The organism is Ancylobacter sp. Lp-2 (assembly GCF_020523795.1).
GTDB lineage: Bacteria > Pseudomonadota > Alphaproteobacteria > Rhizobiales > Xanthobacteraceae > Ancylobacter.
On sequence record NZ_JAJALI010000007.1, the window covers coordinates 1 to 56,904 of the forward strand.

Sequence of the window (56,904 nt, forward strand, 5' to 3'; positions counted from 1 at the left end):
GCACGCGGCATCGTCAACATGACCGCCGTCGCCGTCGTCGAGGCGCAGGGCTAGGCACCGTTCCGGCCGGCGGGGGCAAGGCTTTCGCGGGGCACGGCTTTCTGGAATGAGCGCCGTGCCCGGCCCCGGGCGCATCCGGTCAGGGCGTGATTTCTCGCGACGTCCCGACCAGCGGGGCGAAGGCGGCCGGGCTCGGCGTTATGCCGAGGCCGGGGCCGTCGGGAAGCGAAACCGTTCCGTCCGCGTTGACGGGCGGGCGGCCCAGGGCATCGAAGAGCGGATGCGGACCCATATCGTATTCCAGATAGGGCATCGGTGCGGCAGCCCCGGCCGGCATTGCCGGCTGGGCGGCGGCGAAATGCAGGGCGGCGTAGAGATTGACCGAACTGCCCCACACATGAGGGATCACCGGCCGCGCATACAGTTCCGCCAGCGCCGCGACGCGGCTGACACCGCTCAGTCCCCCACAGATCGCGATGTCGGGTTGCAGCACGTCCATGGAGCCGGTGGACAGGAACGGCAGGAAGGCACGGGCTTCGCCGTAGGTCTCGCCTCCCGCGAGCGACGTCTCGACGCGGCCGGCCAGCAGACGGTAGCCGTCGATATCCTCCGGCGTGGTGGGTTCCTCGATCCATAGCGGTCGCGAGTCCGCCATGCGCAGGCTGGCGTCCAGCGCGGCCCGTGGGCTGTAGGCCTGATTGAAGTCGACCATCAGCGTCCCGTCCTCTCCCATGAGACGGCGCACCTTCGCGGCGATCGCGGCGTCTTCCCGGGGATGGAGGCCGCTGCGCAACTTGATCGCCTTGAAGCCGGCCTCGAGATAACCCGCCGCTTCGCGCTCGAAGTCGCGATAGGGATGGCCGCCGGGCTTGAAGAACGGCCCGCTCGCATAGGCAGGCACCCGCTGGCGCAGGGCACCCCCCAGCACCGTCGCCAGGGGGACGCCCATGAGGCGGGCCGCCAGATCGTGGAGCGCCATGTCGAGAGCGGCGATCGCCATGCGCGACACCCCTTCGCCGCCGGTCGCCGCACACATGTCGTGCCACAGCCGGCCGACCTGCATCGCGTCCTGGTCGAGCAGCCTGTGGGCCAGCCGGCTCTCGATGACCGCAGCGGCGGCATGGGGGAGGGCCCAGGTTTCCCCCCATCCCGAAACGCCCGAGCGATCCACGACCTCTACGAGCAGGGTCTCCCGCGACTGGAAGAAGACGAGCGCGTTGCCGATCGTCTCCGGCAACGCCGTGACGAGGTGATAGAGCCGGACAGCGGAGATACTCATGGGGCAACCTTGGATGTACCGACGTCGGGTACCGGAGCGGCGGGATAGAGGAGGTCGCGCATGCTGCGTCCCAGCACCAGGATGCAGCCCGCCGTGACCGCCATGGCGACGGCAAGAAAGATCAGCGCGCCGCTGAAGCCGCCGGTGGCATCGCGTACCCAACCGATGATGGACGGGCCGAAGAAGCCCCCGACGCTGCCGATCGAATTGATCACGGCAATCCCGGCCGCCGCCGCGGTTCCCGTCAGCAGCGTGGTCGGGAAGATCCAGATGTTGGGCGACGCGCCACCGATGCCGGCGGCACCGATCGTCAGTCCGATCAGGCCGAGGATGGGCGAGGGAGCCAGCGCGGCCAGCACGAAGCCTGCCGCGCTGAGGAGGAACGGCCCGGCCGCATGCCAGACGCGCTCGCCGGTCCGGTCGGCGTGGCGGCCGACCACGATCATGGCAATCGCCATGAAGGCGGCGGGAATCGCCGTCACGAAACCGGTCTGCAGGTTGGTGAGGCCGAAGGCCTTGACGAATTGCGGCATCCAGATCGCGATGCCGGTCGTGCCCATCACCAGTCCGATGGCGATGACGCACATCAGCAGGACGCGCGGGTCCGCCAGCGCCTTGCCGACCGAGAACTTCACCCGCGATTCCTGGGCGGCCCGCTCGGTGTCGAGGCGGCGCGTCAGCCACTCCCGTTCGCCGGCGTCCAGGAACGTCGCCGTGCGCGGCGTCTCGGGGAGCGCCATCAGGACGACGAAGCCCATGATGATGGCGGGCATGGCCTCAATGAGGAACATCCACTGCCAGCCGGCGAGGCCATGGACGCCCGTCATGTTCTCGATGATCAGGCTCGAGACCGGCGCGCCGATCACCGACGACATCGGCACGGCGATATTGAAGGTGGCGAACATGAGCGCGCGGTAGGCTCGCGGGAACCACAGCGTCATGTAGAAGATGATGCCCGGGAAGAAGCCGGCCTCCGCGGCGCCAAGCAGCAGGCGCACCGTATAGAAGCTCGCCGGATTCCAGACGAAGGCGGTGAGGGCCGAAAGAATGCCCCAGGTAATGAGGATCCGCGCGATCCAGACCCGTGCGCCGAACCGGACCAGCAAGAGGTTGCTCGGCAGTTCGCAGACGATGTAGCCGAGGAAGAAGATGCCGGCGCCGAAACCGAAGGCCGAGGCGGAGAAGCCAAGATCCTGGTTCATCGTCAGTGATGCGAAGCCGATATTCACGCGGTCCAGGAAGGCCGCGAAGTAGCACACGATGATGATCGGCAGGATGCGCCATGCTGCCTTCGAAACGATGTCGGGCCGTTCGTCCATTGGACAATCCTCCTTTGGCGGTCTTTGCCGCTTGAACAGGAGCGTTATTGTCGGATTGACTTTCCAAAACAAATGGGATGTTTAAAAGAAAATACATTGGAGAATCTGATATGCGCCCCTCCCTGGCGCAGTTGGAGGCCTTCTACTGGACGGCCGAGCTGGGTTCGGCGCAACGCGCGGCCCGCCATCTGAATATCGCCCAACCCACCATCTCGCTGCGACTGAAGGAGCTTGGCGAGCATCTGGGGCTCGCGCTGCTGGAGCGGAGCGGCCGGGAGCTGCGGGTGACGCCGGAGGGCCGGGCGCTTCTCCCGCGGGTGGCCAACATCCTGGCGGAGCTGCGCGGGATCGTCAGCCATGATCCGACCCGGCAACTCGTCGGCCCGATCCGCATCGGGCTGGCGGAAGGTTTTGCCGTCAACTGCCTCGCGCCCCTGCTGGCGGCTTTGCTCGACAGCCATCCGGGACTGCAACCCGAATGGTTCGTCTCCACCAGCACGACCCTGGAGGCTCAGCTGCGGGGCGACGTGCTGGATGTCGGCGTTTTGCTGAACCCTGTCGGCGACGAGCGGCTGACCATGGTGGCTCTCGGGTCGCAGCCGACCGCCTGGGCGGTTCCGTCCGCCTGGGGTCTGGATGGTCCGCTGGCTCCGCAGGATATCTGGTCGCTGCCCATCATTTCGAACCCGCCGCCTTCGGCGATGCATCGCCAGGTCACCGCCTGGTTCGCGGCTGCCGGGCTGTCTCCCTCCCGGCTCAGCGTGTGTTCGAGCGTCGCGGTGATCGCTGAACTGGTCGCGGAAGGCATCGGCATGAGCGTGCTGCCGGAGCGCATGGTGACGCGTCTCGTCACCGACGGTCTGATCCAGCTCGTGGCCACCAATCCTCCGATCGAGGATGGGCGTCTGTTCGTCGTGTCCAGAAACGGCGGCGATGATGCGAAATTTCAATTGATCGTATCGATCATTAAAAAGGTTCTTCATAATATAAAATATCTGAGAGATTAATTGTAGTCAGCTTTCTTTTGAGGTTTGGCGCAATTTTGTATTGTAGACAAATTTCATATCGTTTTATTGTTCAGTTTATCTTGGCAGTGGTGGCTCAGGAATTGCTGTCTCGATAGCCGATCAACCCAACGACAGAAACCGGAGGCCGTTCCCATGCCGCACGTCATCGTCAAGCTTTTCCCCGGTCGATCGGACCAGCAAAAGCAGCGCCTGGCGGATGAGATCGTCAAGGCCGTCATCGCGGCGCTGAACAGCGAGGAGAAGTCGATTTCCGTCGCCGTCGAGGACGTCGAGCCGGCGGAGTGGACGGAGAAGGTCTACAACCCGGATATCCGCGACAACATGGCCCGGATCTACAAGCAGCCGGGCTATACGCCAGACTGACCAGAGCAGCCTCGCCTCCGCTCGGGCTCCCGGCGCTTTCGGGCTTCGGGATCTGCGGGCGCCGTCGGTCGACGGGAAGCCGGTGCCGCGGTCGGCGAGGGTAGCCGTTGGTGCCGCATCGCATCCAGGAGGGTCGCGAAAATCGGGACTGCTCACCGAATGGGCATGCGATGCCTGCAACTTGACGGTTGCTCGTCCAACAATCGGTGCGCCCCCAGACAAGTTTCCCGTGCCTCGCCTGCGTAACACTTTGAACCTCGCTACCCGTCTTGCCGTGCCCATGCACGCGCTGGCAGAGGAGAAGGTTCAGTGGCACGCACTCTCGACACGCATTCCGGCGGACGCCGCATGTCCGTCGTCTCGCAATTTCGGTCGGCGCTGGCCGGCGCCCTCGCTCTCGCCGTCGCCGCCGGCGGCCTCGCCACCGCGCTGCCCTCGAAGGCCGAGGCCGCCGCGCCGGAGGCCTGTGCCGCGCTGCAGGCGAAATATCCCGGTCTCAAGGGCAAGACGCTGGTCAACGCCATCAACCCGCACACGCCGGGCTACGAGACCATCGATCCGAGCGATCCCACCAAATATATCGGCTTCGACATCGACCTCGGCGAGGCCATCGGCGAGTGCCTCGGCTTCAAGCTGACCTACAAGCCGGTCACCTTCGCTTCCCTGCTCACCACCCTTCAGGCGGGCCAGGCCGATATCGTCATCTCCGACATCTATGCCACCAAGGACCGCGCCAAGGCGGCGGATTTCATCACCTATCTCAAGGTGTTCGACGGCGTGCTGGTGGCCAAGGGCAACCCGAAGGGCATCACCGGCATCAACCTGTCGCTCTGCGGCACGGTGGCGGCCGAGAACACCGGCTATGTCGAGGTGCCGTTGATCCAGGCGCTGGAGGCCGAGTGCAAGGCGGCGGGCAAGTCGGCGCCGGAAATCCTGCTGTTCGACAACAACGCCAACTGCATCCAGGCGATCCTCGCCGGCCGCGCCGACACCTATATCAACGACGTCAACACCGTGGACGGCGCGGTGAAGGCCTATCCCGACAAGCTGGCGAAGGCGACGGCGGTGACGCTGCCCTATTCGGTCGGCATCGGCGTGCCCCGCAACAATGTCGAGTTCCGCGATGCGGTGTTCGCCGCGCTGAGTGAGATCCAGAAGTCCGGCCTGCAGGCCGAGCTGATGAAGAAGTGGAACCTGCCGGCCGAGCAGCTGGAGAGCCCCACGCTGGTGCTCGCCGACTGAACGCCGACCGACTGAACGCCGACCGTCTCGGGCGGTCGCGGGCTCTTCCCGCGGCCGCCGATTCCCGACAGCCGCGAAAAGGCCGATGGATCTCTTTCTCCACTATCTCAGCATGCCCTACCTCTTCGACGGGGTCGGCTACACGCTGCTGATCACTGTGCTCGGCCTGCTGGGCGGCCTGGCGATGGGCGTCGTGCTCGCTGCCATGCAACTCAGCCGCTTTCGCGGGCTGGCCGTCATCGCGCGGGGCTACTCGATCATCTTTCGCGGCACGCCGCTGATCCTGCAGATGGTCTTCTGCTACAACGCCCTGCCGCTGATCGGCATCAAGCTGAGCGCGATCTCCGCTGCGAGCCTGGCGCTGGCCCTCAACGAGGCGCCGTTCATCGCCGAGATCCTGCGCGCCAACGTCATCGGCGTGGAGCGAGGCCAGGTCAGCGCGGGCCAGGCGCTGGGCATGACGCCCTCCGCCATCATGCGCCGGATCATCGCCCCGCAGGCTATCCGCTCCATGGTGCCGGCGCTCGGCAACGAGGCGGTGAGCGCGCTGAAGAATTCCTCGCTGGCGTCGGTGGTGGCGGTGCAGGAACTGACGCTGCGCTCGACCCAGCTCGCCTCGGCGACCTTCGATTTCTTTTCCATCTTCTTCGCTTCCGGGCTGATGTACCTCGTCCTCACCGGGGCGATCGCCATCATCCAGATCCTCGTCGAGATGCTGCTGGATCTCGACCGGCCGCCGCCGCGCGAGCAACTGCGCCGCGCCTTGCGCGCCCTGCTGCCGGGCCGTCCGGAACCATCCCGCGCCGACGGCTCCGCCGTCGTTCCGCAGGGGGCTGGAGAGGTCGACCGGAAGGCCGTCGCCGATCCGCTGCCTCCGGCGGCGCCGAAAGCGGCCGCCGTCACGCCGGCGGACCGGGAAGCGCGGGCCCGGCGTCTCGCCGGCAACGGCTTCGCCGTCGAGGTGAAGGGCGTGCGCAAGATCTATGGCAGCCAGACGGTCCTCGACGGCATCGACCTGTCGGTGCGCGCCGGCGAGGTGGTGGCGCTGCTCGGGCCGAGCGGCTCGGGCAAGAGCACGCTGCTGCGTTGCATCAACCGCCTCGAGGGCTGGGAGGGCGGTACGATCCGGGTCGGCGGCCAGTCGCTCGGCTCCGACGAGGACGGGCGCCCGCGTTCGCCGCGGGGCGTGGCGCAGATGCGGGCCAGCGTCGGCGTCGGCATGGTGTTCCAGCAATTCAACCTGTTCGGTCACCTCACTGCACGCGAGAACATCGCCGGCCCCCTGCGCTGGGTGCAGGGGCTGTCGCGCTTCGATTCCCATCGCCAGGCGGACGAACTGCTGGAGCGTGTCGGTCTTTCGCACCGCGTCGGCGCCTTGCCGCGCCACCTGTCCGGCGGCCAGCAGCAGCGGGTCGCCATCGCCCGCGCCGTCGCGCCGGGCCCGAGCGTGCTGCTGCTCGACGAGCCGACCTCGGCGCTCGATCCCGAACTCGTGGGCGAGGTTCTGGAAGTCATTCGCCGCCTCGCCGTCGAGGAGGGGCTGGCGATGATCATCTCGACGCATCAGTTGCGTTTCGCGGGCGAGGTCGCCGACCGCATCGTCTTCCTCTCCGGCGGGCGGATCGTCGAAGAGGGGCCGGCCCAGCAGATGCTCCGTGCGCCCAGCCACCCGCTGACCGTGCGTTTCCTCAGCTCCATGAATGCCGAATAGCGGCGGGCTGCCGGCATGTGCCGCCCGCCGCCTCCCTGCGCAGATCGAGGTTCCCATGAACAAGCATCACCTTGCCACGCATCACCTGCCCGCGACCCCCGAAACCGTGCACTGGGGCTATTTCAGCCGCACGCTGAAGCCGGTGCTGACGCTGAAGTCGGGCGAGCGCGCGGTGATCGAGACCATCACCCATCATGCCAATGACGACCATGAGCGGATGATCGCGGGCGACAAGGCGGCGGAGGAGATCTTTCTCTGGACCCGGGAGCAGAAGACCCTGCGCCGGCGCGGCGCCGGCGCGACCGAGGGACCGTTCACCTATGGCGCGGGCGAGGGGCTCGGCGTGCATCTGCTGACCGGGCCGATCGCCATCGAGGGGGCGGAGCCAGGCGACGTCATCGAGGTCCGCATCATCGACGCCTATCCGCGCCCGAGCGCCAATCCGGCCTATAAAGGCCGCTTCTTCGGCTCGAACCCCTCAGCGAACTGGGGCTTCCAGTATCAGGACCTGATCGAGGAGCCGAAACCGCGCGAAGTCGTCACCATCTACGAGCTCGACATAGGCGAGGCGGTGGTGAAGGCGCTCTACTCCTATCGCTGGACGCCGCAGACCGATCCGGACGGCATCGTCCACCCGACGATCGACTATCCCGGCGTGCGGGTCGATCACGCCACCATCGTCAAGAAGGAAGGCATCCTTGCCGGCATCAAGGTGCCGGCTCGCCTGCATTTCGGCACGATGGGTCTTGCGCCGGCCGAGGCCGATTTCGTGAGCACGATCCCGCCCAACTATACCGGCGGCAACATGGACGACTGGCGCATCACCAAGGGCGCGCGGATGTACTATCCGGTCGCGGTGCCCGGCGGCCTGTTTTCCTGCGGCGACGCCCATGCCTCGCAGGGCGACAGCGAACTGTCCGGGACCGCCATCGAGATCTCGCTCACCGGCGAATTCGAGTTCATCCTCCACAAGCAGGACAGACTCGAAGGGACGATCCTGGAGGGATTGACCCATCCTCTGCTCGAGAATGACGACGTCTGGTCGGTCTACGGCTTCAGCGTCGCCAACTATCTCGCCGAGCTGGGCCCCGACCACCAGTACGAGATCCTCAAGCGTTCGAGCCTCGACAACGCCATGCGCGACGCCTTCCGCAAGCTGCGCCGGTTCCTGATGACGGTGCACAAGCTTTCGGAGGACGAGGCGATCTCGCTGATGTCGGTCGCGGCCGACTTCGCCGTCACCCAGGTGGTGGACGCCAATTGGGGCGTTACCGGCTCGATCCGCAAGAGCATCTTCGCCGCGCGCTGAAGAGGTGTGCCGGGCGATCTGTGGGTCGCCCGGTGCCGGTCCCGTCGCGGAACCGAGGCATGGTCCTTGCTTCGAAGGTCCTCCATGCCGAGGTCCGAGCCATGAATGCGCAGCCGTTCACCAGCGAGTCTTATTCCGGGGACGCCGGTGAGAGCGCCTGGCAGGACGTGCTGCGCAGCTTCGGCATGCAGTCTCTCCGGGCCCGCATCGGGCCGCCGTCTCATGCGACGGCACTCTCGCGCCTGTCGTCGGCCGGCGTCCGGCTCGGCAAGTTCTCGGCGGATGCCCAGACCTTGAGGGGGCTGCCGTCGCGGGCAGGTCTGCCCCTGCTGGTCATGCCGGTGGAGAACAGCACGGTCCTCGCCTTTGGCGACGAACAGCAGATCGTTCCCGCCGGGCAGCTCATCCTGGCTCCGCGCGGAGTGGACTGGCAGGTGCAGTTCCAGCGCGGGCTGCGAGCGGTGGTGCTGTCGGTGCCGGCGGAGGCGTTTCGCGGACGAAAAGTGCCGCCGCTGGCGGCGTGCCAGCCTCGCATCTTCGATGCCGAGGGGTTGCCGGACATTCTGGCGCGTACCGCGCACGCCACCGCCGGGGCGCTCGACCGGCTGTCGGAGCCGGAATGGGAGGCGGTGGCGCAAAGCGCGGCCGAATTGCTGCTCGCTCTGTCGGCGGAGCTGATGACGGCGGCGGCCGATCCGTCGTCGAGCCGCGCCGCGCTGCTCCAGCGGCTCTACGCTACCATCGAACGGAGCATTGGCGGCACGGATATTTCCATCGCGGACATCGCCCAGGCCGAGGGCATATCCGAGCGCTATGTGCAGAAGCTGTTCGAGGGTACCGGCGAGAGCTTCAGCCACTATGTGCGCGAGCGCCGGCTCCAGCGGGCCTGGCACGACCTTGCCAATCCGGCCGAGGCCGCCGTGCCGATTTCGGAGATCGCCTATCGCTGCGGTTTCGCCGATTCCGCTCATTTCAGCCGGCTGTTCCGCGAGCGCTTCGGCCTTCCGCCGCGCGAACTGCGCCGGCGCGAGGCTGATCGGCAGACGCAGGGCACGATGTCGAGCGGTCAGCGGGGATGGCCGCAGGAGGCGCTGGTCCAACTGCGGTCGCGACAGGCGAAGGGCGCCGCCGACACGCGCCGTGTCGTCCTGCGCGAGGACGGCGAGCCGGCGACCGCGCCATCGGAGGCGCCCACGCGCCACTATCTGCCGGTCCAGGCCCAGCATGTGCACTGGGGATATTTCAGCCGGTCGCTGGAGCCGCTGATCGAGATCGCTTCCGGCGACATCGTCACCGTCGAGACGTTGACGCAGCACGCCTCCGACGACCCGGCCCGTATGATCGAGGGGGATCCCGGTGCCGAGAGCGTCTTCCATTGGACGCGTACGGCAAAGGCGGTGGATCGGCGCGGTGCCGGCCCGCTCGATGCGTCGGTGTTCGGGCGCGGTGCGGGGGAGGGCTTCGGGGTGCATATCTGCACCGGGCCGGTGGCGGTGTGCGGCGCCCAGCCCGGCGACGTGCTGGAAGTGCATATTCTGGACATCGAACCGCGGCCCTGCCGGAATCCCGATTTTTCCGGACAGGTGTTCGGTAGCAGCGTCGCGGCGTGGTGGGGGTTCCACTATTCGGAATTCCTCAACGAGCCGCATCCGCGCGAGACGGTGACGATCTACGAGATCATTGCCGATGCCGACGAGCCTTATGCGCAGGCGATCCATTCCTATCGCTGGGAACCACAGACCGATCCGTTCGGCGTTCGGCATGTGCTCTACGATTATCCCGGCGTGCTGGTTCGACCGCACACGGTCACTCTGCGGAAGAATGTGCTTGAGGGGGTGCGCATTCCGCTGAGGCCGCATTTCGGCGTCATCGCCGTCGCCCCGCGCGAGGCCGAACTCGTGGATTCCGTGCCGCCGGCCTATTTCGGCGGGAATCTCGACAATTGGCGGTTGGGTAAAGGGGCGACGGTTTATCTGCCGGTCTCTGTTCCCGGCGCATTGTTGTCCATTGGCGATCCGCATGCGGTGCAGGGGGACGGTGAACTTTCGGGCACGGCGATCGAATGCTCGATGACCGGCACGTTTCGCGTCACGCTGCACAAGAAGGCAGACATCGGCGGTACCGAACTCGCCGACCTGACCTACCCGCTGATCGAAACGCCGGAGAACTGGGTGCTGACCGGCTTCAGCCATCCCAACTATCTCGCCGAATTCGGCGCCAATGGGCAAAGCGAGGTCTACGCAAAATCCTCGCTTGATCTCGCCATGCGCGACGCTTTCCGCAAAATGCGGCGCTTCCTCATGGCGACAAAGGGGTTAAGCGAAGATGAGGCCGTCGCCCTGATGTCGGCGGCGGTGGATTTCGGCATCACTCAGGTGGTGGATGGCAATTGGGGGGTCCACGCCATTCTGAGCAAACGGCTTTTTTCGCAGGGGGGCCGCACAGCCGGCGAGAAGGGCATCTCCATCCGGCCTGAAGGTTAGCGCGGGGCTGTGGCCCTCCTCACGGAGAAGCAGCGCGGTCCGATAGCTGGCTCCGGGCCGTGGCGACGATCTCGTGGGTGAGATCAGCGAGCCGATCCGCCGCGAGACGGTTGATCTGCCAGTACAGTGGAATGTCCAGCGGCGTGTCGGGCACCAGTTCCACCAGCCGGCCGGAGAGCAGATGCGGCCGTACCAGCTGGATCGGGTTCAGGCTCCATCCCATGCCGGCGAGGCTGGCATCGACGAAGCCCTGCGTCGAAGGCAGCCAATGGGTGGGATAGACCAGCTCGTCGCCGAAGGTCCGGCGCGCCCACTGGCTCTGAAGCCCGTCCTTCTGGTTGAAGGTCAGTGCCGGTGCCTTGGCGATGGCGTGCGCGGTCACGCCCTCAGGGAAATGCCGCGCCATAAACTCGGGGCTTGCCGTCGCATGATAGCGCAGGGTGCCGAGCGGTGTCCGCCGACATCCCCGGACCGGCTTCTCCAGGCTGGTCACAGCCGCCACGACCCGCCCCCGCCGCAGCCACTCGGCGGTGTGGTCCTGATCGTCGACGGCGATGTTCAGCAGATATTGCGAGCGTTTGGCGACATTCGCCATCGCCGCCACGAACCAGGTCCCGAGGCTGTCGGCGTTCGTCGCAATGTGCAGCGTCACCCTTTGCTCCGGCTCGTCCGCGTCGACCAGCGCCGGCAGTTGCGCAAGCAGCTCGCCTTCGAGCAGGCCGACCGTTTCCATGTGCCGGCAGAGCCATTCGCCCTTTTCGGTCGCTGTGCACGGGCTACCCCGCGCGACCAGCACGACGCCGAGGCGCTCCTCCAGCTGCTTGACACGTTGGGAGATGGCGGACGGGGTCACGCGCAGCCGGCGCGCGGCCTTCTCGAAGCTGCCGGTCTGGACGATCGCCGCGACGGCGCGGAGCGCTGCATAGTCGATCATGGGTCAATTTTGCTTAACTGACATAAGTAGCATTAATTAGTCTAAACGCCGGAGTCGCGATACCAGCCGGGGCGTATCTCGTCGAAAAAGTATCGCGCCAGGAATGAGTTTCTCGGTTTATGTGACGGGCCTCCTGATGGGGCTCAGCCTGATCGTCGCCATCGGTGCGCAGAACGCCTTCGTTCTGCGCCAAGGGCTGCGCAAGGAACATGTCTTCGCCGTCTGCCTCGCCTGTGCGTTGTCCGACGCGGTGCTGATCCTGCTGGGCGTCACCGGCTTCCGGCAGGTCGCCGCGCTGCTGCCCTGGCTCGATCCGCTCATGCGCTATGGCGGCGCGGCGTTCCTAATCCTCTATGGCGCCCGCAGCCTGTGGTCCGCACTGCGGTCGTCGGGAACGCTGACGGTCGACGAGGCGCGGGCGTCGAGTTCTCGCCGGACCCTTGCCACCTGCCTCGCGCTGACCTGGCTGAATCCACACGTCTATCTCGACACCGTCATGCTGCTCGGTACCATCTCGACCCGTTTCCCCGGGCACCAGGCTTCGTTCGCGGCGGGTGCCATGACCGGCTCCTTCCTGTTCTTCTTTTCCCTCGGCTATGGTGCGGGCTGGCTGCGACCCATCTTCTCCAATCCGTCGGCCTGGCGGGTGCTGGAGGCGCTGATCGCCGCTACGATGTGGGCGATCGCTCTCCAATTGCTGCGCGGGGCGTGACGCCATCGCCGTTTTGCCCAATCTCGTGAGGAATCTTTCGTGGATCTGTTTCGCGGCCTTTCCGCCTTTTCCCTCACCCCGACCGACAGTGAAGGGCGTGTGCAGACCGATCCGCTCGGTGCTCTGCTCAATCGCATCCGAACGGCGGGAGCCGATTCCATCGGCCTGCTGGGCAGTACCGGCGGCTATGCCTTCCTCACCCGCGACGAACGGCGGCGCGCCGTCGAGGCGGCGGTCGAGGCGGTGGGCGGTCGCATGCCGATCATCGTCGGGGTCGGCGCGCTGCGAACCGACGAGGCGCTGGCGCTCGCCGGCGACGCCCGCAAGGCTGGGGCCGATGGATTGCTTCTCGCCCCGATGTCCTACACGCCATTGATGGATGAAGAGGTCTTCCAGCACATCGCCGCGGTCGCGGAGGCCGGCGACCTGCCGCTGTGCATCTACAACAATCCCGGCACGACCAAATTCGTTTTCAGCGAGGATCTGATCGTGCGGCTGGCGCAACTGCCGAACATCCGCGCGGTGAAGATGCCGCTTCCCGCCGACGGCGATTTCGCGGGCGAACTTGCGCGCCTGCGGGCGCGCACGCCGGACGGCTTTGCCATCGGCTATAGCGGCGACTGGGGGGCGGCCGATGCTCTGCTGGCCGGCGGCGATGCCTGGTACAGTGTCGCGGCGGGGCTGCTGCCTGGACCGGTGCTGAAGCTGGCGCGGGCCGCCGGGGACGGGGAGGTGGCGGAGACACGGCGTCTCGACGCCGCGTTCCAGCCGCTCTGGCAGCTGTTCCGGGAGTTCGGCAGCTTCCGGGTGATGTACGTCATCGCGGATCTGCTGGGTCTCGGCCAATTTCAACCGCCACGCCCGATCCTGCCGCTCGCCGAGGCGGTGAGGCCGCGCGTCGAGGCGGCGCTGCGGGCGCTCTAGCCCGGCCGACTGGCAGAGAGGGCGCCGAATGCCGCGTCCCCTAAAATCATCCCGTCGGGCCGGGCGGCCCGTTTCTGCCTGTCGATCCGCGTCGCGGGACGGAGCGGCTTCGTCGATGGCGGTTCAGGTTTGAGGAAGATAGGCTTCCACGACCTCCGTCCAGAAGGCGGCGCCGATCGGCAGCAGATCGTCGTTGAAATTGTAGCCGGGATGGTGGAGCGGGCGGTCGTTTTCCGAGGTGCGCGCGCCGAGGAAGAAATAGCTGCCCGGACGTTCCTTGAGCATATAGGCGAAATCCTCGCTCCCCATGCTCGGGCGCGGCATTTCGCTCACCTGTTCGGCACCGGCGAAGCGCACCGCGAGATCCCGCAGGAAGTCGGTTTCCGCCGCGTGGTTGATGGTGGCGTCGTAGCTGCGTTGATAGTTCACCTGAGCGCTCATGCCATAGCTCTCCGCCTGTCCTGCGGCGATCAGCCGGATGCGCCGCTCCAGCTCGTCGCGCACCGTCGGATCGAAGGAGCGGATGCCGACGACCAGCTCGGCGCGCTCCGGGATGACGTTGCTGGCCGATCCGGCATGGAAGGCACCGACCGTCACCACCGTCGGGTCGAGCGGGTGGATGTTGCGGGAGACGATGGTCTGCAGCGCCATGACGATGGAAGCACCGGCGACGATGGGGTCCGCCGTCGACTGCGGCTCGGCCCCGTGGCCGCCCCGGCCGCGCACGGTGATGCGGCACTCGTCCACCGCCGCCATGATCGGCCCGTCCCGGAAGGCGAACCGGCCGAAGGGCAGGTCCGGGTCGTTGTGAAGCGCGAAGACGGCATCGCAGGGGAAGAGGTCGAACAGCCCCTCCTCGACCATGATGCGGGCGCCGCCGAAATTCTCTTCGGCGGGCTGGAAGATGAGGTGGACGGTGCCGTCGAAATGGCGCCGCTCGGCGATGGCGCGGGCGGCGCCGAGCAGCATGGCGGTGTGTCCGTCATGGCCGCAGGCATGCATCAGGCCCGGCGTGGTGCTGGCATAGGGAAGGCCGGTCTCTTCAAGGATCGGCAGCGCGTCGATGTCGGCGCGGATGCCGACCGAGCGGGAGCCGGTGCCGTTGGACAGCGTGGCGACGAGCCCGGTTTTGGCGAGGCCGCGCGTCACCCGGTAGCCGAGCGCGGTAAGTTCGCGGGCGATGACGTCCGAGGTCCGCACCTCCTCCAGCCCGAGCTCGGGATGGGCGTGCAGATCCCGGCGCAGCGCGACCAGTTCCGGAATCGCATTGGTGAGCAGGGCACGGACATTCATCTCAGGCACTCCGGGTGGGTATCTTGTTCTCGAAATAGCGGAAGGCCAACACCAAGAAGGCGGTGAGGCAGAGATAGATGAGCGCCAGCAACAGCAGCGGCTCATAGGTGAGGAAGGTCATCTGGCGGATTTTCGACACCACCGCATAGACGTCGATCACCGTGATGGTGGCAACCAGCGGCGTCGATTTCAATTGCAGCACCGTCTCGCCGCTGAGCGTGGGAAGCGCGCGATGCACCGCGCGCGGCAGCCAGATGCGCCGGAACACCTTCCACCGGCTCATGCCGAAGGCGCGGGCGGCCTCCAATTCGCCGGGCGGGACGCCGGCGAAGGCGCCGCGCATCACCTCGCCCTCATAGGCGGCGAAGGAGATCGTCAGGGCGGCGACGCCATAGGGCCACGCCTCGCGCAGCCAGGGCCAGAGGAAGGACTGCCGGATGGCGGGGAATTGCGGGAAAAGCGAGCCGAGCCCGTAATAGAGCAGCCAGAGCTGCAACAGCAGCGGCGTGCCGCGAATGATGGTACAGAAGCCCTTGGCGAGCAGCTTCAGCGGCCACGGGCCGGTCACCTGCACCAGCCCGATCGGGACCGCGAACACGAAGCCGAGCAGGCAGGTGCTCACCAGCATGAGCAGCGAGACGACGACGCCATTGGCGAGGCGACCGGCATAATCCGGCAGCCAGTCCCACCGCAGGAACCAGACGGCGCAGAACACGATGGCCGCGGCGACCGCCATCAGCGCGAGACGGTGCGGCTTGAGGAGGCCCCTGGCGCTCGGCAGCCGCGTGAGCGCCGTGGCCTCGACGATGGTGCTCTCCTCGCTGGTCATCGCGTCGCCACCCATCCCCGCCGGGCGCGGGCCTCGATGACGCGGATGATGAGGTTCGAGATCAGCGTCAGCGCGAGATAGAGCACGCCGGCGGCGCAGAAGAACAGCATATAGGCCTTGGTGGTGCCCGCCGCCTGCCGGGTGACCAGCGTCAGCTCGCTGAAGCCGACCACCGCGAGCAGCGCGGTGTCCTTGGTGGAGATCAGCCACAAATTGGACAGCCCCGGCAGGGCATGCGGCAGCATGGCCGGCAGGGTGACGCGTCGCAGGATGAGCAGCGGCGACATGCCGAAGGCGCGGGCCGCCTCGATCTGTCCGGACGGCACGGCGCGGATGGCGCCGCGGATCACCTCGGTGGCATAGGCGCCCTGGACGACGCCGATGACGAAGATGCCCGCCGCCAGCCCGCTGATGTCGACCGCGCCGTAGCCCGCCGCGGAGGCAAGGCGGTTCAGCAGGTCGGTGCCGGCATAATAGAGCAGCAGGATGAGGACCAGCTCGGGAACCGCCCGCACCACGGTGGTGTAGACCTCCATCAGGTCCTTCGTCACCGGCCCGCCATAGAGCTTGCCGAAGGCGCCGCCGGTGCCGAGCACGAGGCCGAGCGAATAGCCGCCGATGGCGATCTTGATCGAGTTCATCAGCCCGGCCAGCAGCACCCCGCCCCAGCCGGGCGGATCGAGCGCCAGAAGGCCCCAGTCGATCAGGGATGCGGGATCGGCCGCCATGGCTCCGCCTCGCTCTGGAGGGAAGGAGGCCGGTGCACGCGGCGCCGGCCCGGTTCACGCGGGATGGGGCGCCCGGTCAGCCGCCGTAGATGTCGAAGTCGAAATACTTCTTCGAGAAGGTGTCGTAGGTGCCGTTGGCACGGATCGCCTTGATCGCGGCGTTGATCTTGTCCTTCAGCGCGGTGTCGCCCTTGCGCAGGCCGACACCGACGCCGGCGCCGAGCACTTCCGGATCGTCCTTCACGTTGCCCTTCAGCTCGCAGCACTGCTTGCCCTGGTCGGACTTCAGGAAGGCGTCGAGCGCGATGGCGTCGGCCTGCACGGCGTCGAGACGGCCGGCGGCGAGATCGTTATTGGCCTCGTCCTGCGTCTGGTACTCCTTGACCGTCGCGCCGGCGCTGCCGAAATACTTGTTCGCATAGTCCTGGTGGATGGTGGCGACCTGCACGCCGATCGTCTTGCCCTTCAGGCTGGCCGGGGTGGCGTCGAATTTCTCGCTCTTCGGGCCGATCACGCCGGTCGGCGTGTTGTAGTACTTGTCGGAGAAGTCGATCGTCTTCAGGCGTTCCGGCGTGATCGACATCGAGCCGACGATCATGTCGATCTTCTTGGAGGTCAGCGCCGGGATGATGCCGTCCCAGGCGACCGGGGTGATGACGCAGTCGAGCTTGGCCTGCGCGCAGATCGCCTGCATGAACTCCACCTCCCAGCCTTCCCACTTGCCGGTGGCGTCGGGCGAGGCGAAGGGCGGATAGGGCTCGGCGGCAAAGCCGACCTTGAGCGGCTCGGCCGCGGCGGAGGCGAGGCCGGCAAGACCGATGGCCGCGGCGAGCGCCATCGCTTTCAGCGCATTCTTCATGATCGTTCCCCTTTGTTTTTCGGTTCTTAGTGACTGGAATGGATGAACTTCTTCAGCCTCTCCGACTTCGGGGCGCCGAAGATCTGCTCCGGCGGCCCCTGCTCCTCGATCACGCCGTGGGCGAGGAAGACGATGTGATTGGCGACGTTGCGGGCGAACTTCATCTCGTGCGTCACCAGCAGCATGGTGCGCTTCTCCCGCGCGAGATCGCCGATCACGCCCAGCACCTCGCCGACCAGTTCCGGATCGAGCGCGGAGGTCGGCTCGTCGAACAGCATGGCGTGCGGCTGGATGGCGAGGGCACGGGCGATCGCCGCGCGCTGCTGCTGGCCGCCCGAGAGGAAGGCCGGGTAGGCGTCGCGTTTCTCGAGGAGCCCGACGCGGCGCAGCAGCGTCTCCGCCCGCTCCGTCGCCTCGTCCCTGGAAACGCCGAGCACGTGGACGGGCGCCTCGATGACGTTCTGGATGATCGTCATGTGCTGCCACAGGTTGAAGCTCTGGAAGACCATGCCGAGCCGGGAGCGCAGCCGCTCGACCTGCCGGCGGTCCGTGGGGGCGAGCCCGCCATGGCCGTCGCGCCGCATCGCGATCGGCTCGCCGCGGATCGCCACCGATCCCTCGCTCGGCAGCTCCAGCATGTTGATGCAGCGCAGAAAGGTGGACTTGCCGGAGCCGGAGCCGCCGATAATGGCGATGACGTCGCCCTCATAGGCGGTGAGCGAGATTCCCTTGAGCACCTCCAGCGCACCGAAGCGCTTGTGCAGGTCCTTGACCGCGATCGCCTCGGCCCGTTCGCTCATGGATGCAACATCCATGGGAGCGGCGCCCCCGCTGCCCGGCATACAGAAGTCCGGCCCATGCCACGCCTTCCCCGCTTGTCGGAACGTCGCATTCCGGCGTCGAGGCTCGCCCGTCGCCTTCTTCCCTCTCGCCCATCGTTGCACTTTATGCGACAGTTACTCAAGCGTGTAACAGCGACGTTGGCGACTTTTTTATGCAGCGCCAAAAAATCAGCATTCGCAATCGAGGAGTAACAAATGTCGGCTTTCGGGTCCCAGGAGATGTCGGCGCCGCTGCAGCGCGTCCTGATGCGCCGCCCGGGGCCTAGCCTCCTGACGGCGGACCCGGCGCAATGGCATTACGGACCTAGCTTCGACGGCCACCAAGCGGCGCAGGAATACGCTGAATTCGCCCGCCTGGTTGAGCGTTCGGGTACCGAGATCATCTGGCTCGAAGACGACGGCGACGGGCTTGCCGACGCCATGTTCACCCATGACCCGTCGCTGGTCAGCGACCACGGCGCCATCATCCTGCGCATGGGCAAGCCGTTGCGGGCGAACGAGCCGGAGCTGCACGAAAAGGCCTATGCCGAGCGGCAGATTCCGATTCTCGGACGGATCGAGGCGCCAGGGACGGTCGAGGGCGGCGATTGCGTCTGGCTCGACGCCCGTACGCTGATCGTCGGGCGCGGCGTGCGCACCAATCAGAGCGGCATCGACCAACTGGGCGACCTGCTCGCGCCGCATGGCATCTCGGTGCTCGCCTTCGACCTGCCGCTTTGGCAGGGCGAGGCGGCCTGCCTGCATCTGATGAGCGTGATCAGCCCGCTCGCCGACGATCTGGCGCTGGTCTTCGCGCCCTTGCTGCCGGCGGCCTTCTACCAGCTGCTCAAAGCGCGCGGCATGCGGCTGATCGAGGCGCCGCCCGAAGAATTCCACGCCAGCAACGGCCTGTCGCTGAACGTGCTGCCGACCCAGCCCGGCCAGGTGATCATGGTCGCCGGCTTTCCGGCGACGCAGGCGGCGATGGAGGCGGCCGGCTGCACCGTCGACAGCTTCGCGGCGGAGGCGCTGTGCATCGCGTGCGAGGGAGGCCCGACCTGCCTTACCCGCCCGGTGCTGCGGCGCGCGGTATGACCCGGCGCAACTTTCACCGGGCCCCCGGCGCCGAGCGCCGGCACGACCTGATCGAGGCGACGCTGGACTGCATCGCCGAAGCCGGGCTCCAGGGCGCGACGGTGCGGCGGATCGCCATCAAGGCCGGGGTCACGTCCGGCCTGATCCGGCACTATTTCGACTCCAAGGAGATGATCCTGCAGGAAGCCTACCGGGTGGTGATCGCGCGGCTGACGGAGAAGGCCAAGGCGGTGACCGGCACGCCCGAGGAGCGGCTGCGGAGCTTCATCCTGATCAACCTCACCGAGCCGGTCGCCAACAGCCGCGGCCTCTCGCTTTGGGCTTCGTTCATCAGCCGGGTCGGCGTCGACCCGGCGCTCGCGGCGATCCATCGCGAAGGCTATCTCAGCTTCCGCCACACGCTCGAGGACCTGCTGGCGGAATTCCTCGTCGCGCGGGGCGAGGCGGCCGCTCCGGCGCGATGCCGGGCGCTGGCCATCGCGGTCAACGGCATCCTCGACGGCCTCTGGCTGGAAGGATGCCTGGCGGGAGAGCTGTTCGAGGACAGCGAACTGGTCTCGATCGCCTTTTCATCGATCGAGGCGCTGATCGGCCATCCGATCGGCGCCCCGGTCGCAACCGAGCAGGACCGGGAGGGTTCCGATGCGCTACGCCTCCATCACCGATAGGCTCGCGAGCCTCGGCTCCGAGAAATGGGCCGTTCATGTCGAGGCGCGCCGCCGCCGGGAAAGCGGCGAGCCCATCATCGAACTGACCATTGGCGAGCCGGACCTGCCGCCGCACGAGACGCTGATCGCCGAGGCGACGCGTGCCATGCAGGCCGGCCGCCACCGCTATTCGAACGGGCGCGGCGAGCAGATCGTGCTGGATGCGCTGGTACGCAAATATGCGCGGCGCCGGCCGGACGTGACCGGCGACAATATTCTGTGCTTCCCCGGCACGCAGACGGCGTTGTTCGCGGTGATGCTCGGCCTCGTCGAGACCGGCGACGCGGTGCTGGTCGGCGACCCGCTCTACGCCACCTATGAAGGCGTCATCCGCGCCACCGGCGCCGAGCAGGTCACCGTGCCGCTGCGCCCCGAGCACGGCTTCCACCTGCAGGCCGCCGATCTCGAGCGCGCGGTCACGCCGCGATGCCGGGTGCTGCTGCTCAACACCCCGCACAACCCGACCGGCGCGGTGCTGACGGCCGGCGAGATCGCTGCCATCGGCGAGGTCTGCCGCCGGCACGATCTGTGGATCGTCTGCGACGAGGTCTATGAGGACCTGGTGCTGTCCGGCAGCTTCGCCTCGCCCTTCGACGATCCCGAGCTTGCCGAGCGCACCATCGTCTGCTCGTCGATCTCCAAGTCGCATGCCGCTCCGGGCTTCCGTAGCGGGTGGGCGATCGGGCCGGTGGATTTCGCCCGCCGGCTGCTCGCCGTCTCCGAGACCATGCTGTTCGGCGGGCAGCCTTTCATCGCCGACATGACGGCCTATGCGCTCGACAACCCGGTCGATACCTCCGCGCGGATGCGGGACGCCTACCGGCGCCGCGTCGACCTCATCGTCGCGACGCTGGCGGGCGCGCCGGGGCTGGTGCCCTTCCCGCCGGAGGCCGGCATGTTCATCCTCGTCGACGTCAGCGGCACCGGCATGAGCAGCGAGGCCTTCGCCCGTGCCCTTCTCGACGAGGAACAGGTAGCGGTCATGCCGGGCTCGTCCTTCGGCGCCGGGGCGGCCGACTTCATCCGCATCAGCCTCACCGTGCCGGACACAGCCATCGAGGAGGCCTGCCGGCGCATGCGGGCTCTGGCGGCCCGCTCGGTGATCAGGGAGACGGAGCGGGCATGAACGGCACGAGCATGAGTGGCACGCGGACGGTCGGCGAGGCGTTGATCGACCTGCTCGCGGCCAATGGCGTCGAGGTGGTGTTCGGCATTCCCGGCGTTCACACGGTCGAGCTCTACCGGGGGCTGGCGGGATCCGCCATCCGCCACATCACTCCCCGCCACGAGCAGGGCGCCGGCTTCATGGCGGACGGCTACGCCCGCGTTACCGGCAAGCCCGGCGTGGCGCTGGTGATCACCGGCCCGGGCCTCACCAACACCATCACCGCCATGGCGCAGGCGCGGCAGGACTCGGTGCCGATGCTGGTGATCTCCGGCGTCAACCGCCGCAACTCGCTCGCCCAGGGGCGCGGCCTGCTGCACGAGTTGCCCGACCAGTCGGCGATGGTGAAAAGCTTCGCGCTCGCCTCGCACACGCTGGTCGATCCCGCCGAGCTGCCGGCAGTGATCGCGCAGGCCTTCGCCATCATGGGATCGAGCCGGCCCGGGCCGGTGCATATCGAGATCCCCACCGACGTCATGCCGCTGCCGGCTGGCGAGATAGCGCTCCGCCCGACACGCCCGGCGCGGCCCGGCACCGACGCGGCGACGCTGCAACGGCTCGCCGCGCTGTGCGCGGGCGCAACGCGCCCGGTGATCCTGTGTGGCGGCGGCGCGGTGTCGGCGGGCACCGCCATCACCGCGCTGGCCGAGCAGCTCGACGCCCCGGTGGTGCTCACCACCAATGCGAGGGGCCTGCTCGCGGGCCATAAGCTGCGCGTCCCCGCCAGCCCCAGCCTCGCGGCGGTCCGCGCGCTGATCGCGCAGGCCGATCTCGTCATCGCCCTCGGCACCGAGATGGGCCAGACCGACTACGACATGTATGCCGATGGCGCCTTCCCGCCTTTGGCCAGCTTCGTGCGCGTCGATATCGATGCGTTGCAGCTGTCGCGCGAACCGCGCGCCGCTCTCCCGGTGCTCTCCACTGTGGAGGCGGCGGTTGAGGGGCTGCTGCCGCTCGTGTCCGCGCATGCCGGCGACGGCGCCGCGCGGGCGCAGGCGGCGCGGGAGGCTGCGTGGAACGGGCTGTCGGCGAAGATCCGCACCGAGATCGACGTGATCGAGAGCATCTACCGGGCGCTGCCGGAGGCGATCATCGTCGGCGACTCCACCCAGCCGGTCTATGCCGGCAATCTCTATCTCGACACCGCGCGCCCGCTGTCCTGGTTCAACGCCGCCACCGGCTTCGGCGCGCTCGGCTACGGCCCGCCGGCGGCGGTCGGCGCGGCGATCGGCGCGCCGGGTCGCCCGGTGGTGTGCCTGACCGGCGACGGTGGCTTCCAGTTCTCGCTCGCCGAGATCGGCTCGGCGGCGGATGCCGGAGCGACGGTGATCTTCCTCGTCTGGAACAATGACGGCTATCAGGAGATCGAGACCTACATGCTGGATTGCGGCATCGAGCCCGAGGGCGTGAAGCCGTCGGCCCCCGACTTCGCCGCCATCGCCGGCGCCTATGGCGTGCCGGCGCTCAGCCTCGCCGACGTCGCCGAACTCGGCCCGGCGCTGGCCGCGGCGGCACAGCGCAACGGGCCGAGCCTGATTGAGATCCACCAGACCCGCACTCGGGGAGCCAGCGCGCCCTGACGCTCGCCCCCGGTGCCGCTCGCGCCGCTCAGTTCCGACGGGCGCGGATGTCGCGCATGATCTCGCGGGCGGCGTTGTAGCCGGGAATGCCGGAGACGCCGCCGCCGGGATGCATGGAGGAGCCGCAGATGTAGAGCCCCTTCAGCGGCGTGCGGTAATCGGCATAGCCGGAGACCGGCCGCTGGAAGAACAGCTGGTCGGTCGACAATTCGCCGTGGAAGATGTGGCCCTGCGGCAGGTTGACGATGTGCTCGATATCGGGAGCCACGAGCAACTGCGCCTCGATGACGTCGTCGCGGAAGCCGGGCGCGTAGTCCTCGATGGTGTCGAACACCGTCTTGCGGAAATTCTCCTTCTCGGTCGCCCAGTCGCCGCCTTTCAGCGTGTAGGGCGCGTGGCCGCCGAACAGGTTGACCACATGCTTGCCCGCCGGCGCCAGCGTGGTGTCGACCATGGTCGGCACCACCGGGGTGATGAAGGGGCGCGACGAGTACCAGCCATGCTTGGCGTCGTCATAGGCGCGCTCGAGATAGTCGATGTCGGGCGCGATATGCATGTAGGTCGGGTAGTCGAAATTGCCGAGGCCGCCCTCGCGCCGCACCCGGTCCAATATGCGGTATTGCGGCGGACGCTCGCAGGCGATGTTCATCTTGAAGGCGGTGGAGAAGGTGCGATAGCCCTTGATCTCGCGCAGCACCTCCTCCGGCAGGTGCTTTTCGCCGACCAGATCGAGATAGAGCACCTTAGCGTTGGCGTTGGAGATGATCGCCTTGGCCGCATAGGTTTCGCCTGTCGTCGTCGACACGGCGGTCGCCCGGCCGTTCTGGACGCGCACTTCCTTGATCGGCGCGCCGGTGACGATGTCGACGCCCTTCTCCTGCGCCGAGGCGGCGAGCGCCTGGGTGATCGAGCCCATGCCGCCCTTGATGAAGCCCCAGCCGCCGGCGCCCTCATGCTCGCCCATGATGTGGTGCATGATCACATAGGCCGAGCCCGGCGATTTCGGTCCGGCGAAGGTGCCGATCGAGGCGTAATAGGCGAGCACCGCCATCACGCGCTCGTCCTCAAACCATTCGCGCAGGAAGTCGTAGGCGCTCATCGTCAGCATGTCGACGATGCGGTACATCTTGCGGCCGATCTTGCGATGGCGCCACAGCAGCGAGGCGCCGTCCTTGAAGCTACGCCAGTCGCGCCTGGTCGGATCGACTGGCGTTTCCCAGAGCAGCTTGCGCACGATATTGGCCGCCTCGCTCAGATAGCGGTCGAATTCGGGATAGATCTCCGCATCGTGCTTGGAGAATTTTGCGAAACTCGCCTGCGACTTGGCGACATTGTCGGAGAACAGGATGTAGTCCTCGCCGTCGAGCGGCGAGACCATGTCCGAGCAGGGCAGCACTTCGAGGCCGTGCTTCTTCAGTTCCAGCTCGCGGATGATGCGCGGGTGCAGCAGGCTCATCAGGTAGGAGAAGATCGAGGCCCGGAAGCCCGGCGCGATCTCCTCCGTCACCGCCGCGCCGCCGACGACGTCGCGCCGCTCCAGTACCAGCACCTTCTGCCCGGCCTTTGCGAGGTAGTTCGCGCAGACGAGGCCGTTATGGCCGGCCCCGATGATGATGGCGTCGTAGCTCTTGCCCACGGTGACGTCGGCGGCATGCATGGGATGTTCCTCGGCTGGGATGGTCGCTGCGGACGGAAGGCGCGCGCGGGCTATTCGGCCGCCACGCCGCGCAGCGGCTCCTTCGGCTCCAGCCCGTCGCGGCACATGTCCTGGAAGGACTTCACCGCATACTCGTATTTCGGCGACAGCGGCCCGCGGGTGTAGACGCCGGTCTCCAGGTTGCGCTGCACGCCGGTGATGATGTCGAGGTCCTCGGTGACGATCTGCGCCGACCACTCGACGGACTGGCGGTTCTCCTCCGCCTTCTCCGGCGAGACGTCGGTGAAGAAGTACCAGTTGATGTGGCGGATGCGCCCCGGGCCGAGCGGCTCGATGGTGGCGATCGACGAACCCCAGTCGTAGAGGTTCAGCATCAGGAAGGGGAAGCGGTAGAAATACAGGCCGCGCGTCAGGCCGCCCTCGCGCTTGGGCGCATGCAGGTGGAAGAACTTCCTGTCGGCATAGGTGTCGATCCGGTAGCTGTCGATGTCCATGGACTCGCACAGGCCCGGATGCATGGTCCGGCAGTGGTAGCATTCGAGGTAATTCTCGCCGTAGACCTTCCAGTCGACCGCGCAGTCGCGGTTCTTCGCCGTGAAATAGCGCTGCTGCTCCAGCGGATAGTCGGCGGCCATGTCGTGGATCGGACCGAGCCATTCGACCAGGCTCTCGCCGCCGCGTTCGACGCGCAGGAAGACGAGGCCGCGCCACTCTTCCGCGTCGATGGCGTACAGCCCCCAGGCCTGCGGATCGAAGGTGATGCCCTCGCCGAAATCCACCGCCTTGTTGAGTCGGCCGGAGCGGGTGTAGCTCCAGCTGTGATAGGGGCACACCACCAGCTTGCCGCAATGGCCCTCCTCCTTCTCAAGGAGCTGGGCGCCGCGATGCCGGCAGACATTGTGGAAGGCGCGCACCACGCCGTCATCGTCGCGGATGACGAACACCGGATAGCCCGCCACCGTGCCGGAGACATAGTCGCCCGGCGCCTTCAGCCGCTCCGACCAGCTGAAGAGCATCCAGTTGCGGGCGAAGATCTCCTTGCGCTCGCGCTCATAGAGGGCCGGGTCGCAATAGTCGCGAGCCGGCAGCGTCCAGTCGAACGAGGCCTTGGTGGTGGCGGTCATGGCGGCGCTCCCGAAGTTGCATTGACCAGGCCGGCGCTGGGCCGGCCGGCTCTGTGTCAGTGACGGTAGGAGGGATCGATCCCGTCCAGCATGCGCAGATGGGCGGCCCATTCGAGCAGGAGGTCGCCGTCGTCGAAATTCATCTGGTCATATTGCGCGCCGACCTTCTCGCAGACGTCCGGCGGCGGCAGCACGAGGTCTCGGCCCATCGACAGGGTGGCGACCTGCACCTCGCAGGCGCGCTCCAGGTAGAACATCAGGTTGAACGCCTCGGCGACGGTGCGCCCGACGGTGAGCAGGCCGTGATTGCGCAGCAGCAGGCCGCACTTGGTGTCGAGGTCGGCGATGATGCGCTCGCGCTCGTCGAGGTCAAGCGCGATGCCCTCATAGTCGTGGATGCCGAGCCGGCCGTAGAACTGCAGGGCAATCTGGTTGAGCGGCAGCAGCCCTTCCTTGAGCGAAGCCACCGCCATGCCGGCGCGGGTATGGGTGTGGATGACGCAGGCGGCGTCGTGCCGGCTCATATGCACCGCGGAATGGATGGTGAAGCCGGCCGGGTTCACCCGGTGCGGGCTGTCGCCGACCTTGTTGCCGTCGACGTCGATCTTCACCAGCGAGGAGGCGGTGATCTCCTCCCAGCGATGGCCGTAGGGATTGATCAGGAACTGCCCCGGCTCGCCCGGCACCCGTACCGTGCAGTGAGTGTAGATGAGGTCGGTCATCTTGAAATGCGCGAGCAGGCGGTAGCAGGCGGCGAGCTCGACGCGCTGCTGCCATTCGGCGGGCGAGATGTCCGGGCGCAGGCTGGTGACGGTCATCGGTCGTGTCCTCTTGTCTTCAGACGGGATCGGCGACCCGCAGAGCGGCCGCCTGTTGCCAGTCTTCCTGCGCCCAGCGGCGCAATAGCAGCGCCTCCTCCCAGCGGTCCGACAGCTCCTCGCCGTCGACGTCGGTGATGGCGTAGTCGCGCGGGCCGAGCTCGCACAGGAAAACGCAGTCGGCATCGGCCGGGTTGCGCGCCTGCCAGGACGCGAAGCCGCGCCGCCACCAGTCGCGGAACACCTCGATCCACGGCCGGTGCTGCGGGAAATGCAGCGGCAGCTGCACCTGGCAGCGATTGGCGATACGGCCCTGGAAGGAATCCGACCGCTCCAGCAGGCGGACGACGTGGGCCTGATACTCGGCGCTGATCGGCAGCATCATCTCGCGGTCGACGACATAATGCGAGAGATCGGCGGCGAGCCGCAGGTCGGGGATGGCGTCGAGCAGCAGCAGCGTCGCGAACATGTCGTTGGTGATGCAGTTGCGATGCGTCTCGAACTGGAGCGGCACGCCCTCCTCGCGGCCGATCCGTATCCACGCCTCGATCACCGGTACCATCTCGGCGACCGACAGCGGCATCACCTGGCCGATGACGACGACGAAGGGCGACCCGATGTCCTTGGCGAGGTGCAGCGCCGGGCGCAGTTCCTCGATCGAGCGCGGAAACGCAGTGAGCAGCCCCGCGAGCCCGGTGCGGGCGAATTCCGGGACGGTTCCCCGCGCGGCCTCGATGTCCATGGCGCCGAGATCAATCGCCATGCCGTCGAAACCGGCTGCCTTCACCCGTTCGAAGCGCTCAGTGACCGGCCGTTCCGGCGTACCGGGACGGCGCAGCTCGGTGGCCCAGAGCGACTGGTAGATCTTGAGGGGCATGGTCAGGCCTGCTTCGCGCGGCCAGGACGCGGCGCCACGGGTTCGAGGTCGGTGTCGTCCATGATCCAGATCTTGTCGTCCGGGTAATCCGCCTCGGTGCGCCCGCTCCAGAACGCCTTGATCACCGCGAGTTGGAAGCCGAGATAGGTCATCGAATGCGGCTTGCGGCCCTTCTCGACGAAGATCGTGCGGTGCAGGTTCGGCAGCTGGTGGAACGGCACGGCGGGAAAGGCGTGGTGCGCGGTGTGGAACTGCATGTTCCAGCACATCCAGCGCATGATCGCATTGGTTCGGGTGGTACGGGTGTTCTCGGTGATCTGCTCGACATGCGGCAAGCCGAGATGCTCGATGGTGTTCTGCAACTGGTGCACCGGCTTCATCACCAGCATCGGCAACAGCCAGAGCTTCACCGCGAGCCAGCTGCCGGTCGCCACCGACAGCACGGCGATGAGCACATATCCGGCGAGGTGCCAACGCGCCTCGCGGATCACCTTGGGGTGCTGGTCGGCGGGGATGTAGGTCTCGCTGACGATGCCGAGCGAGAAGCGGATGACGCGGCGGATACGCGTGTACCAGTAGGTCGGACCGAGCACCCAGAGCAGGTAGGACAGCATGGAATAGCGCTCGCGCCCCAGCTCGCCGTCGCCAGCCCAGTCCTGCGTGTAGCGGTGATGGGCGAAGTGCTGGATCTGGTCGAAATCACGCGGATAGATCAGCGCGAAGCCGAACAGCCGGCCGAAGATCTCGTTGAGCTTCTTGGTCCTGAAGACCGTCGAGTGGCTCATCTCGTGCTGGCCGGCATAGAGGAAGTTGATCAATATGCCGTGCACGACAAAGCACGGGGCCGCCCACCACGTGCCCCATGTGTACCAGAGCGCCGTGCCGGTGATCGCCAGCGCGCCGAGATGGCTGCCCAGCTGGACGAAGCCCGACGCATCCGACTTCACGCTCAGTTCCTTGAGCCGGCCCGGGCTGATCATGTCCTTGCGGCCGAATACCTCGTCCATCTCACTCCTCCTCGAATTCCGGGCGACGCTGGAAGGCCATGCGCATCAGCAGGACCAGCGTGGTGATGACGATGAGCACCACCGAGATGGCGGCGATCGCGGGGTCTACATTGTCGCGCAGTCCCATCCACATCAGGCGCGGCAGGGTGATCGCGTCGACGCTGGTGATGAACAGGGTGACGCCGATCTCCTCCCAGGACAGGACGAAGACCAAGAGCGCGGCGGTGGCCACGCCAAAGCCGATATTGGGCAGGATGACGTGGAAGATGCGCTGGGAGACGGTCGCGCCGAGCCCGCGCGCGGCGAGGTCGATGCGCCGGTCCACCTGCGCTAGCGCGACCAGCACCATCACCACCGCGAAAGGCACGGTCATCACGATATGTGCCATGGTCACGCCGATGACGCTGTCGAAGCCGATGGCCTGCGAGAAACGCGACAGGCCGGTCAGCAGGAAATACAGCGTCATCGCCGAGACCACCGGCGGCACGATCATCGGCAGCAGCACGAAGCCGACCAGCAGCGACGAGAAGCGCGGCTGCAGCATCCAGATGCCCAGCGCGAAGCTGGTGGCGAGCGCCGTCGAGATCACGCTGGTGAGCACGCCGACCTTGGTGCTGAGCAGGATGGCGCTCAGCCAGTCGGGATTGTCGATCAGCTGCCGGTAATGGGTGAGCGACAGGCTGCCCTGCGGCATGGAGAGCATGCGGCTGGGCGTGAAGGAGATCGGCACCACCGCCAGCAGCGGCAGCAGCAGGAACGCGCCTACAGCCAAGGCGAGGGCGACGGCGAGCGGGCCGGGGCGCTGGATCTTCATTTCCCGCCCCCCGTCAGCGCCAGCCGGGCGAAGCGCGACAACAGGGCCATCAGCGCCGCGACGAGGATGACCAGCGCCACGCTGATCGCCGCTCCCAGCCCCCAGTCCGGGCTCTGGAACATCCGGAGATAGACCAGTTCGGCCACCATGATGGAGCGTCCGCCGCCGAGAATGGCCGGCGTGACGAAGAAGCCGAGGCTGAACACGAAGACGATCAGCGTCGCGCCGATGACGCCGGGCAGCGTCAGCGGCAGGAACACCGACCAGAAGATGCGCAGGCGCGAGGCGCCCATGCCGCGGGCGGCGAGCAGCACGCGCTCGTCCACCGCCCGCATGGCGGAGGCGAGCGGCAGCACCGCGAAGGGGATCAGCACATGCACCATGCCGGCGATCACGCTCGGTTGGTTGCGCACCAGCGCCAGCGGGCCGTCAATGAGGCCGAGCGCCTGCATCCAGCTGTTGAACAGGCCGCGATTGGACAAGAGCGCCAGCCAGCCGAAGGCGCGGGTCAGCAGCGAGATCCAGAACGGCACGAAGATGCAGATCTCGATGACGCGCCGCTGCAGGCGCGAGCCGCGCACCCAGACATAGGTGATGGCATAGGCAGCGGCGACCGCCACCACGGTGACGACGAGGCAGATGCGGAAGGTGCGCGTGAACACCGAGGCCACCAGCGGGTCGCCGACGAGCCGCTGATACTGGCCGGTGCCGAGTTCCGGCAGCGTGACACTCCATAGCGCGACGCCGAGGAACGGCAGGGCATAGGCGCACGCCAGGAACAGCACCAAAGGTGCCGTCAAGGCGAGAGCGGGCCAGATTGCCGTTCGGTTGCGCATGATCGTGTCGGCTCGCGTACAGGTTCGGGTGGTCGGTGCTGCTGTCGTTCCGCTCCCGCAGCCGGGAGCGGTCGATGGCTTTTTCTCCCCTCCGGGAGCACTTGCTTGCCCCTACCCAACGGGGAGAGGGCTCGTCGGTTTTCCCTCTCCCCGTCGGGGAGAGGTGGCCCGCGAAGCGGGTCGGTGAGGGGCTCTAGCGACTGCGGAGCGAAGAAGGCCCCTCACCACAACCCTCTCCGCCGAGGCCGGACGTTTCCGGCTTCGGTTTGCCGGAACCGAACTCGGCAACAGCCGAGTTCGGGCGGGGAGAGGGAGAAGGCGGCCCTCCCCAATGTGGGAGGTGCACGTCGGTCGAACGCTACGCCGAGATCACCTTGGTGAACTCGTCGAGCGCTGCGCCGTAATTGTCGGCGTACCAGGGCATGTCGAGCGCGATCTGGCTCTTCATGTTGGCCGGATCGACCGGGTTGTAGCGCTTCTGGTCGGCCGGGATCAGCGCGTCGGTGGCCGGGTTGGCCGGCCCCTGTCCCAGCATGTCGAACATCACCAGCTGGCGCTCCGGCACCGAAGTCGAGGCGATGAACTTCATCGCGTTCTCCTTGCCGCCGGGATTGTTCTTGATCACCGCCAGCGCGCCGGGCGAGAGCAGGCCCTGGTTCCAGGTGAACTTCACCTGCCCGCCGGAATCCTTCTCGATCAACGAGGCGCGGGTCGACCAGATCAGCCCCATCGCGGCGTCGCCGCCCAGCATGAGCTGCTGGCTCTCCGCGCCGCCGCCCCAATAGGCGACGACATCGGGCTTCAGCGCCGCGATCTTGGCGTGGGCGCGCTTGAGGTCGAGCGGGTACAGCTTGTCGGGCGCCACGCCGTCCGCCAGCAGCGCCGCCTCCCACATGCCGGCGCCCCACTTATACATGGTGCGCTTGCCCGGATACTTCTTCACGTCGAAGAAATCGGCCATGCTGGTCGGTGGGTTGGCGCCGAACTTCTGCGCGTCATAGGCGATGACATAGGAGAAAAAGTAGGTCGAGGCGGCGTATTCCCAGTCGAAGCCCGGTCGCATCTTCGATTTGTCGACTATCCTGTAGTCGATCGGCTCGATCATGCCCTGCTTGCCGAGCGAGATCGCCGAGAACGGATCGGCGTCGACGAGGTCCCAGGTCGGCTTGCCGCTCTTGAACTGCGCGGCGATGGCGCCCTCCGTCGGCCCGGTGCCATCCTCCTTGACGACGATGCCGGTCTCCTTCTCGAAGGGCTGGCCATAGGCCTTGTCATAGGCCTTCAGCGCGTCGCCGCCCCAATTGACGAGGACGAGCTGGCGCACCTGCGCCAGCGCCTCGGGCGAGCGCATCAGCAGCGGCGCGCCGCCAAAGATCAGGGCGGCGAGCTGGGTGAAGCGGCGGCGGCTGATTTCCCCTCGAGCCGCCTTGGCCGCGAGGATGTCGAGGCAGTCTTTCTGGAATGCGTCGTTCACGGCGTGCTCCTGCTGTTTTCAGCTTTGCTCTGGAAGAAGGAAGCCATTGTCGAAGGACCAGGTGACCCAGAAGTCCGGGCCGCCGCCGAGGACGCGGCTCGCGGCCTCGCTCGGCAGCGTCACGGTCAGCTGCGTGCCGTTGCGCGTGGCGAGCGCGAGCCGCATGGCGGCGCCGAGATAGGTGGTGCCCGCCAGCCGGGCGGCGACGCCATTGCCGTTCGCCGGCGGCTCGGCGCCGACCGACATGTGCTCGGGCCTCACCGCCAGCACCGCGCGCCCGCTGAGATGATCGTGCCGCGGCGCCCGCAGCCGCGCGCCTTCGAACAGGCCGCTGGTGCCGAGCGAGCAATGGCCGACCTCGTCGACCGGCAGCAGGTTGATCTCGCCGAGGAACTCCGCGACGAAGCGGCTTTGCGGCCGCTCGTAGATCTCGCGCGGCCCGCCGACCTGGAGCAGCCGCCCGTGGTTGAAGATGGCGATGCGCGAGGACAGCGACAGCGCCTCGCTCTGGTCGTGAGTGACGAAGACGAAGGTGGTGCCGAACTCGCTATGCAGGCGGGCCACCTCCTCCTGCATGCGCCCGCGCAGGTGCTTGTCGAGCGCCGAGAACGGCTCGTCGAGCAGCAGCACCGGCGGCTCGAACACCAGCGCGCGGGCCAGCGCCACGCGCTGCTGCTGGCCGCCGGACAGCATGGCCGGACGCTTCTTCTCGTGGCCGACCAGCCCGACGCGGGCGATGATCGCGTCGACCCGCCGGGCGATCTCCTCGCGCGCCATGCCGCGCACCTGCAGCGGAAAGGCGATGTTCTGCGCGACGGTCTTGTGGGGAAACAGCGCATAGCCCTGGAACACCATGCCGAAGGAGCGATCCTCGGCGCGGCTGCGGGTGATGTCGGCGCCGTCGCTGAGCAGCCGCCCCGCCGTCGCCGCCTGGAAGCCGGCGAGCACCATGAGGAAGGTGGTCTTTCCCGAGCCGGACGGCCCCAGCAAGGTCAGGAATTCGCCGGGCGCGATATCGAGCGAGATGTCCTTCAGCGCCTCGAAATGGCCGAAGGATTTCCCGATGCCGATCGCCTGTATCCCGACCGCCCGCGTGGTCACGTTCGAATGCGCTCCCTCACACTGGAGGAATGCTAACTTCGAATTTTACTCACCTCAAATGAAGATTTTTCGCATTTTCTGCAAAAATTCTTCACCTCAATGGTGCCTGCTTGGGCATAAAAGCCACCGCCTAGCGATGCATCACCGGCGTCGTCTGCGCGACGCGCGACTTCAGCCACGCGGCAAAGGCCTGGATCGCCGGGTTGCCGCCGCGCTCATGTTCGGTGACGAAGTAGTAGGCGCGCGCCGAGCGCACGGCAAAGTCGAAGGGGCGCACCAGCCGGCCCATGTCGAGCAGGTGCCGGCAGACGAAATTGTCGCCGATCGCGATGCCCTGGCCGGAGATCGCGGCGGCGAGCACGAGGTTCATGTCGGAGAAGATCACCCCCTGGTCGATGCGCGGGCCCACCACGCCGGCCGCCGCGAACCAGTTGAGCCAGTCGCCGAGCCCGTCGAGATGCAGCAGCACGGCGCGGAACATGTCGACCGGCTCGCCGAGCCCGCCGAGCTGGTTGAGCAGGATCGGGCTGCATACCGGCATGAAGTCGACGGCGCTGATCAGTTCGACCGCGTGGCGCGGCCACTCGCCGTCGCCATAGGCGATGAAGGCGTCGACCCCCGGCGTCTCGACATCGTCGAGCCGCTGCGGCGTGACGATGCGCAGGCTGACATCGGGGTAGAGCCGCTTGAACTCGGCGACATGCGAGCACAGCCAGAACGAGGCGAAGCCCGGCGTCGAGCTCACGGTGAGCGCGCCGCGCAGCACGCCGCGGTCGACATATTGCACGGCGGCATCGGCGAGCACGTTCAGGGCCCTGCGGACATCGGCGGCGTAGCGCTTGCCCTGCGGTGTCAACGCCACGCCCTTGCCGGCGCGCTCCAGCAGCGCGAAGCCGAGGTCCTGTTCCAGGAAGCGCAACTGATGGCTGACGGCGCTGCGGGTGATGTTGAGCTCCGCCGCCGCCTGCCAGACGGTGCCGTGCCGGGAGAAGGCCTCGAGCGCGCGCAGGGCCTGGGTAGATGGCAACCGCATCGGGTACTCGTCTCGATCTGTGCCCTTGCGGCAACCGCGGAATCTGGGAAGGCTCGCGGCGAGTATCGGACATGTTCCGGCCGGTCGCGTCTATAAAATCGTGCGGATGATGAAGATTCCGCCCTTTCGGACGGAGGTGTCTGGGTGTGCGTCATCGACGTGCGGCGCAGCGTCCCGCAGGACGATGAGGTGGCCGGTGCGGTTTATTCGGGCCGATCTGCTGGCCAGTGAGGCCAGGTTCGACATGCAGGCGCGGATGCGTCCGGCATCGTCATGCCGAGGGCCCCGCCCCGCCACCGGGGCGAGGCCGGGAGTGGCCTATCCCTCGGCTTCGAGACGGGCGCGCAGGGCGGCGTTCTCGGCTTCCAACTGGGCGAGACGCTCACGGAGCGGGAGGACCGCATGGGTGACCTCCGCTTCCGTGAAGCGCGGGACGATGTGTTGCTGGCAGTTCCAGTCGAACGCGCTCAGCCGTAGCCGGAAAATCCTCTCCAGCTTGGCCCGGTAGGCGCCGTCGGTTACCAGATCGGTTAGGGCCGGGTCGGCGTCGAGCGTCAGTTTCTCGACATGCGCGTAGATCTTGAGGCGCGCGCGTCTGGGGTAGTCCATCAGGATGAGACAGGCACGGTCGTTCGCCGCGAAATTGCCGGTGCTGATGTACTGACGGTTGCCGCGATAATCGGCGAATGCCAGCGTCCTGTCGTCGACCACCTTGAGGAAGCCGGGCGGCCCGCCACGATGCTGCACATACGGCCAGCCGGTCTCGGACACGGAGGCGATGTAAAGGCTGTCGCGCTGGGCGATGAAGGCGACCTCGTTTTCGGTGAACCGCTCGAATTCGCGGTGCCCCTCGAAATCGGTCCAGAGGCGATCGGCGCCCATTTCCGCCTGGGCGGCCCGGACGCTCGGCGTCACCGCGATATCCAGAAAGCCGTAGGACATGACTGTTCTCCGACATGGGCCCCGAGCCGAGATGCCGTCGGCATCTCGTTCGTGCGGGCCGGGAGTTTACCTCTCCGGGCGAGCCATGGTGTGCCCGCAGGACCGGATGTTTCGTTCAGCGCGCCGCCACCTTGCGATCGAGGAAGTCGCGGATGAGCGGTGCCATCTCGTCGAGCTTGTCTTCGAGCGCGAAATGCCCGGTGTCGAGAAGGTGAAACTCGGTAGCCGGCAGATCGCGCAGATAGGGATGCGCGCCCTCCGCTGGGAAGATCGTGTCGTTCTTGCCCCAGACGATGAGCGCCGGCGGCTGGTGGGCGCGAAAGAATTCCTGGAATTGCGGATAGAGCGGGACGTTGGTGCGATAGTCGTAAAGCAGGTCGAGCTGGATGTCGCTGTTGCCCGGCCGATCGAGCAGAGCCTGGTCGTGGACCCAGTTGTCCGGGCTGATGCGGGAGAGATCCCGGACACCGTCGGTGTACTGGAAGCGGGTCGCCTCGAGCGTCACTAGCCACGACAGGGCCTCCCGGTGCTGGCGGGATCCGTCCGCCCAGTATTCCCTGATCGGGTCCCAGAACGCCAGCAGGCCCTCTTCATAGGCGTTGCCGTTCTGAATGATCAGCCCGGTGACGCGCTCGGGATGCTTGAGGGCGAGGCGGTAGCCGACCGGCGCGCCGTAATCCATGACGTACATGGCATAGCGCGCAACGCCGATCTGGCCGAGCAGCGCATCCATCATGTCGGCATAGTGGGCAAACGTGTAGGAGAACGTCGCGTGGTCGGGAGCGTCGCTCTGGCCGTAGCCGGGATAGTCCGGGGCGATGACGCGGTACCGGTCGGCCAAGGTCGGAATGAGATTGCGGAACATGTGCGACGACGTCGGAAAGCCGTGCAGGAGCAGCACCACGGGGCCATCGGCCGGGCCGGCCTCCCGGTAGAATATCTTGACGCCGTCGATGGTCGCGGAACGGTAATGCACGGCGATCGGGGTCGGGGAAGCGGCGGGGCGGCTCATCGTGTCCTCCATCTGATCGAGGCATGAACGGCGCGGCGCCGGCCTCGGGAGAAGAGATAGCCCTTCAGCTGAAATGACTTAATCCGCAAATCGTGAAAGTTATTATTCCGTTTTCCGGAATGGTCGGTGCCGAGGATGTGGAGATCCGGCCGCCGCCCGTAATCTGAATGCCCTGAAGGCGGGCCGGGCCGGGCCACATTGGCACGCATACGGGAGCGGGCATCAGCGGAACAGCGGGTTCTCGCGCAGGCGCTCGACCGCGAGGTCGACGAAGGTTCTCACCTTGGCTGGCGCGCGTCGGCCGGCCGCATGGACGACATGGATCGGCAGGGCCTTCTCGTCATAATCGGACAGCACGGTTTGCAGCCGCCCCTCCGACAAGGCGGGGCCGATCTGGTAGGAGAGGATGCGGGTGAGCCCCCATCCATCCTCCGCGGCGGTGATCGCGGCCTCGTTGGTGTTGCACAGAAGGCGGGGGCGAACGGTGACGCTGGTTTTGCTTTCCTCCCCGAAGTGCCATTCGAGGGATGCCCAGGCGGCGGTCGGCGCGATGATGCGATGATGCGCCAGGTCGGCCGGTACCTGCGGAATCCCATGTTTCTCGAAATAGGCAGGCGCGCCGCAGATCACCCGCTTGACCGACCCGACCCGGATGGCGCTGAGGCTCGAATCCGGAAGGTGCCCGATGCGGATCGCGACATCGATGCCTTCCTCGATGATGTTGACGACCCGATCGACGAACAGGCTGCGTCCTGTCACCGAGGGGTAGCGGTCGAGATATTCGAGAAGAATGGGCAGCGCATACATCCGGCCGAACATCACCGAGCCGGTGACGATCAGCGTGCCGGTGGGATTGGCATGCGAGCCGGCGGCCGATGCCTCGGCATCCGCTATGTCGGCAAGGATGCGGCGGCAGTCGTCGAAATAGCGGCTTCCCGCCTCCGTCATCTTCACCGACCGCGTCGTGCGGGCGAGGAGCCGGACACCGATCTGCTCTTCCAGGGTGGAAATGGCGCGGGTGACCGCAGGGGGGCTCATGTGCAACTGGCGGCCGGCCTCGGCGAAGCTTTCCGTCTCGGCAACCTTGACGAACACCCTCATCGCTTGCCAGCGATCCATCCCCATCTCCTCCACCCGCATGCCGCTCCGCAGGCGGTGCGTGGTCATACCAGACGCCACGCGGTTCGCACGCCCGCGCCGTGCGTCGTTGTTTCTGAGCCCTGATCTTTGGGGAGCCGATGTCAGGACCGGACCGTCGCCTCGACCGGATCCTGCCTCGCCCGTGTCTTGCTTTGCCCGTGTCTTGCCTCGACTAGGTCTTGGGCGGGACGGGCCGGAGCTCAGCCTCCGTGGCGCCCGGCCCAGACATCCCCGCCGATCCTCCAGAGGGGCGGCCGGCGCTCGAAGGGCGGGAAGGTGTAGGCGATGACCGCGATGGCGAGACGCCCGTCGGCGCCGATCTTGGCGTGGATCGCCTTGACGTGGGCTTTTACGGTGTCGACCCCCACGCCGAGTATCGTCGCGATGTCCTCGTTCGACTTGCCATTGGCAATCCAGGAGGCGACCTCCAACTGGCGGGGCGTCAATTCGGGAAAGGCGACGCGCAGCCGGTCGGCGGGAGTCAGTGCGGCGACGGTGCGCTGCTGGGCCTGCCGGTAGCTGCGCAGGACATGCGGACGGAAGGCTTCCAGCCGTTCGCGTTCCGCATTGCCGAAGGGCGGGCGCCCGATGACGCGGTGGCCGGCGATGGTCAGCACATAGTCTTCGTGTTGAATGACGATCGCCATCAGGTGCCGGGCGTTCGATGGCAGGAAAACCTCCCGCGCGATCGGCAGGGCAAGGAACTGTTCCTCGTCGAAGAAGTCCGATTCACGCAGCGCGCGTTCGCCGAAGAAGCCGGGATCGTAGCTCCAGAAGGGATGGCTGTGCATGTGGCGGGCATAGGCCGCTATTGCCTGCATCCGCCGCCCCGGGTCGTCCTCCACCGACATGATCGAGCGGAACTCGCCGCTGGTGTGATGGAATTCCGAGTAGGTCGTCACCTCGCAATCGATCAGGCGCGCGACGCCGGCAAAAAGCGCCGCGGGGAGGCCGATCAGATCGGGTTCCGCTTCGTAGAGCGCGACGATTTCCTGTGCCAAAGCCATGTCATGCGCGGCGTCACCCCTTGGGGTAATGGCGTGGTTCAGCATCGGCATCGCATCATCAACCTGTCGGCATGCGGGCGTCGTAGACCGGCATGCTAGGCCAGGATAAGGGCGTGCGCGACCGAATTTCCGTGCCGGCCAATATGCCGGCGGCGGCTGTCGCGAGCCATGGGCGAGGGAGCGGGCGAGCCGCTATCCCTCGCCTGGCACGAAGGCGACATAAGCGGCGCCGGGCCGCTTCAGCGTATCGCGATGGGATTGATGGCCGAGCCCACGGCCCCCGTGATCGGCAGCGCCGGCGCGATGAACATGAAATCGTAGGTGGCGTCCGCCGCGCAATCCTTGGCAAGCTCGTCGAGCTTGAAGATCTCGCCCATCGTCAGGCCCATGATCGGAATGCAGATCCAGTGCCAGGGCTGGTTCGCCTCGTCGGTCTCGTTCGGCCGAACCTCGACGCCCCATGTATCGGTGGCAACCGCGGCCACCTGCTTTTCCTGCAGCCAGTCGAGCGTCTCGAAGGCGAGGCCGGGAGCGTCGCCGCCGGGATAGCCATCCCAGCTGCCCGCCGCCCATTTCGCTTCCATGTGGCCGGTACGGATCAGCAGATAGTCGCCCTTTCGAACCTCGACGCCCTGGGCCTTGGCGCAGGCGCTCAATATCTCGTTGGTGATCGCGAAGCCGTCTTCCAGCCAGTCGACGCCGAGATGGCGGGCGATGTCGAGCAGCACGCCGCGGCCGACCATCTTTTCCTTGGTCTTCTCGATCCCGCATTTCGCCGCGCCGAAGGACGACACCTCGCGGCAATCATACCCGTTCCACATGTAGTTGTTGTAGAAGATGTGGCCGAGGCCGTCCCAGTGCGTTGCCGCCTGGAGCGGCAGCAGGACGAGATCGTCGGCGGAGCGGATGCCGCGCTTGTCGAGCACGCCGGAATAGGCGTCGGTGCCGGTGCGCAGCATGGTGTGGACGGGGTTGAAGCGCCCCACCGGCGGGAACTTGGTCTTGCCGCCCTGCGGACCGTTATTGTCCAGATTGATCGCCAGCGAAAAGATCTTTCCTTTCCGCACTAGGCTGGCGGCGAAAATGACATCGGCCGCGCTCGTGTAGTTTAGCGTGCCGATCTCGTCGTTTTCTCCCCATTTATTCCAGTTCTTCAAACGGTCGGCGGCGTCTCGGATGTCATTCATCGTCAGATGCGTCTGGCTCTTCTGAACGGCATTTGCTGTCATCTGGCTTTCCTCTCAAGCGTCAGTTGCTCGGCGCGCGGCCCAGCAAGCCATCGAAACCGTATCTGATCAGATTGACTAAATCAAACGTTTGTTTCTATCTAGTGCTTCAGCGAGCCGTGGCGCGAGGGTGCGTCCTCGGGGGCGATTTTTTTGCGAGAATAGGGAGTGCGCCTGCAATGACGACCAAGAAGATCATAAGTGTCGCCGTCACCGGGAACCAGACGACGCTGAAGCAACATCCCGGTCTTCCGTGCACTCCCAAGCAGATCGCCGATGCGTGCATCGAATCCGCCAAGGCGGGCGCGGCGATCGCCCATATTCATGTGCGTTACGAGGATGGCCGCCCCAGCATGGAGCTGGATCATTATCGGGAGGTCGTTGACCGCATCCGCTCCTCCTCGACCGATGTGCTGATCAATCTCACCACCGGGCCGGGGCAGCGCTTCGTACCCAGTGCGGACGAGCCGAGCGTGGCCGCCCCCGGCACGACGCTGATGCATCCGCTGCGGCGGGTCGAGCACATCCTCGCGCTCAAGCCCGACATCTGCAGCCTCGATCTCAACACCATGTGGTCGGGCTCGGCCGTGGTGATCAACACGCCGACCAATGTGAAGATCATGGCGGAGGCGATCTATGAGGCGGGCACCAAGCCGGAACTCGAGGTGTTCGACAGCGGCGACATCAATCTCGCCCTGGCGCTCCTGAAGGAAGGCGTGCTGAAAAGCCCCCCGCTGTTCCAGATCGTCACCGGCATTCAATACGGCTTCGCCGGAACGCCGGAATCGTTGTTCTATGCCCGTTCGCTCCTGCCGCCGGATGCGCAATGGGCCGCATTCGGCATCGGGCGCATGGCCTTTCCGATGGTCGCGCAAGCCTATCTGCTGGGCGGCCATGTCCGCGTCGGGCTGGAGGATGCGGTCAACATCCGCAAGGGGCAGCTTGCCGCGAGCAACGCGCAGATGGTGGAAAAGGCCGCCCGCATTCTCGACGATCTCGGTGCCGAGATCGCGAGCGTGGACGAGGCCCGGGCTATTCTCGGGCTGAAGAAGTAAACACGTCGCCGGCATCGGCATCGGGTCGATGGCCCGATGCCGATGGCTTCCGGGCGGATGCGCCTCACGGAGTGATCGTGGGCGGCACGGGCACCCACCGCGCCGCCGGGTTTGTCGCGGGCGAGCGGGCGTCAGGCAGACGCTGCGCGGCCGCTGCCTGCGCGATGGGCGGTCGCGGTCGCCCTGCGCGGCGATCGACGGCGTCGGCCTGCCTGCGTCGAAGGGGGATACGCCGCGGGCTCCCTTTCCTCCGTGGCCTCCAGCGCTCCAGCACGGCTTGATCCGGCTGGCGTGCGGGAGTGTCAGGAGGGATCGTTTCTGAGCCGTTCGGCGAGTGAGGTCTTCAGCATGGCGATGCTGAACACGAAGATGATCGCTCCCGCCATCAGCACCGCCAACTGAACCCCCACGAAGCCGGCGAGCGCCGCTGACGCGGCTGCCCCGAGTTGCACCAGGCCTCGGTTGACCAGCAGGATCGACATCACCCTGCCGCGCATGGAATTGGGCACCCGCATTTGCAGAATGGTGTTGTTCGATGCGTTGTAGGCGATCTGCATGGCGCCGACGCCAAGCAGGAGGAAAGGCGCGATCCCGGCGGTGGAATTGACGGCGAACAGGCACAGCAGCGCGCCGAAGGCGATGAGGAAGCCCAGCATGGCGCGCCCGGACGCGGCGAGCCTCGGCGTCGCCGCAAGGACGAGAGCGCCGAGCACCGAGCCGATCGCGGCGCTGGCGGTCAATAACCCCAATCCTTCCGGCCCGACGTCGAAAACCGTGTAGGCGAACAGGGCGAGCAAGGTGAGATAGGGTTGGCCGAAGAAGGTGGGCACCAGTGCGATGAGCACGAGCAGCAGGATGGCCCTGTCCTCCCGAACATAGGTCACCCCCTCGACGATGCTCTGATGCAGCGAGCGATCCGGCACCTTCTGGGGCACTGAGGGGAACTGCATGGCGGCGAGCGTCCAGAGCACGACGATGAAGCTGAAGCCATTGAGAAGGAAGCAGGCTCCCGTGCCCAGCCAGGCGATGATGAGGCCCGCTATCGCCGGCCCGATGATCTTGGTGACGTTGATCGTCAGGGAGTTCAGCGCCACCGCATTCGGCAGATCATGAGCCGGCACAAGTTCGGGAATCAGCGAGTGCCGGGCCGGAAGGTTTACCGAAATCACGATGCCGCGCGCCGTGGCGACAAGAAGGATCGCCGCGATGGAGGCCGCGTCGGCAAAGACCAGCCCGCTGAGAATGAATGCCAGCACCATGGCGGAGCTCTGCGTCACCATCATCAGGCGCCGGCGTTCCACCCGGTCGGCGAGCGCGCCGCCGACCAGAGTGAACACCAGGATCGGGACGCCGCGGCACAGATTGACCAGAGCGAGATCGAACGGGGACCCGCTCGAACTGACGACGAGCCAGTTGAGGGCGATCTGGTCCATCCAGTCTCCGGTGTGGGAAAGCAGCGTGCCCGACCACAGGAGGCGATAATTTCGATGCGACAGCGCCGAAAAAGTACGCCTGAACCAGCGTACCGCAAGCGACTTCACGGCACCTACCTCTTCATTGACAACTGGGCACCGTGGACCGCTTCGGTGCCCAGCAACACCGGACGACCGCCCCGGACCCTGGAAACGAAGCCGGCATCAGCATACCATCCATGCCTGAGGGAAGGGGCGGCAAACGGAAGCGGATTGGAGCGGCTCACGCTGCCGGGGACGACGCGGCGCGCCAGCACGGCGAACCGAGGAAAACTAGCATAGTTGTCTGGACTTTCAATCATAAGCATCGCCGGATCGACCGTCTGCATGGCGGCAGGTCCGAGTCTCCGCTCGAACATGCATGGAGGAGCCAGGCCGTGCTTTTCCGGGAAGTGATCCACGGGGAGGCCGGATGTTTCGCCCCATGCCATGCGTGGCGAACGTCCTGGGTGAGGGTTCATTCGACGCTGCATTTGTCTGGACCTTATCGTGCGGCCTTGCTACGCTGCCTGGCGTCGTCGCCCTAGGCGCCCTTACCAGTCAGAATCGCGCATGCTCAAGCCTCCGGAACCGCGCCCGACTCATCTGCGCATGCTTCTTCCCATCGTTCCGTGTATCGCCGGCTATTTTTTCTCGTATTTCCTGAGAAACGCCAATCTTGCCACGGCGGACGGCATCAGCGCGTCCCTGTCGCTGTCGACTTCGGTAATGGGTCTGCTCACCGCGGCCTATTTCTTCGCGGCGACCTTCATCATCCTGCCGCTCGGCTTTTTTCTCGATCGCTACGGTCCGCGTATCCTGCTGACGGCCGAATTTCTGTTGTCGGGAACCGGGGCGCTGTTTTTCTCCCGTGGCGAGACGCTGTTCGAACTCATCGTCTGGCGCGCGGTCATGGGAGTCGGCATGTCCGGCGCGCTCATCACCGGCGTGACCGTCGTGGCGATGACCGTCCCTCCGCATCGGCGCGCCACCTGGAACGGCATCATCCTGGCCGGTGGCGGCCTCGGCATCATTGCCTCCGGCGCGCCCACGGTCGGCTTCGTCGCCGAATGGGGATGGCGTCCGCTGTTCCTGCTGGCCGGCATGGCGTGCCTGCTGATGGCTTGCGTTGCCCTGGCGCTGCTCCCGCGGCACGCGGCATCCCCCGTCCATCTGCGCCGGCGGAAACTGAGCGACCTGAAGGACGTCTATCGCAGTCCGTTGTTTCGAAGGCTGGCGCCTCTCTGCTCGCTCACCCTTGCCTGCTTCTTCTCCCTTTCGGGCCTGTGGGCGATCCCGATCATGCGCGACGTCGGAGGCCTGAGCCCGGCGGAGATCTCGCCCCTCGTTTTCGCCTATTCGGTCGCCTCCTTCGTCGGCCTGCTGCTGGCGGGCTCGCTCAGCGACTATCTGCAGCGGCGCGGCGCTTCCGACCAGGCGGTGGTCGTGACTCTCGCGACGCTGCTGATAGCGAGCCAGGCCCTGCTGGCGCTCGGATGGGGAGCCGGTTCCTATCCGCTCTGGATCGTCATCGGCTCGCTGGGCAATATCGGCACGCTGATCTATCCGATACTGACGCGCCACTTCGATGCGTCGCTGCTGGGCCGGGCCTTCAGCGCGTTCAGCCTGTTCAACTTCATAGGAACCTTCACGATCCAGTCGTCATTCGGCATCGTGGTGGAGTTCGGGCAGCGCGCGATGGGAGGCGATGATGCCACCCAGCCCTATCGTCTCGCCCTCAGCGCCATGGTGGCGCTGCAACTGGGCGCTTTGCTCTGGTATCACCTCCGACGGCCGCCGGCTGCGACCCGAGGGGAGGGGGAGGCCCGCGCCTAGAGCCGGAGCACGAAGCGCGACAGGGCGTCCTCATCGACCGTGACGCCCAATCCCGGCCGGTCGAAGGGCTCGATATGGCCGTCGACGATCGCGATCGGCTCGATGCAGGGATCGCTGGCCAAATATTGGTTGGTGACGCTGACGTCCCAGTCGATCTGTGGCAGTCCTACCGCCAGATGCGCGATGGCCGCCGCGGCGATGGAGGTTTCCGCGGTCTTGCAGGCCAGGTTGATGTGCATGCCGAGAGCTGCCGTCCGTAACCCGGCCTCCACGGTCTGTCCGATACCGCCCAGCTTGATCGTCTTCAGGCTCACGCCGCGCGCGGCGCCGGCCTGGTGGTGACGCTCGATGTCGTCCAGCGAATGGATGCCTTCGTCGGCGCCGATGGGAATCGACGCTTCGAGAGCGGTGGCGCGCATGGCGGCAAGATCGCCGGCGCTTACCGGCTGCTCGAAGAAATCGATGCCCGCGCCGGCGGCTCCGCGTGCGAAGGCGAGCGCCTCGTCCCGCGCGTAGCCCTGATTGGCATCCGCCGAGATCCGGATGCTGCGTCCGAGCTCGGCGCGGACATCGGCGCAACGGGCGAGGTCCCGCGGGACACGATCCTGCGTGCCCGCGCCAACCTTGACCTTGAAGGCGATGAAGCCGTCATCCGCCTTGCGGCGTGCTTGCGCGGGCTCTTCGTCGACGGGCCCGCCGAGCATATAGAGGATCGGCGCCTTCCGCCGCGCCCGGGTGCCGAGAAAGGCGTAGAGAGGCAGTCCGGCGGCCTGTGCCGCGAGGTCGTGCAGCGCCATGTCGAGCGCCGACTTCGCGCCATTATTGCCGTAGATCCAGCTCTCGAGCCGCCGCGAAAAGGCATCGATCTCCTCGATCTCCGCCCCCTCGACGCGCGACTTCACGAAATCCAGCGCCGCCACCATGCCCGGCAGCGTCTCCCCCGTCATGGTGGGGGCGGACGCGGCTTCGCCCCAGCCGATCCGGCCCTGATCGTCTTCCAGGCGCACCAGGACGTTCTCGGCATGGGTGATGACGATGCCGGCCATCTTGAGAGGCTCGCGCATCGGCATCTGGACGGGAAGCACGGTCATGGTGACGAGGCGCATGGTGTCGATCCAGGCGATGGCCGGCTACACCGGCTCCCAGTGGCGCTGCAGTTCCAGCGTGAAGGCAAATCGATTGGCCGGGTGGACCGTATAGGTCACGAGGAAAACCTTCCCATCGCTGCCCGTATAGCGGCGGATCATGTTCAGGGCCGGCGTTCCGACGTCGAGCTCCAGATGCTTGCTCAGCTCTTCGGTGATCTGTCCGGCGAAGATCTCGACGCGCGCATTCATGATGGGGTGATCGAAATGGCTCTCGATCTGGCTGTAGACCGGTTCTCCGCGCGGGTTGGGCATGTCGAACACCGGTTCGAAGCGCGGCAGAACGAAGATGTCCGACGCCGAGATCGGCCATTTCGAGCCGCGGCTGAGCCGAATGCCCTTCACCCGCACCCATTCGTCGCCCGGGCTGCAGGAAAGCATGTGCGCCTGCTCGGCATTGACCTTGAGCTTCTGGCGGGAAAAATCCCGGCGGTAGGTTTCCGACGGATAGCGCAGCAACTCCGTCATGGAGCTCAGCGACTGGACGAAGCATTCGCGAGGCCGGGCGGCGATCACGATCGTGCCGACGCCACGCCGCCGCTCGATCATCCCCATGTCGAGAAGGGATTGCAGGGCCTGACGAACGGTAAATCGACTGACGTCGAACATTTCGCAGAGCGCAAGTTCCGTCGGCAACAGCTTGTCGACGGGATACTTTCCCGACCGGATGTCGTTGACAAGCTGCGTCTTGATCTCGACGTGTCGCGGGCTGTGTGTCTCCTCGCCATCGTCGCTGTTCGAAGGAACTAAATTGAGCTTGCTGCCAGACTTCATCGTAGTTCCCCGGTGAATGGCATGATCTATGAAGAAGACAGCCTTCCGAATGCTTTAAGATACCGAGATCGTCCGAATATGTCCATACAAAGTTGGTAGGGGGAGGGGCAGCCAACGCTTTGCCGGGCTATCCCGTGCCCGTCGGCAGGCGGTCGAGACGGGCATAGGCTGCGGCCGCCGCTGGGGCAAAGTCGGATCGCCGCATGACGGTGTCCTCGACCGGTACCTGCCAGCTCAGCCCTTCCAGCGCGTCGTCGACGGTGAACGGGGCGAAGACTTCCGCGAGGACCATTTCGCCCCGCGCAAACGTGAAACGCCCGCGCCCGGTGATCAACGCCGACGGCCCGCCGCGCAGGCCCGCGGCGGCGCGCTCGTTCCCGGCGAGCGAATGGCCCGGGCTGGTGATGAAATCCACCTGCGGCACGAAGCGGCGGGGCTCGTGTGGCATGAGGATGACAACCTGCTTTGCCAGGCTCGCAATGTCATGAGCGCCGCCGCTGCCGACGAGGCGCAGGCGAGGGCTCTCGTAGCGGCCGATGACGGTGCTGTTGAGATTGCCGAAGCGGTCGACCTGCGCGGCCGAGAGCAGGCCGAGGTCGATACGGCCGGCTTGGAGTTCTCCGAACACGTCGAGGCAATCGCCCAGCATCGCGGCGTTCTCGGCGATGCAGGGGCTGCCGGTGGAAAGCGGAGGCACCTGCGGATCGGCGCCGATACCCCCCGATTCATAGATCAGATGCGCCCTGGGGGCATGGGTCCGCTTGGCCAGCATGGCCGCAAGCGAAGGAATTCCGATGCCGACGAAACAGGTCTCATCGTCCCGTAGCTCGAGGGCGGCAGCGAGGACCAGGTTGCGGCTTTCGATCTCCGTGCTCATGGGCGCTGCCCGGGACGGTGATGCGCGAGCCAGTTCAGATCGGTGAGCGGAAATTGTCCGAGGTAAGCCTCCCTGTCGGCCACGCCATGCACGTGTGCGGCGAGAAAGGCGTCGAGTTCGTCCTGCCGGCGCGACAGCCGGTCATATTCGGCAAAGCGGGCATCGTCGCGCGTGTAGTAGCCGTGGACATAGGAAGGATGCGCGCCGCCGGGAACGACGCTCAGCGCGCTGACACGATGGGCCGGCAAGATGGTGAGTTCCGGCGAGCGGCGAACGAGGTCCGCGGGAACGATCTCCTCGACGGTCGCGATGATCTTGCGGCTCGCCAGTGCGCCTTCGCGTGTGTCGCCATCGATGCCCCAGAGCTGGACGTTGCCGTCTTCATCGGCCCGCTGCGCGTGAACGAGCGCCACGTCGGGGCACAGGGCCGGCACGGCCGTGAGGACGGCGCCCGTATAGGGGCAGGTGACCGTGGCGAGGTTGGCTATGTGCCTGGGCATGTCGCCGGCGCGTAACGCGCGGGCCGGCAGGAACGGCGCGCCGATGCGCCCGGCATGGAGCCGCAGGGTCAGGGTGAAGTTCGTCCATTCCTCGAGCATGAGGGAGCCGGCCTCCAGCGCGCGACGGAACGCGTGCGCCAAGCCGATACCGGGGTTGCCGATATAGCCGACGATGAGCCGGGACACGCAGCCGCCGGCGATCAACTGGTCGATCAGGATGTCGGCGCCGGTGCGCGTCAGCGTCAGGTTCCGTTTTCCCTGGCGGATGATCTCATGGCCGGCGGCAAACGGGACGCAGTGGCCGAAGCCGCCGATGAAAACCGTGTCCCCCTCGCTGACATGATCGCGCACCGCCTGCGAAAGCGTTGTCACCGCCATCTCAGACCACCCCCCTGGCCCGCAGCGCGGCGACACGTTCCTCGCTCATGCCGAGGAACTGCACCAGCACGCTGTCCGTGTGCTCGCCAAGCGCCGGTGGCGGTCTTCGCAGGCGAGGCGGCGTGCCGGACAGCTGCATCGGAATGCCGACGGAGCGGAAGGCGCCGGCAGTGCCGTGCACCACATCCAGCACCATGCCCGTCGCGGCCGACTGCTCGGAGGCGAGGGCCTCGGCGACGCTGTTGATGCGCCCGCAGGGAATGCCATCGGCTTGCAGCTCGGCGATCCAGCTATCCGCCGACCGCGTGGGCATGACATTCTCGATCAGCGCATCCAGCGCGGCGCGGTTGCGCACGCGGTCCGAATTGCGGGAAAAGCGGCTGTCGGTGCTCCACTCCGGATGCCCTGCCGCCGCAGCGAACCGCGCGAACTGGCCATCATTGCCGACGGCAAGCGCGATGTCCGCATCCGCGCAGCGGAAGGAGCGATACGGCACGATATTGGGATGGCCGTTGCCGTAACGTCCGGCATTCTTTCCCGACACCAACACATTGGAGGCGACGTTGGCGAGCAAGGCGATCGCCGTGGTGTACAGGGAGACCTCGACATGTTGCCCACCCTCGCCGCGGCCGCGGGCTTGAAGGGCGCCGAGGATGGCGATGGCCGCGTAAAGCCCGGTGCAAATGTCGACGATGGCGACGCCGAACTTGGTCGGATCGCCGCCGACCTCGCCGGTGATGCTCATGAGGCCGCTTTCCGCCTGCAGCAGAAAATCATAGCCGGGCATGTTGGCCTGCGGCCCTTTTCCAGTGTAGCCGGAGATGGTGCAAAGGATGGTGCCGGGCGCCTCGTTGCGGAAGAAATCCTCGCCGCAGCCCATGGTCTCGAGCGTGCCCGCCTTGAAGTTCTCGATCACCACATCCGACTGCCGGATCAGGTCGCGCAGGATCTCCTGGGCTTCCGGGGCCTTGAGGTCGAGGGTGATGCCCTGCTTGTTGCGGTTGGTGCAGAGGAAGTAGGCGGCCTCGGTGCCGTGATAGGGCGGCCCCCAGGCGCGGGTATCGTCCCCCGCGCCCGGACGCTCCACCTTGATGACGTCCGCGCCGAGATCGCCGAGCAGCATGGCGCATTGGGGGCCGGCGAGAACGCGCGTGAGGTCGAGCACGCGCAGTCCCTCCAACGCTCCCGGTTTCAGGCCCCCCGGCTCCGTCATCGCGCCGGCGCCTTGTTCGCGTCGGCGGCGATATCTTCGAGATACCGATCGACGCGTGCCTTGTTGGCCCGGCGGAAACGCTGGAAATCAGGTTTGCGCTTCTCGAGGAAGGCGTTCATCCCTTCGAGCGATTCCTCGCTGCCCCAGATTTCGCCGAGCAGTTCCATGCCGTGCTGCCAGGAGGCGTAGAGCTGGTCGGATTCGAAATTGAGCGACTTCTTGGTCGAACGCAGCGTCTGGCCGGAATGGGCCTTGATGCGCTCGCACCATTCGAGGGTGGCGGCTTCCAGCTCGGCCTTCGGAACCACCTTGTTGATGAGGCCGACCTGCACCGCCTCGGTGGCGGTGAAGGTTCGCGCCAGGAAGATCATCTCGCGTGCCAGGCGTTCGCCGATGATGCGGGAGAGGTACTGCGTGGCGCCGACGGTCGGGCAGGCGCCGACCCGCGCGCCGGTCTGGCCGAACACGCCGTCTTCGGCCGAGATGACCATGTCGCACCAGAGCGCGAGCTCGTGTCCGCCGCCCACGCAGGCGCCATGCACCATGGCGATGACCGGGATCGGCAGGCCGCGAATGGTCATGGCGAGGCCGAGCATGCGGTCGTTCCAGTGCATGCCATTGGCGCGGTTGAGCCGCATCATCGCGTGGAAGTCGCCGCCGGCCGAGAAAGCCTGGGTACCCGCGCCACGCACGACGGCGCAGGCGATGGTCGGGTCGTTGCGCGTCGAGGCGAAGGCGTGGATGAGTTCGTCCAGCGTCTGCTCGCGGAAGGCGTTGCGCACTTCGGGACGGTTGATGGTGATCCAGGCGACGCCGTCCTTCACCTCGAACAGGATTTCCTTGTAGGTCTTGTCATTGGCGGTCATTGAATTCGTCCTTCTCGCGCGGCGTCGGTTCGCGCCCGGTGGGCGTCTATTTGTACGGACAATGACGATCGGCATGCCCGCATGCGGCTTATCGGGCGGCCTCTTCGATCTCGACGAGGACGCCGCAGGTGGATTTTGGATGCAGGAAGAAGATCGGCCGGCCATGGTGGCCCGGCGTGGGCCGGCCGGGGCCGACGATGCCGAGCCCCTCCGCCGCGGCGGACTGGGCCGCTTCCTGCGCGTCCGCAACCCGGAAGGCGATGTGATGGAGGCCACCTGCCGGATTTTTCTTGAGAAATCCGTTCAGGGGTGACTTGTCCGACAGCGGCGAAAGCAATTCGAGCACCATGTCGGCGATGGACAGATAGACCATCCGGACCCCTTGCGCGGGCACGTCGATCGGCGGGCTGGCCGTGCCGCCAAACTGCTGCTTGAAAGTACGGACTGCGGCGTCGAGATCGGGGACCGCGATGCCGATATGCGAGATTTTCTGGGGAGCGATCATCGCGGCTTCCTGATGATGGCTCGATAATATGTCCGGACTTTTCGGGTTGCAACGAAAAAGAACCGACAAGTGGTAATTTTCTGTTCCGTTCGCTCGCCCGCACAGTAATCGGTCGCGCGGGGGACAGATTGCGCGGCCTCGGCTGGACCGATCTTCAAAAAAATCGCGCACGAAACGTGCCGACCGGGATGTGAAGTCCCGGTCACGCCTCGTGCGCGATACGAATTCAGGAAACAGACAACAGACGCGCGGGGAGAACGCGTCAGTTGTTGGGGATCAGCTCATATATCTGCGTCATGAGCCCGCCCTTTATCTTTCCGTTGCTGAGATGGCCGACCAGGACCTCATCATTGTGCCCCGGCCCACCGCTCAACGCCATGTGGATATGGACGAAGGGCTGCGGCTCGTCCCAGACGACGCCTTCTCCAAGCGCCGCCGGCGGCTTTTCCGGCCACGAAATATTGCCGTAGGCGACCAGTTCGCGCCAGTCGGAGAAGTTGTGGCGCGTGACGTCGTAGCCCCCCTGGGTGCGAAAGCCGGAGATCATCTCGGTCTCCGAGAGGGCGCCCAGCAGAAAGACCGACCCGGCACGAATGTTGTGATCGCGAACGAATTTGTTGATTTCGGTGAAGTAATCGTCGCCCGGTTCGCAGCGAACTTCGAAAACGCGTCCGAGCTTCAGTTCTTTGGATTTGTACATCAGGCTTCTCCCTTCACCTCGTCATAGATGCGCGAAATTCCCTTCTGGAAGGTCTCGCGCCGCTGCTTCAGCCAGTATTCCCCGCGCGACGTGTCGGCGTGGAAGAACTGGCTTTCCAGCTTCGCATCCGTCATCGCCTCGCTTCGGGAGAGGCCCTTGCCGATGAGATCGGCGACCGCGCCCTTTATGGTGACCATCCGCTCGCGCTGCCGGCGCACCACCTCCATGTCGCAGACATCGCCGTGGCCGGGCACGATGGTGTGCACATCCAGGGTCTCGATCCATTCGAGGGCCCGGATCCAGTCGCCGAGATGGGCGTCGCCCATGCCGCCGCCGCGGGCATTCACCACGTCGCTGGCGAAGAGAATGCCCTCCTCCGGCACCAGGATCGCCGAGGTGCCGGGCGAGTGGCCGCCCATCAGCGTGATCTCGAAGGTGAGTGGCGCTGCGTGCAGCACCATCGACCGCTTCCAGCAGAAGGTGGGAAGGGGAACGGCCGCCTCGGCGAGCCGGGTGGCCTCCTCGGTCAGTTTCAGGTCGTTCAGCGTATCGACGAACATCTTCTTCGAGTAGGCGTTGTCGCCCCCCTTGCTGATCTCGTCGAAGGCGACCTGCGGCGCGAGGAAGCTCACCCGGTCGCCGACGCCCTCGATGAAGGAGGTGCCGGAGATGTGGTCGCCATGATAGTCGGTGGCGATGAGGTGGCGCGCCCCGCGCGGGTGCAGGCCGCGCACGACTTCCTGCCAGTGCGCCGAGTCGGTCGGACGCACCGGGCAGTCGATCAGCACCGCGCCTTCATCGGTGATCACGGCGGCGACGTTGGCCCAGTCATAGCCGGTCTCGACATAAACATTCTTGCCAAGTTTCTGCATGTCGGTGTTTCCCGTGCTCCGCGATCAGCCCACATATTCCAGGATGTGCAGGCCGAGACCCCAGCGGTCGGTGATGTAGATCAGCCCGGTATCCCGATCGACGAAGACCTCGTTGGTCTGCGGGCAGAAGCGCTTGGAGTTGCCGGCGGGGATATAGTAGCCGAGCTCTTTCGGCTCGAAGGGGTTCGACCAGTCGACGATGCGAAGACCGGCATTGAACCAGGTGAGGTAAAGGAGATCGTCGGCCTTCATCCACTGCCAGGTATTGTGCGCGCCATAGCGGGCGCCCTGCTGGCACCACGACTCGTCCTTCGGGCGCATGGTGATCGGATCGATCGGATAGGGATTGAAGGTGCTGATCGAGATCGGATGTTCGAAATTGCGCATGTCGAAGAAGGTGGTGAAGGCGGGCGGGTGCGCGCAGTTCACCGTGTGCGTCTCGCCGAGCAGGATGCCGAAGGGCGAGCCTTCCGGAACCAGGAAGGTGTGCGCGGCCGGCGACCAGTTGTGCGTCTCGTAGGGATTCTGCCGCCACATGAAGCGCGGCCGGGACGAATCGGTGAGATCCATCATGCCGTAGCCGCCGCGCCGCCAGGCGCAGGTCACGTAGTTGCCGTAGGGCTGAGCCTCATGAAGATCGACGCTCTTGGGAGTCAGCAGGTTGAGATCCCAGGTCGGCTCCTCATGCGCGGCCTCGTTCTGTCCCGGCACCCAACCCTCGCCGATCAGCTCCGGGTCGGATGGATTCTTCATGTCGTGGATCAGCAGCACGCGACCGTTGCAGCCATCCTTGAACCCACCGCTATAGAGCAGCTTGCGCTTGGGATCATAGACCGGGCGATGGATGCCGTTGCCGTCCGTTTCGACGTGACGGATAAACTTCGGGTCGCGCGGATTGCTGATGTCATAAAGGACGAGGCCGCCCTTCATATCGGGGTCGACCACGCCGGGCTTCTTGTCGACGTTCATGATCAGGACGTCGTCGACGATCAGCACCTTGTGGCTGCGCGCGCTGGGCGCATGCTCGAGCTGCTTGATCACCTTCGGCGAGGTGGGATCGGAAACATCGAGCACGGTGAGGCCGAAGGAACCGTAGAGGCCGCCGGCCGCCACATAGCAGACGCCGTTGCGGACGCGGATCTGGAAGGCGTCGTTCCAGCCACCGAGGTCGGAATGCCCCACAAGGCGCACATTGCGCGCCTCTTCCGGCCGTGGGCTCGTGAGCGTGCTGTGCGCTTCCGCCTCTGGCACGGGTTTCAGGAAATATGGCTTGTTCATTCGTCAAGATCCCTGTGCAACTGACTTAAGACGCCAACTTGACCGGTACCGACCTGGCGGGGGCGCCCGCCGCGGGAAGTAACCGGCAAACATTTGTTTCGAACTCCAGCCGGATCGGATCGCCGACCGACACCGGGATGTTGGTCGCGAGCTTCGTCATGACGGTCTGCTGGCCGACCTGGACCTGGCACTCGACGGCCTCGCCGAAGAAGACGAGCTTCTTGACCTGCCCCTCGATGATGTTCCCCCCTCCTGCCCGTTCGGGGGGCGCCACGGTCAGGCTTTCCGGACGGATGGCGAGCTTTGCCGACATGCCCTTGCTGAAACCCGCAGGCATCGCGCAGCGCCAGGTGCCATACGGCGTCTCGACACGCCCAATGCCCTCGCGCGCGTCCTCGACGACGGAAGCGTCAAACAGGTTCACCCGTCCGACGAACTGAGCGACGAAGTCATTGACCGGGTTGGTGTACAGCTCGACCGGGGTCGCTTCCTGGACGATTTTGCCGCCATACATCACCGCGATGCGGTCGGACATCGCAAGAGCTTCGAACTGGTCGTGCGTTACATAGATCGAGGTGATCCCGAGATGACGGGTCAGTTCCTTGATCTCGATGCGCAGATCTTCTCGCAGCTTGGCGTCGAGATTGCTCAGCGGCTCGTCGAGCAGCAGCACCTCGGAACTCGACACCAGCGCTCGCGCCAGCGCGACGCGCTGCTGCTGGCCGCCGCTGAGATAGGGGGCGGGGCGGTCGGCAAGATGTTCCATCTGCATCATGGCGAGGACGTCCATGACACGACGCTTGCGCTCTGGCGCGGATACCTTGCGGTGGCCGTGCTTCAGCGGGAAGGCGACGTTGTTGAACACGGTCATGTGCGGCCAGATGGCGTAGGACTGGAACACCATTCCGATCGGCCGCTGATAGGGCGGCACGAACACGCCGCGGTCGGCCACCACCATGTTGCCGATGGAGATGCGTCCGCGGTCGGGCGTTTCGAGACCCGCGATACACCGCAGCGTCGTGCTTTTGCCGCAGCCGCTCGGGCCGAGCAGGGTGTAGAACTCTCCCCGCTCGATGTTGAAGTTCACATTGTCCAGCGCCGCGACATGGCCGCCGAACGAGTCGAAGTCCTTGCCGAGACCGGTGATATTTACTTCCATGTCCTGCCTCCTCAGCCCTGCTGGCGGCTAAGTTGAGAAATGAAACGCCGAAGAAGAAGCGTAAGCGGGATAAGAGCTATGATCAGAACCACGCCCATCGCCGCAGCGTTTGGCGCGTACTGCTCCCAATTTTCCCAGAGAAAGACCGCGAAGACCTTGTTGTCGCGGCTCGACAGCATCAGCGGGATGGCGAAGGCGCGCAGCGTGTGCACGGCGACCCAGATCCACCCCGCGGCGAAGGCCGGAAAGAGCAAGGGCAACGTGATCCGGATCATCGCCTGAAACACCGTCGCCCCGCTGACATAGGCGGCCTGTTCCAACTCCTTGTGGATCTGCACGATGGCCCCGTTCATCAGGCGGGTGCAGAACGGCAGGTAGGAGATGGCCAGGCCGAGCGCGACGATCCAGATGGTGCCGTAAATGCCGGTGAAGCTGAGAGGGGGCGTCAGAAACGCGACCATCAGCGCCGTCGCCACGACGATGCCGGGCACGGCAAGCGGCATGAAGACCATGAAGTCGAGCGAGCCGGTTACCACGGCGCTGCCATGCTTGCGCACGATGAGCCAGGACGCCACGAAGGCCAGCACCATGGTCGCCGTCGCGGTGAGCAGCATCAGCACGAGGGTGTTCCACACCGTCTCGATCAGTTCGGGAGAGGTGAATACTTTGGCGAAGTTCTGGAGCGACACCAGGTTGAGGGCCTCGAACGAGGGAGCCCGGTAGCTGGGCAGCAGGCTGGTCCACAGCAGGATGGCGAAGGGCAGGGCGGTGGAGATGAGGAAGTAGAAACCTACCGCGGCAAGTGCCGCATAACGCCAGCGTCCGATTGAAATGACGCGCGGACGGAAGCCCTTGCCCGTGACCGTGGTGAAACGCTCCGAATGGCGGATCATCCGCCGATACACATAGAGGAGGCCGATCATGAGCAGCATGAACAGCACGCCGTAGACGGCGGCCAGGCCGTAATCGATGGGCGCCTGCACGCGGGTGGTAAAATAAATCATCGTGCTGAGTACGAAGACCCCGCCGGGAAGGCCGACGGCGAGCGCCGCTTCGAAGGATTCCATGCTCAGGATGAATGAATACATGCCGGCCGCGAGAATGGCGGGCATCAGGGCCGGCAGCGTAATCTTGGTGAAGGTCTGCAAGCGGCTGGCCTTCGAGACCATTGCGGCTTCTTCGAGCGTCGGGTCCATCATGCGGAAGCTTCCGACCACCATGAGGAAGATGGTGGTCACCCCGCGTATGCTGTCGAGGAAGATCAGGCCACTGATCGAGAAGATGTTGATCGGCCCGACATTCGACGTATAGCCCAGCGGAGAAAGCACTGCGCGCAGGACAACGTTCAGCGCGCCGGAGTTCGGCGACAGCAGCAGGGCCCAGCCCATGGCAAACAGAATGCCGGGCATGGCCATCGGAATGATGATGATGGCCCAAGCCAGATTGCGCAGCGGCATGTCCGTGCGTTCCACCAGGAACGCCATGCCGACCGCCCAGACCAGCGAAAGCGCGGTGCCGACCGCCGCGATCCAGAAGGTTCGGCCGAGCGTTTCGACGAAGTTGGGCTGGGACAGCGCGTAGCTGTAGTTCTGAAGGGTCCAGCCGTCCGGGAATGCCGGATGCCCTTCCTGGAAGCTGGAGATGATCAGGCGCCCGACCGGGACGACAACCATGGATGCGATGATCGCGGTCACCACAATGAGCAGGATGTTTCTGCTCACCCACCCGACCAGGTCGAATTTCTTGGCGGGCAGAATGGTCTGATTAGCTTCGATGGACACCATCTTGTCCTCACTGGCGTGAATCGGGAGCCACTGCCGGAAGCGTGACACGTGTGCCGCAACGACCTTCGGGGCGCTGCGGCGGCGCCGTGCTGCAGCCGGCTAGGCGGCTGCAGCACCCCGGAACCATCCGGCAGTCATGCCCATGGCGGCGGTTGCCGATGAAGCGGCAGCTCGCGGGTGGAATTCGGCTGTCGCATGAAGGGAGACCGCTCAGCGGCCGGTGGGAAAGCCCCAGACGGTGACGACGGCGCGGGTGGCGACGCTTTGTGCCTTGCCGTCCGATTCCCAGCCCGCCCAGAAAGGCTCGGCGCCAGCCTTCGAAACCATGGCTTGGGCTTCCGTGCCTTCCTTCAGCGGATTGCTCTGACCGAAGAGGTCATAGTATTTCGCGCCATCCGTCGCCATGAAACCGGCAAACAGGATCGCCGAATTCGGCGCCTTGCCGCCCTTCATCACCGCCACTGCTTCGCCGACCTGGTAGGGATATTCCTTGGGCACGACGATGGAGATCGGCGATGACGGATCGTTGTAGAGAATGGTCTTAAGATGCTGATATCCGATGCCGCAGACGATCGAATATTCACCGGAAGCAAGAAGTGACGCGACGTTGTTGGGAGACGATACCCATACCGGCTGGTTGTTCTTAAGTGCCGTATGGTATTCCGTGCTGCGATCGGGTCCCCACTTGATGTAGAGCTGAACGAAGGCGAGCGGGCGCGAATAGACGCCGACCTTGCCCTTCCATTTGGGGTCCAGGCAGTCCGACCAGTTCTTCGGCGCGTCGGCAGCCGAGACGAGCTTGTTGTTGTAGGCAATGACGAACTGGTTGATGCCGGTGCCAAGATAGTAGCCGTTCGGACTGATCATGGCCGGTGAAATGTCCGGGAAAAGCTTCGACCAGTCGACCTTCTGCAGGACCCCGGCGCTGACGAACTTGTCGCGCAGATCCCCGGACACGGCGACGAGGTCGACATTGACGCGCCCGGTGAGGGCTTCGTTGAGAATGCGCTCACGGTCGTCGAGGCCGCTGACGAACTGGTGTTCGACGACAAGGCCATACTTCTCCTGGAAAGCTTTCTTCGATTCGCTGATGATCGGGCCGGCCCACTGCGTGGCGATCTGCAGTGGAGGCTCCTTCTTTGCCAGCTGAATAATCTGTTCGAGGGTGCTGCCTACTTCGGCGTGCGCGCCCGAAGCGAACAACAGAGCACTGCCGAGGCAGAGCGACGCTGCAGCACGTCCCCAAATATGTACGGACATGATTTCCTCCCGCTTTATCGGAGCCTTTGGCTCCCGCGCTGAGCGTTTCTGTCAGCGTGGCTGTATGAAATCTCATGTCTGGACAAATTGCAATATTGATTCTGCAAGAAGAAGGGAAGAGTGCCGTACAAATTCCGTAGGCGGTATGGCCTCGCATGAAAGTGAAGAGGCGCGAAATCTGGTATTACAAATACAATACTTCATGCGTCGCATGTCGAGACGAGTGCACGATGTGCGGCTTTGTCTGCCGCGAGCATAGACCCGTGTCGAGCCGATGGCGATGGCCGGCCGGCGCCGATACATCTTGCTGCCGGTGCCCAAAGGCACCCGAAATAGTGAGCTCCGGGTGGTTGCTCCCGGCGCCAAGTTTCGGGCATTTCCACCGATCGATCCGGAGCGATGGCGCCACCACGGGTGTGTAGGGTGGAGTTTTGCCACGCTGGGGAGTGCGCCTTCTGCGTTCGATAGGGGAAAGCTTCCCGCCAGACATGCGTCGCGCCGCGAGGGAAAAAAGCGAAGTATCTTCTTGGCGAACAGAGTGGGCACCGGCAAGGAGGTATTCTTGCCAGTGCGAGGCAAGCGATTGATGGGGTTATCGAAAGATCGACCGGGGGCTCCCTTGGGCGGCGGGGTGCGTCGGGCGCAGCGATCGTCTCCGCCAGCCTGATCAGGTAGCCGCCTCTCGCGCCGTCGACGGTCACGAGGCCGGATCGAGATGGCACACCGTTGGCGCATGCAGTGAAGCCGCGTTGAGGTCATCGGCGGGGCCTCCAGCAGAGGCCGCCGCCGAGCCGGCCGGTCG

51 protein-coding genes are annotated in these 56,904 nt (G+C 65.9%); 14 read left to right on the top strand and 37 right to left on the bottom strand.

Features of this window, described 5'->3' with window-relative positions:
- Positions 1-139: 139 nt before the first annotated feature.
- Together LGR54_RS17215 and LGR54_RS17220 are read right to left on the bottom strand one after the other, a co-directional pair.
- Complete coding sequence (locus LGR54_RS17215; protein WP_230363216.1) at positions 140-1,279, bottom strand: mandelate racemase/muconate lactonizing enzyme family protein; 1,140 nt, start codon at positions 1,277-1,279, stop codon at positions 140-142.
- On the bottom strand, positions 1,276-2,598 hold the full coding sequence (locus LGR54_RS17220) for an MFS transporter (protein ID WP_230363217.1): 1,323 nt from the start codon (positions 2,596-2,598) through the stop codon (positions 1,276-1,278). Before LGR54_RS17220 ends, LGR54_RS17215 begins: the two co-directional genes overlap by 4 nt.
- A gap of 110 nt (positions 2,599-2,708) precedes the next feature.
- Here LGR54_RS17220 and LGR54_RS17225 point away from each other — a divergent pair, with 110 nt between their 5' ends.
- The 6 genes from LGR54_RS17225 (at position 2,709) to LGR54_RS17250 (ending at position 10,734) form a co-directional block, all read left to right on the top strand.
- Positions 2,709-3,605: a LysR family transcriptional regulator gene (locus LGR54_RS17225; protein WP_230363218.1), complete on the top strand. Its 897-nt coding sequence runs from the start codon at positions 2,709-2,711 to the stop codon at positions 3,603-3,605.
- A gap of 153 nt (positions 3,606-3,758) precedes the next feature.
- A complete protein-coding gene (locus tag LGR54_RS17230; RefSeq protein WP_230363219.1) occupies positions 3,759-3,989 on the top strand; it encodes a tautomerase family protein in 231 nt (76 codons plus the stop codon).
- A 348-nt stretch (positions 3,990-4,337) separates the two neighbouring features.
- A complete protein-coding gene (locus tag LGR54_RS17235; protein WP_255607695.1) occupies positions 4,338-5,231 on the top strand; it encodes an ABC transporter substrate-binding protein in 894 nt (297 codons plus the stop codon).
- A gap of 85 nt (positions 5,232-5,316) precedes the next feature.
- The gene (locus LGR54_RS17240; protein ID WP_230363221.1) at positions 5,317-6,942 is read left to right on the top strand and encodes an amino acid ABC transporter permease/ATP-binding protein; all 1,626 of its coding nucleotides are present in this window, start codon (positions 5,317-5,319) and stop codon (positions 6,940-6,942) included.
- A gap of 55 nt (positions 6,943-6,997) precedes the next feature.
- Complete coding sequence (locus LGR54_RS17245; RefSeq protein WP_230363222.1) at positions 6,998-8,251, top strand: acetamidase/formamidase family protein; 1,254 nt, start codon at positions 6,998-7,000, stop codon at positions 8,249-8,251.
- 101 nt (positions 8,252-8,352) lie between these two features.
- Positions 8,353-10,734: an acetamidase/formamidase family protein gene (locus LGR54_RS17250; protein WP_230363223.1), complete on the top strand. Its 2,382-nt coding sequence runs from the start codon at positions 8,353-8,355 to the stop codon at positions 10,732-10,734.
- A gap of 19 nt (positions 10,735-10,753) precedes the next feature.
- Here LGR54_RS17250 and LGR54_RS17255 read toward each other — a convergent pair whose 3' ends face one another.
- Positions 10,754-11,668, bottom strand: a complete 915-nt coding sequence (locus LGR54_RS17255; protein WP_230363224.1) for a LysR family transcriptional regulator ArgP — start codon at positions 11,666-11,668, stop codon at positions 10,754-10,756.
- Positions 11,669-11,771: 103 nt separating this feature from the next.
- Between LGR54_RS17255 and LGR54_RS17260 the strand changes: the two genes are divergently transcribed.
- Both LGR54_RS17260 and LGR54_RS17265 read left to right on the top strand, forming a co-directional pair.
- Positions 11,772-12,380, top strand: coding sequence for a LysE/ArgO family amino acid transporter (locus LGR54_RS17260; RefSeq protein ID WP_230363225.1), 609 nt, complete (start codon positions 11,772-11,774; stop codon positions 12,378-12,380).
- Between the two features lie 39 nt (positions 12,381-12,419).
- Positions 12,420-13,304, top strand: a complete 885-nt coding sequence (locus LGR54_RS17265) for a dihydrodipicolinate synthase family protein (protein ID WP_230363226.1) — start codon at positions 12,420-12,422, stop codon at positions 13,302-13,304.
- A 123-nt stretch (positions 13,305-13,427) separates the two neighbouring features.
- Here the strand turns inward: LGR54_RS17265 and LGR54_RS17270 are convergent, their stop codons facing one another.
- From LGR54_RS17270 to LGR54_RS17290, 5 genes are all read right to left on the bottom strand, one after another.
- Positions 13,428-14,597, bottom strand: a complete 1,170-nt coding sequence (locus tag LGR54_RS17270; protein ID WP_230363227.1) for a M20 aminoacylase family protein — start codon at positions 14,595-14,597, stop codon at positions 13,428-13,430.
- Position 14,598: 1 nt separating this feature from the next.
- Positions 14,599-15,333: an ABC transporter permease subunit gene (locus LGR54_RS17275; protein ID WP_230363490.1), complete on the bottom strand. Its 735-nt coding sequence runs from the start codon at positions 15,331-15,333 to the stop codon at positions 14,599-14,601.
- Positions 15,334-15,422: 89 nt separating this feature from the next.
- Entirely contained in the window at positions 15,423-16,154 is a 732-nt protein-coding gene (locus tag LGR54_RS17280; RefSeq protein ID WP_230363228.1) for an ABC transporter permease, read from the bottom strand.
- Positions 16,155-16,230: 76 nt separating this feature from the next.
- Complete coding sequence (locus LGR54_RS17285; RefSeq protein WP_230363229.1) at positions 16,231-17,013, bottom strand: transporter substrate-binding domain-containing protein; 783 nt, start codon at positions 17,011-17,013, stop codon at positions 16,231-16,233.
- Positions 17,014-17,039: 26 nt separating this feature from the next.
- Entirely contained in the window at positions 17,040-17,813 is a 774-nt protein-coding gene (locus LGR54_RS17290; protein WP_230363230.1) for an ABC transporter ATP-binding protein, read from the bottom strand.
- Positions 17,814-18,050: 237 nt separating this feature from the next.
- On the opposite strand from LGR54_RS17290, the gene LGR54_RS17295 reads away from it, so the two are divergent.
- The 4 genes from LGR54_RS17295 to LGR54_RS17310 are packed head-to-tail and all read left to right on the top strand — an operon-like array spanning position 18,051 to position 22,381.
- Positions 18,051-18,929 carry a dimethylarginine dimethylaminohydrolase family protein gene (locus LGR54_RS17295; protein ID WP_230363231.1) on the top strand — a complete coding sequence of 293 codons (879 nt, stop codon included), beginning with the start codon at positions 18,051-18,053 and terminating at the stop codon, positions 18,927-18,929.
- On the top strand, positions 18,926-19,597 hold the full coding sequence (locus LGR54_RS17300) for a TetR family transcriptional regulator C-terminal domain-containing protein (RefSeq protein ID WP_230363232.1): 672 nt from the start codon (positions 18,926-18,928) through the stop codon (positions 19,595-19,597). Before LGR54_RS17295 ends, LGR54_RS17300 begins: the two co-directional genes overlap by 4 nt.
- Positions 19,572-20,762, top strand: a complete 1,191-nt coding sequence (locus tag LGR54_RS17305) for a pyridoxal phosphate-dependent aminotransferase (protein ID WP_230363233.1) — start codon at positions 19,572-19,574, stop codon at positions 20,760-20,762. The genes LGR54_RS17300 and LGR54_RS17305 overlap by 26 nt, the downstream gene beginning before the upstream one ends.
- Positions 20,759-22,381 carry a 5-guanidino-2-oxopentanoate decarboxylase gene (locus tag LGR54_RS17310; protein ID WP_230363234.1) on the top strand — a complete coding sequence of 541 codons (1,623 nt, stop codon included), beginning with the start codon at positions 20,759-20,761 and terminating at the stop codon, positions 22,379-22,381. The genes LGR54_RS17305 and LGR54_RS17310 overlap by 4 nt, the downstream gene beginning before the upstream one ends.
- 28 nt (positions 22,382-22,409) lie before the next feature.
- Here the strand turns inward: LGR54_RS17310 and LGR54_RS17315 are convergent, their stop codons facing one another.
- From LGR54_RS17315 to LGR54_RS17385, 15 genes are all read right to left on the bottom strand, one after another.
- Positions 22,410-24,038: an NAD(P)/FAD-dependent oxidoreductase gene (locus LGR54_RS17315; protein WP_230363235.1), complete on the bottom strand. Its 1,629-nt coding sequence runs from the start codon at positions 24,036-24,038 to the stop codon at positions 22,410-22,412.
- Positions 24,039-24,088: 50 nt separating this feature from the next.
- Positions 24,089-25,162 carry an aromatic ring-hydroxylating dioxygenase subunit alpha gene (locus LGR54_RS17320; protein WP_230363236.1) on the bottom strand — a complete coding sequence of 358 codons (1,074 nt, stop codon included), beginning with the start codon at positions 25,160-25,162 and terminating at the stop codon, positions 24,089-24,091.
- A gap of 56 nt (positions 25,163-25,218) precedes the next feature.
- A complete protein-coding gene (locus LGR54_RS17325; protein WP_230363237.1) occupies positions 25,219-25,980 on the bottom strand; it encodes a class II aldolase/adducin family protein in 762 nt (253 codons plus the stop codon).
- 19 nt (positions 25,981-25,999) lie between these two features.
- Positions 26,000-26,857, bottom strand: a complete 858-nt coding sequence (locus LGR54_RS17330) for a sugar phosphate isomerase/epimerase (RefSeq protein WP_230363238.1) — start codon at positions 26,855-26,857, stop codon at positions 26,000-26,002.
- A 2-nt stretch (positions 26,858-26,859) separates the two neighbouring features.
- A complete protein-coding gene (locus tag LGR54_RS17335) occupies positions 26,860-27,864 on the bottom strand; it encodes a fatty acid desaturase (protein WP_230363239.1) in 1,005 nt (334 codons plus the stop codon).
- A 1-nt stretch (position 27,865) separates the two neighbouring features.
- On the bottom strand, positions 27,866-28,678 hold the full coding sequence (locus tag LGR54_RS17340; RefSeq protein WP_230363240.1) for an ABC transporter permease: 813 nt from the start codon (positions 28,676-28,678) through the stop codon (positions 27,866-27,868).
- The gene (locus LGR54_RS17345; protein ID WP_230363241.1) at positions 28,675-29,514 is read right to left on the bottom strand and encodes an ABC transporter permease; all 840 of its coding nucleotides are present in this window, start codon (positions 29,512-29,514) and stop codon (positions 28,675-28,677) included. Before LGR54_RS17345 ends, LGR54_RS17340 begins: the two co-directional genes overlap by 4 nt.
- A 358-nt stretch (positions 29,515-29,872) precedes the next feature.
- Positions 29,873-30,988: an ABC transporter substrate-binding protein gene (locus LGR54_RS17350; RefSeq protein ID WP_230363242.1), complete on the bottom strand. Its 1,116-nt coding sequence runs from the start codon at positions 30,986-30,988 to the stop codon at positions 29,873-29,875.
- A gap of 18 nt (positions 30,989-31,006) precedes the next feature.
- Entirely contained in the window at positions 31,007-32,089 is a 1,083-nt protein-coding gene (locus tag LGR54_RS17355) for an ABC transporter ATP-binding protein (protein WP_230363243.1), read from the bottom strand.
- A gap of 130 nt (positions 32,090-32,219) precedes the next feature.
- A complete protein-coding gene (locus LGR54_RS17360) occupies positions 32,220-33,122 on the bottom strand; it encodes a LysR substrate-binding domain-containing protein (RefSeq protein ID WP_230363244.1) in 903 nt (300 codons plus the stop codon).
- A 318-nt stretch (positions 33,123-33,440) separates the two neighbouring features.
- Positions 33,441-34,064, bottom strand: a complete 624-nt coding sequence (locus LGR54_RS17365) for a pyridoxamine 5'-phosphate oxidase family protein (RefSeq protein ID WP_230363245.1) — start codon at positions 34,062-34,064, stop codon at positions 33,441-33,443.
- A 115-nt stretch (positions 34,065-34,179) separates the two neighbouring features.
- A complete protein-coding gene (locus LGR54_RS17370; RefSeq protein ID WP_370638224.1) occupies positions 34,180-35,076 on the bottom strand; it encodes an alpha/beta fold hydrolase in 897 nt (298 codons plus the stop codon).
- Between the two features lie 222 nt (positions 35,077-35,298).
- On the bottom strand, positions 35,299-36,195 hold the full coding sequence (locus LGR54_RS17375) for a LysR family transcriptional regulator (protein ID WP_230363491.1): 897 nt from the start codon (positions 36,193-36,195) through the stop codon (positions 35,299-35,301).
- A 221-nt stretch (positions 36,196-36,416) separates the two neighbouring features.
- Entirely contained in the window at positions 36,417-37,274 is an 858-nt protein-coding gene (locus LGR54_RS17380; RefSeq protein ID WP_230363247.1) for a LuxR C-terminal-related transcriptional regulator, read from the bottom strand.
- Between the two features lie 188 nt (positions 37,275-37,462).
- The gene (locus LGR54_RS17385) at positions 37,463-38,452 is read right to left on the bottom strand and encodes a cyclase family protein (protein ID WP_230363248.1); all 990 of its coding nucleotides are present in this window, start codon (positions 38,450-38,452) and stop codon (positions 37,463-37,465) included.
- Positions 38,453-38,628: 176 nt separating this feature from the next.
- Between LGR54_RS17385 and LGR54_RS17390 the strand changes: the two genes are divergently transcribed.
- Positions 38,629-39,504, top strand: a complete 876-nt coding sequence (locus LGR54_RS17390; RefSeq protein ID WP_230363492.1) for a 3-keto-5-aminohexanoate cleavage protein — start codon at positions 38,629-38,631, stop codon at positions 39,502-39,504.
- 302 nt (positions 39,505-39,806) lie between these two features.
- Here the strand turns inward: LGR54_RS17390 and LGR54_RS17395 are convergent, their stop codons facing one another.
- Positions 39,807-41,045 (bottom strand): MFS transporter, encoded by a 1,239-nt coding sequence (locus LGR54_RS17395; RefSeq protein WP_230363249.1) that lies wholly within the window; start codon positions 41,043-41,045, stop codon positions 39,807-39,809.
- 483 nt (positions 41,046-41,528) lie between these two features.
- Between LGR54_RS17395 and LGR54_RS17400 the strand changes: the two genes are divergently transcribed.
- Complete coding sequence (locus LGR54_RS17400; RefSeq protein WP_230363250.1) at positions 41,529-42,791, top strand: nitrate/nitrite transporter; 1,263 nt, start codon at positions 41,529-41,531, stop codon at positions 42,789-42,791.
- Here LGR54_RS17400 and LGR54_RS17405 read toward each other — a convergent pair.
- The 13 genes from LGR54_RS17405 to LGR54_RS17465 form a co-directional block, all read right to left on the bottom strand.
- Complete coding sequence (locus LGR54_RS17405) at positions 42,788-43,897, bottom strand: mandelate racemase/muconate lactonizing enzyme family protein (protein WP_230363251.1); 1,110 nt, start codon at positions 43,895-43,897, stop codon at positions 42,788-42,790. The two genes, LGR54_RS17400 and LGR54_RS17405, sit on opposite strands and share 4 nt — an antisense overlap.
- A 24-nt stretch (positions 43,898-43,921) precedes the next feature.
- The gene (locus LGR54_RS17410) at positions 43,922-44,710 is read right to left on the bottom strand and encodes a GntR family transcriptional regulator (protein ID WP_230363252.1); all 789 of its coding nucleotides are present in this window, start codon (positions 44,708-44,710) and stop codon (positions 43,922-43,924) included.
- 127 nt (positions 44,711-44,837) lie between these two features.
- Entirely contained in the window at positions 44,838-45,587 is a 750-nt protein-coding gene (locus LGR54_RS17415; protein WP_230363253.1) for a CoA-transferase subunit beta, read from the bottom strand.
- Positions 45,584-46,465, bottom strand: coding sequence for a CoA transferase subunit A (locus LGR54_RS17420; protein WP_230363254.1), 882 nt, complete (start codon positions 46,463-46,465; stop codon positions 45,584-45,586). Before LGR54_RS17420 ends, LGR54_RS17415 begins: the two co-directional genes overlap by 4 nt.
- A 1-nt stretch (position 46,466) precedes the next feature.
- Positions 46,467-47,678: a CaiB/BaiF CoA-transferase family protein gene (locus LGR54_RS17425; RefSeq protein WP_255607679.1), complete on the bottom strand. Its 1,212-nt coding sequence runs from the start codon at positions 47,676-47,678 to the stop codon at positions 46,467-46,469.
- Complete coding sequence (locus tag LGR54_RS17430) at positions 47,675-48,544, bottom strand: enoyl-CoA hydratase-related protein (protein WP_230363256.1); 870 nt, start codon at positions 48,542-48,544, stop codon at positions 47,675-47,677. The genes LGR54_RS17425 and LGR54_RS17430 overlap by 4 nt, the downstream gene beginning before the upstream one ends.
- 88 nt (positions 48,545-48,632) lie before the next feature.
- Positions 48,633-49,049 (bottom strand): methylmalonyl-CoA epimerase, encoded by a 417-nt coding sequence (mce, locus tag LGR54_RS17435; RefSeq protein ID WP_230363257.1) that lies wholly within the window; start codon positions 49,047-49,049, stop codon positions 48,633-48,635.
- Positions 49,050-49,311: 262 nt separating this feature from the next.
- Positions 49,312-49,749, bottom strand: coding sequence for a PPC domain-containing DNA-binding protein (locus tag LGR54_RS17440; protein WP_230363258.1), 438 nt, complete (start codon positions 49,747-49,749; stop codon positions 49,312-49,314).
- Complete coding sequence (locus LGR54_RS17445; protein ID WP_230363259.1) at positions 49,749-50,621, bottom strand: MBL fold metallo-hydrolase; 873 nt, start codon at positions 50,619-50,621, stop codon at positions 49,749-49,751. The genes LGR54_RS17440 and LGR54_RS17445 overlap by 1 nt, the downstream gene beginning before the upstream one ends.
- Positions 50,622-50,645: 24 nt before the next feature.
- The gene (locus LGR54_RS17450; protein ID WP_230363260.1) at positions 50,646-51,899 is read right to left on the bottom strand and encodes an LVIVD repeat-containing protein; all 1,254 of its coding nucleotides are present in this window, start codon (positions 51,897-51,899) and stop codon (positions 50,646-50,648) included.
- Between the two features lie 25 nt (positions 51,900-51,924).
- A complete protein-coding gene (locus LGR54_RS17455) occupies positions 51,925-53,058 on the bottom strand; it encodes an ABC transporter ATP-binding protein (protein WP_230363261.1) in 1,134 nt (377 codons plus the stop codon).
- A gap of 11 nt (positions 53,059-53,069) precedes the next feature.
- On the bottom strand, positions 53,070-54,842 hold the full coding sequence (locus tag LGR54_RS17460) for an iron ABC transporter permease (RefSeq protein WP_230363262.1): 1,773 nt from the start codon (positions 54,840-54,842) through the stop codon (positions 53,070-53,072).
- Positions 54,843-55,052: 210 nt separating this feature from the next.
- Positions 55,053-56,102, bottom strand: coding sequence for an ABC transporter substrate-binding protein (locus LGR54_RS17465; RefSeq protein WP_230363263.1), 1,050 nt, complete (start codon positions 56,100-56,102; stop codon positions 55,053-55,055).
- Between the last annotated feature and the right edge of the window lie 802 nt (positions 56,103-56,904).

Coding starts and splice junctions, on each gene's coding strand:
- LGR54_RS17460 (WP_230363262.1), bottom strand. CDS start 54,842: ATGGTGTCCATCGAAGCTAATCAGACCATTCTGCCCGCCAAGAAATTC.
- LGR54_RS17275 (WP_230363490.1), bottom strand. CDS start 15,333: ATGGCGGTCGCCGCGGCCATCGTGTTCTGCGCCGTCTGGTTCCTGCGG.
- LGR54_RS17450 (WP_230363260.1), bottom strand. CDS start 51,899: ATGAACAAGCCATATTTCCTGAAACCCGTGCCAGAGGCGGAAGCGCAC.
- LGR54_RS17400 (WP_230363250.1), top strand. CDS start 41,529: ATGCTCAAGCCTCCGGAACCGCGCCCGACTCATCTGCGCATGCTTCTT.
- LGR54_RS17315 (WP_230363235.1), bottom strand. CDS start 24,038: ATGCATGCCGCCGACGTCACCGTGGGCAAGAGCTACGACGCCATCATC.
- LGR54_RS17305 (WP_230363233.1), top strand. CDS start 19,572: ATGCGCTACGCCTCCATCACCGATAGGCTCGCGAGCCTCGGCTCCGAG.
- LGR54_RS17250 (WP_230363223.1), top strand. CDS start 8,353: ATGAATGCGCAGCCGTTCACCAGCGAGTCTTATTCCGGGGACGCCGGT.
- LGR54_RS17245 (WP_230363222.1), top strand. CDS start 6,998: ATGAACAAGCATCACCTTGCCACGCATCACCTGCCCGCGACCCCCGAA.
- LGR54_RS17295 (WP_230363231.1), top strand. CDS start 18,051: ATGTCGGCTTTCGGGTCCCAGGAGATGTCGGCGCCGCTGCAGCGCGTC.
- LGR54_RS17260 (WP_230363225.1), top strand. CDS start 11,772: ATGAGTTTCTCGGTTTATGTGACGGGCCTCCTGATGGGGCTCAGCCTG.
- LGR54_RS17365 (WP_230363245.1), bottom strand. CDS start 34,064: ATGTCCTACGGCTTTCTGGATATCGCGGTGACGCCGAGCGTCCGGGCC.
- LGR54_RS17420 (WP_230363254.1), bottom strand. CDS start 46,465: ATGGCGGTGACAACGCTTTCGCAGGCGGTGCGCGATCATGTCAGCGAG.
- LGR54_RS17360 (WP_230363244.1), bottom strand. CDS start 33,122: ATGCGGTTGCCATCTACCCAGGCCCTGCGCGCGCTCGAGGCCTTCTCC.
- LGR54_RS17370 (WP_370638224.1), bottom strand. CDS start 35,076: ATGAGCCGCCCCGCCGCTTCCCCGACCCCGATCGCCGTGCATTACCGT.
- LGR54_RS17215 (WP_230363216.1), bottom strand. CDS start 1,279: ATGAGTATCTCCGCTGTCCGGCTCTATCACCTCGTCACGGCGTTGCCG.
- LGR54_RS17430 (WP_230363256.1), bottom strand. CDS start 48,544: ATGACCGCCAATGACAAGACCTACAAGGAAATCCTGTTCGAGGTGAAG.
- LGR54_RS17425 (WP_255607679.1), bottom strand. CDS start 47,678: ATGACGGAGCCGGGGGGCCTGAAACCGGGAGCGTTGGAGGGACTGCGC.
- LGR54_RS17410 (WP_230363252.1), bottom strand. CDS start 44,710: ATGAAGTCTGGCAGCAAGCTCAATTTAGTTCCTTCGAACAGCGACGAT.
- LGR54_RS17310 (WP_230363234.1), top strand. CDS start 20,759: ATGAACGGCACGAGCATGAGTGGCACGCGGACGGTCGGCGAGGCGTTG.
- LGR54_RS17440 (WP_230363258.1), bottom strand. CDS start 49,749: ATGTACAAATCCAAAGAACTGAAGCTCGGACGCGTTTTCGAAGTTCGC.
- LGR54_RS17235 (WP_255607695.1), top strand. CDS start 4,338: ATGTCCGTCGTCTCGCAATTTCGGTCGGCGCTGGCCGGCGCCCTCGCT.
- LGR54_RS17285 (WP_230363229.1), bottom strand. CDS start 17,013: ATGAAGAATGCGCTGAAAGCGATGGCGCTCGCCGCGGCCATCGGTCTT.
- LGR54_RS17340 (WP_230363240.1), bottom strand. CDS start 28,678: ATGAAGATCCAGCGCCCCGGCCCGCTCGCCGTCGCCCTCGCCTTGGCT.
- LGR54_RS17225 (WP_230363218.1), top strand. CDS start 2,709: ATGCGCCCCTCCCTGGCGCAGTTGGAGGCCTTCTACTGGACGGCCGAG.
- LGR54_RS17380 (WP_230363247.1), bottom strand. CDS start 37,274: ATGCCGATGCTGAACCACGCCATTACCCCAAGGGGTGACGCCGCGCAT.
- LGR54_RS17320 (WP_230363236.1), bottom strand. CDS start 25,162: ATGACCGCCACCACCAAGGCCTCGTTCGACTGGACGCTGCCGGCTCGC.
- LGR54_RS17255 (WP_230363224.1), bottom strand. CDS start 11,668: ATGATCGACTATGCAGCGCTCCGCGCCGTCGCGGCGATCGTCCAGACC.
- LGR54_RS17330 (WP_230363238.1), bottom strand. CDS start 26,857: ATGCCCCTCAAGATCTACCAGTCGCTCTGGGCCACCGAGCTGCGCCGT.
- LGR54_RS17220 (WP_230363217.1), bottom strand. CDS start 2,598: ATGGACGAACGGCCCGACATCGTTTCGAAGGCAGCATGGCGCATCCTG.
- LGR54_RS17335 (WP_230363239.1), bottom strand. CDS start 27,864: ATGGACGAGGTATTCGGCCGCAAGGACATGATCAGCCCGGGCCGGCTC.
- LGR54_RS17405 (WP_230363251.1), bottom strand. CDS start 43,897: ATGCGCCTCGTCACCATGACCGTGCTTCCCGTCCAGATGCCGATGCGC.
- mce (WP_230363257.1), bottom strand. CDS start 49,049: ATGATCGCTCCCCAGAAAATCTCGCATATCGGCATCGCGGTCCCCGAT.
- LGR54_RS17465 (WP_230363263.1), bottom strand. CDS start 56,102: ATGTCCGTACATATTTGGGGACGTGCTGCAGCGTCGCTCTGCCTCGGC.
- LGR54_RS17300 (WP_230363232.1), top strand. CDS start 18,926: ATGACCCGGCGCAACTTTCACCGGGCCCCCGGCGCCGAGCGCCGGCAC.
- LGR54_RS17230 (WP_230363219.1), top strand. CDS start 3,759: ATGCCGCACGTCATCGTCAAGCTTTTCCCCGGTCGATCGGACCAGCAA.
- LGR54_RS17270 (WP_230363227.1), bottom strand. CDS start 14,597: ATGAATGTCCGTGCCCTGCTCACCAATGCGATTCCGGAACTGGTCGCG.
- LGR54_RS17325 (WP_230363237.1), bottom strand. CDS start 25,980: ATGACCGTCACCAGCCTGCGCCCGGACATCTCGCCCGCCGAATGGCAG.
- LGR54_RS17290 (WP_230363230.1), bottom strand. CDS start 17,813: ATGAGCGAACGGGCCGAGGCGATCGCGGTCAAGGACCTGCACAAGCGC.
- LGR54_RS17415 (WP_230363253.1), bottom strand. CDS start 45,587: ATGAGCACGGAGATCGAAAGCCGCAACCTGGTCCTCGCTGCCGCCCTC.
- LGR54_RS17385 (WP_230363248.1), bottom strand. CDS start 38,452: ATGACAGCAAATGCCGTTCAGAAGAGCCAGACGCATCTGACGATGAAT.
- LGR54_RS17375 (WP_230363491.1), bottom strand. CDS start 36,195: ATGGATCGCTGGCAAGCGATGAGGGTGTTCGTCAAGGTTGCCGAGACG.
- LGR54_RS17345 (WP_230363241.1), bottom strand. CDS start 29,514: ATGCGCAACCGAACGGCAATCTGGCCCGCTCTCGCCTTGACGGCACCT.
- LGR54_RS17445 (WP_230363259.1), bottom strand. CDS start 50,621: ATGCAGAAACTTGGCAAGAATGTTTATGTCGAGACCGGCTATGACTGG.
- LGR54_RS17455 (WP_230363261.1), bottom strand. CDS start 53,058: ATGGAAGTAAATATCACCGGTCTCGGCAAGGACTTCGACTCGTTCGGC.
- LGR54_RS17240 (WP_230363221.1), top strand. CDS start 5,317: ATGGATCTCTTTCTCCACTATCTCAGCATGCCCTACCTCTTCGACGGG.
- LGR54_RS17280 (WP_230363228.1), bottom strand. CDS start 16,154: ATGGCGGCCGATCCCGCATCCCTGATCGACTGGGGCCTTCTGGCGCTC.
- LGR54_RS17390 (WP_230363492.1), top strand. CDS start 38,629: ATGACGACCAAGAAGATCATAAGTGTCGCCGTCACCGGGAACCAGACG.